The 57,671-nt window shown below is 40.7% G+C and carries 47 protein-coding genes and 1 pseudogene (1 of these 48 running past the window's edge); 28 read left to right on the top strand and 20 right to left on the bottom strand.

Translation table 11 applies throughout. From position 1 onward, the window contains the following. From D5018_RS09655 to D5018_RS09645, 3 genes are all read left to right on the top strand, one after another. Positions 1–1,764, top strand: partial view of a diguanylate cyclase domain-containing protein gene (locus D5018_RS09655; RefSeq protein WP_121838799.1) — the 3' portion only. Its footprint begins 75 nt before the window's first position; 1,764 of the gene's 1,839 nt are visible here — the last part of the coding sequence; the start codon falls outside the window, past its left edge; the stop codon is at positions 1,762–1,764. 97 nt (positions 1,765–1,861) lie between these two features. Then, the gene (locus tag D5018_RS09650) at positions 1,862–2,074 is read left to right on the top strand and encodes a DUF3820 family protein (RefSeq protein WP_416351539.1); all 213 of its coding nucleotides are present in this window, start codon (positions 1,862–1,864) and stop codon (positions 2,072–2,074) included. A 47-nt stretch (positions 2,075–2,121) separates the two neighbouring features. Continuing rightward, positions 2,122–2,499 (top strand): ribonuclease E inhibitor RraB, encoded by a 378-nt coding sequence (locus tag D5018_RS09645; RefSeq protein WP_121838797.1) that lies wholly within the window; start codon positions 2,122–2,124, stop codon positions 2,497–2,499. A 3-nt stretch (positions 2,500–2,502) separates the two neighbouring features. On the opposite strand, the gene D5018_RS09640 is transcribed toward D5018_RS09645, so the two are convergent. Further along, positions 2,503–4,221 (bottom strand): hypothetical protein, encoded by a 1,719-nt coding sequence (locus D5018_RS09640; protein WP_121838796.1) that lies wholly within the window; start codon positions 4,219–4,221, stop codon positions 2,503–2,505. 278 nt (positions 4,222–4,499) lie between these two features. On the opposite strand from D5018_RS09640, the gene rlmN reads away from it, so the two are divergent. The 9 genes from rlmN to D5018_RS09595 all read left to right on the top strand — a co-directional run bounded on the left by rlmN (position 4,500) and on the right by D5018_RS09595 (position 13,898). Next, on the top strand, positions 4,500–5,621 hold the full coding sequence (gene rlmN, locus D5018_RS09635) for a dual-specificity RNA methyltransferase RlmN (RefSeq protein WP_121838795.1): 1,122 nt from the start codon (positions 4,500–4,502) through the stop codon (positions 5,619–5,621). Positions 5,622–5,648: 27 nt separating this feature from the next. After that, complete coding sequence (gene pilW / locus D5018_RS09630) at positions 5,649–6,431, top strand: type IV pilus biogenesis/stability protein PilW (RefSeq protein ID WP_121838794.1); 783 nt, start codon at positions 5,649–5,651, stop codon at positions 6,429–6,431. Continuing rightward, a complete protein-coding gene (locus tag D5018_RS09625; RefSeq protein WP_121838793.1) occupies positions 6,431–7,414 on the top strand; it encodes a RodZ domain-containing protein in 984 nt (327 codons plus the stop codon). Before pilW ends, D5018_RS09625 begins: the two co-directional genes overlap by 1 nt. Positions 7,415–7,486: 72 nt before the next feature. Next, the gene (ispG, locus tag D5018_RS09620) at positions 7,487–8,599 is read left to right on the top strand and encodes a flavodoxin-dependent (E)-4-hydroxy-3-methylbut-2-enyl-diphosphate synthase (protein WP_121838792.1); all 1,113 of its coding nucleotides are present in this window, start codon (positions 7,487–7,489) and stop codon (positions 8,597–8,599) included. Between the two features lie 97 nt (positions 8,600–8,696). Further along, positions 8,697–9,971 carry a histidine--tRNA ligase gene (hisS, locus tag D5018_RS09615; protein ID WP_121838791.1) on the top strand — a complete coding sequence of 425 codons (1,275 nt, stop codon included), beginning with the start codon at positions 8,697–8,699 and terminating at the stop codon, positions 9,969–9,971. A gap of 11 nt (positions 9,972–9,982) precedes the next feature. Next, positions 9,983–10,603, top strand: a complete 621-nt coding sequence (locus tag D5018_RS09610) for a YfgM family protein (protein ID WP_121838790.1) — start codon at positions 9,983–9,985, stop codon at positions 10,601–10,603. A 14-nt stretch (positions 10,604–10,617) separates the two neighbouring features. Further along, positions 10,618–11,796, top strand: coding sequence for an outer membrane protein assembly factor BamB (bamB, locus tag D5018_RS09605; RefSeq protein WP_121838789.1), 1,179 nt, complete (start codon positions 10,618–10,620; stop codon positions 11,794–11,796). Between the two features lie 125 nt (positions 11,797–11,921). After that, positions 11,922–13,394, top strand: a complete 1,473-nt coding sequence (der, locus tag D5018_RS09600) for a ribosome biogenesis GTPase Der (RefSeq protein ID WP_121838788.1) — start codon at positions 11,922–11,924, stop codon at positions 13,392–13,394. Between the two features lie 117 nt (positions 13,395–13,511). Next, positions 13,512–13,898, top strand: a complete 387-nt coding sequence (locus D5018_RS09595; protein ID WP_121838787.1) for a hypothetical protein — start codon at positions 13,512–13,514, stop codon at positions 13,896–13,898. Between the two features lie 146 nt (positions 13,899–14,044). Here D5018_RS09595 and D5018_RS09590 read toward each other — a convergent pair whose 3' ends face one another. The 9 genes from D5018_RS09590 to nadK all read right to left on the bottom strand — a co-directional run bounded on the left by D5018_RS09590 (position 14,045) and on the right by nadK (position 24,148). Beyond that, the gene (locus D5018_RS09590) at positions 14,045–14,689 is read right to left on the bottom strand and encodes a thiopurine S-methyltransferase (RefSeq protein ID WP_121838786.1); all 645 of its coding nucleotides are present in this window, start codon (positions 14,687–14,689) and stop codon (positions 14,045–14,047) included. Positions 14,690–14,810: 121 nt separating this feature from the next. Then, positions 14,811–15,296 (bottom strand): nitrous oxide reductase accessory protein NosL, encoded by a 486-nt coding sequence (locus D5018_RS09585; RefSeq protein ID WP_121838785.1) that lies wholly within the window; start codon positions 15,294–15,296, stop codon positions 14,811–14,813. Next, on the bottom strand, positions 15,296–16,114 hold the full coding sequence (locus tag D5018_RS09580) for an ABC transporter permease (protein ID WP_121838784.1): 819 nt from the start codon (positions 16,112–16,114) through the stop codon (positions 15,296–15,298). Before D5018_RS09580 ends, D5018_RS09585 begins: the two co-directional genes overlap by 1 nt. Beyond that, positions 16,111–17,055: an ABC transporter ATP-binding protein gene (locus tag D5018_RS09575; protein WP_121838783.1), complete on the bottom strand. Its 945-nt coding sequence runs from the start codon at positions 17,053–17,055 to the stop codon at positions 16,111–16,113. Before D5018_RS09575 ends, D5018_RS09580 begins: the two co-directional genes overlap by 4 nt. A 2-nt stretch (positions 17,056–17,057) precedes the next feature. Further along, a complete protein-coding gene (locus D5018_RS09570; RefSeq protein ID WP_121838782.1) occupies positions 17,058–18,353 on the bottom strand; it encodes a nitrous oxide reductase family maturation protein NosD in 1,296 nt (431 codons plus the stop codon). 142 nt (positions 18,354–18,495) lie between these two features. Beyond that, positions 18,496–20,391, bottom strand: coding sequence for a TAT-dependent nitrous-oxide reductase (gene nosZ, locus D5018_RS09565; RefSeq protein WP_121838781.1), 1,896 nt, complete (start codon positions 20,389–20,391; stop codon positions 18,496–18,498). 48 nt (positions 20,392–20,439) lie between these two features. Continuing rightward, positions 20,440–22,539: a transcriptional regulator NosR gene (gene nosR / locus D5018_RS09560; protein ID WP_243637419.1), complete on the bottom strand. Its 2,100-nt coding sequence runs from the start codon at positions 22,537–22,539 to the stop codon at positions 20,440–20,442. A gap of 301 nt (positions 22,540–22,840) precedes the next feature. After that, positions 22,841–23,137, bottom strand: a complete 297-nt coding sequence (locus D5018_RS09555) for a c-type cytochrome (RefSeq protein WP_121838780.1) — start codon at positions 23,135–23,137, stop codon at positions 22,841–22,843. 132 nt (positions 23,138–23,269) lie between these two features. Then, on the bottom strand, positions 23,270–24,148 hold the full coding sequence (gene nadK, locus D5018_RS09550) for an NAD(+) kinase (protein WP_121838779.1): 879 nt from the start codon (positions 24,146–24,148) through the stop codon (positions 23,270–23,272). A 186-nt stretch (positions 24,149–24,334) separates the two neighbouring features. Here nadK and grpE point away from each other — a divergent pair, with 186 nt between their 5' ends. Continuing rightward, on the top strand, positions 24,335–24,931 hold the full coding sequence (gene grpE, locus D5018_RS09545) for a nucleotide exchange factor GrpE (RefSeq protein ID WP_121838778.1): 597 nt from the start codon (positions 24,335–24,337) through the stop codon (positions 24,929–24,931). A gap of 91 nt (positions 24,932–25,022) precedes the next feature. Here the strand turns inward: grpE and D5018_RS09540 are convergent, their stop codons facing one another. The 4 genes from D5018_RS09540 to xseB all read right to left on the bottom strand — a co-directional run bounded on the left by D5018_RS09540 (position 25,023) and on the right by xseB (position 29,196). After that, positions 25,023–26,048: an ankyrin repeat domain-containing protein gene (locus D5018_RS09540; RefSeq protein ID WP_121838777.1), complete on the bottom strand. Its 1,026-nt coding sequence runs from the start codon at positions 26,046–26,048 to the stop codon at positions 25,023–25,025. 141 nt (positions 26,049–26,189) lie between these two features. Then, a complete protein-coding gene (dxs, locus tag D5018_RS09535; RefSeq protein WP_121838776.1) occupies positions 26,190–28,055 on the bottom strand; it encodes a 1-deoxy-D-xylulose-5-phosphate synthase in 1,866 nt (621 codons plus the stop codon). An 8-nt stretch (positions 28,056–28,063) separates the two neighbouring features. Then, entirely contained in the window at positions 28,064–28,942 is an 879-nt protein-coding gene (ispA, locus tag D5018_RS09530) for a (2E,6E)-farnesyl diphosphate synthase (RefSeq protein WP_121838815.1), read from the bottom strand. Positions 28,943–28,953: 11 nt separating this feature from the next. Beyond that, entirely contained in the window at positions 28,954–29,196 is a 243-nt protein-coding gene (gene xseB, locus D5018_RS09525) for an exodeoxyribonuclease VII small subunit (RefSeq protein WP_121838775.1), read from the bottom strand. 534 nt (positions 29,197–29,730) lie between these two features. Here xseB and pomA point away from each other — a divergent pair. The 3 genes from pomA to D5018_RS09510 all read left to right on the top strand — a co-directional run bounded on the left by pomA (position 29,731) and on the right by D5018_RS09510 (position 32,049). Further along, positions 29,731–30,498: a flagellar motor protein PomA gene (pomA, locus tag D5018_RS09520; protein ID WP_121838774.1), complete on the top strand. Its 768-nt coding sequence runs from the start codon at positions 29,731–29,733 to the stop codon at positions 30,496–30,498. 3 nt (positions 30,499–30,501) lie between these two features. Beyond that, the gene (locus D5018_RS09515; protein WP_121838773.1) at positions 30,502–31,431 is read left to right on the top strand and encodes a flagellar motor protein MotB; all 930 of its coding nucleotides are present in this window, start codon (positions 30,502–30,504) and stop codon (positions 31,429–31,431) included. A 78-nt stretch (positions 31,432–31,509) separates the two neighbouring features. Beyond that, entirely contained in the window at positions 31,510–32,049 is a 540-nt protein-coding gene (locus tag D5018_RS09510) for an RNA methyltransferase (RefSeq protein ID WP_121838772.1), read from the top strand. A gap of 5 nt (positions 32,050–32,054) precedes the next feature. Here the strand turns inward: D5018_RS09510 and yegD are convergent, their stop codons facing one another. Next, positions 32,055–33,413, bottom strand: coding sequence for a molecular chaperone (gene yegD, locus D5018_RS09505; protein WP_121838771.1), 1,359 nt, complete (start codon positions 33,411–33,413; stop codon positions 32,055–32,057). A 165-nt stretch (positions 33,414–33,578) separates the two neighbouring features. On the opposite strand from yegD, the gene thiI reads away from it, so the two are divergent. From thiI to D5018_RS09490, 3 genes are all read left to right on the top strand, one after another. Then, the gene (gene thiI, locus D5018_RS09500; protein ID WP_121838770.1) at positions 33,579–35,030 is read left to right on the top strand and encodes a tRNA uracil 4-sulfurtransferase ThiI; all 1,452 of its coding nucleotides are present in this window, start codon (positions 33,579–33,581) and stop codon (positions 35,028–35,030) included. Between the two features lie 127 nt (positions 35,031–35,157). Further along, positions 35,158–36,795: a KAP family P-loop NTPase fold protein gene (locus D5018_RS09495; protein WP_121838769.1), complete on the top strand. Its 1,638-nt coding sequence runs from the start codon at positions 35,158–35,160 to the stop codon at positions 36,793–36,795. Between the two features lie 168 nt (positions 36,796–36,963). Beyond that, complete coding sequence (locus tag D5018_RS09490; protein ID WP_121838768.1) at positions 36,964–39,150, top strand: OsmC domain/YcaO domain-containing protein; 2,187 nt, start codon at positions 36,964–36,966, stop codon at positions 39,148–39,150. Positions 39,151–39,229: 79 nt separating this feature from the next. Here D5018_RS09490 and D5018_RS09485 read toward each other — a convergent pair whose 3' ends face one another. Beyond that, positions 39,230–39,469: a hypothetical protein gene (locus D5018_RS09485; protein WP_121838767.1), complete on the bottom strand. Its 240-nt coding sequence runs from the start codon at positions 39,467–39,469 to the stop codon at positions 39,230–39,232. Between the two features lie 186 nt (positions 39,470–39,655). On the opposite strand from D5018_RS09485, the gene D5018_RS09480 reads away from it, so the two are divergent. The 8 genes from D5018_RS09480 (at position 39,656) to D5018_RS09440 (ending at position 50,617) form a co-directional block, all read left to right on the top strand. Next, positions 39,656–40,564 carry a transcriptional regulator GcvA gene (locus D5018_RS09480; protein ID WP_121838766.1) on the top strand — a complete coding sequence of 303 codons (909 nt, stop codon included), beginning with the start codon at positions 39,656–39,658 and terminating at the stop codon, positions 40,562–40,564. Continuing rightward, a complete protein-coding gene (locus D5018_RS09475; RefSeq protein ID WP_121838765.1) occupies positions 40,561–41,187 on the top strand; it encodes an alpha/beta fold hydrolase in 627 nt (208 codons plus the stop codon). The genes D5018_RS09480 and D5018_RS09475 overlap by 4 nt, the downstream gene beginning before the upstream one ends. Next, positions 41,180–41,569, top strand: coding sequence for a DUF423 domain-containing protein (locus tag D5018_RS09470; protein WP_121838764.1), 390 nt, complete (start codon positions 41,180–41,182; stop codon positions 41,567–41,569). Before D5018_RS09475 ends, D5018_RS09470 begins: the two co-directional genes overlap by 8 nt. A gap of 71 nt (positions 41,570–41,640) precedes the next feature. Beyond that, entirely contained in the window at positions 41,641–42,723 is a 1,083-nt protein-coding gene (gene rlmM / locus D5018_RS09465; RefSeq protein ID WP_121838763.1) for a 23S rRNA (cytidine(2498)-2'-O)-methyltransferase RlmM, read from the top strand. Positions 42,724–42,950: 227 nt separating this feature from the next. After that, a complete protein-coding gene (locus D5018_RS09460; RefSeq protein WP_121838762.1) occupies positions 42,951–44,156 on the top strand; it encodes a hypothetical protein in 1,206 nt (401 codons plus the stop codon). Between the two features lie 738 nt (positions 44,157–44,894). Beyond that, on the top strand, positions 44,895–47,027 hold the full coding sequence (locus D5018_RS09450) for a TonB-dependent receptor plug domain-containing protein (protein WP_243637418.1): 2,133 nt from the start codon (positions 44,895–44,897) through the stop codon (positions 47,025–47,027). Continuing rightward, on the top strand, positions 47,027–47,518 hold the full coding sequence (locus D5018_RS09445; RefSeq protein ID WP_121838760.1) for a thioredoxin fold domain-containing protein: 492 nt from the start codon (positions 47,027–47,029) through the stop codon (positions 47,516–47,518). Before D5018_RS09450 ends, D5018_RS09445 begins: the two co-directional genes overlap by 1 nt. 126 nt (positions 47,519–47,644) lie before the next feature. Beyond that, a complete protein-coding gene (locus D5018_RS09440) occupies positions 47,645–50,617 on the top strand; it encodes a hypothetical protein (protein WP_121838759.1) in 2,973 nt (990 codons plus the stop codon). Between the two features lie 465 nt (positions 50,618–51,082). On the opposite strand, the gene D5018_RS09435 is transcribed toward D5018_RS09440, so the two are convergent. After that, positions 51,083–52,090 (bottom strand): isocitrate dehydrogenase, encoded by a 1,008-nt coding sequence (locus tag D5018_RS09435; RefSeq protein WP_121838758.1) that lies wholly within the window; start codon positions 52,088–52,090, stop codon positions 51,083–51,085. Between the two features lie 225 nt (positions 52,091–52,315). Here D5018_RS09435 and D5018_RS09430 point away from each other — a divergent pair, with 225 nt between their 5' ends. After that, positions 52,316–55,123: a S9 family peptidase gene (locus D5018_RS09430; protein ID WP_416351538.1), complete on the top strand. Its 2,808-nt coding sequence runs from the start codon at positions 52,316–52,318 to the stop codon at positions 55,121–55,123. Between the two features lie 702 nt (positions 55,124–55,825). Here the strand turns inward: D5018_RS09430 and D5018_RS09425 are convergent. The 3 genes and pseudogenes from D5018_RS09425 to D5018_RS21675 all read right to left on the bottom strand — a co-directional run. Continuing rightward, positions 55,826–56,302, bottom strand: a complete 477-nt coding sequence (locus tag D5018_RS09425) for an iron-sulfur cluster assembly accessory protein (protein WP_121838757.1) — start codon at positions 56,300–56,302, stop codon at positions 55,826–55,828. 207 nt (positions 56,303–56,509) lie between these two features. Continuing rightward, on the bottom strand, positions 56,510–57,247 hold the full coding sequence (gene istB, locus D5018_RS09420) for an IS21-like element helper ATPase IstB (protein WP_121838756.1): 738 nt from the start codon (positions 57,245–57,247) through the stop codon (positions 56,510–56,512). An 11-nt stretch (positions 57,248–57,258) separates the two neighbouring features. After that, positions 57,259–57,671: pseudogene (locus tag D5018_RS21675) on the bottom strand (IS21 family transposase); the annotation flags it as partial.

The raw sequence follows: 57,671 nt of genomic DNA, 5'->3' as shown, positions 1-57,671 counted from the left end.
GAAAGTTTGTCCCCACAAGATATTTCGAAATTACAATCATTAATAAATACAGATGTCTTATATGTAAAAAAAGAAGTTGATAGACTCTTAAAGTTAAATTCAATAACAAACGAACAAAAAGTTGATTTGTTGATCATTAAAGCTACCAGTGAAATCTATTCTGGAGAGTACAACTTAGCACAAAAGCTACTAGCAGAAGCAGAGAGTAATGCGGAAAATAGAGCTCAAAAAATTAGTATTTATCAAAACCTGAATTCCGTTTACTTGACGACGCATAATTATACAGAAGCTCTTGCAGTTGCAAAAAAACAGTTAGAAATCATCTATTCAGTTCCAGATATTTCAATACAAGTAAATGTCTATATACAGTTGATGAATTTATTTCATAACCTTTCGGCACTGGACTACGTAAAGTATTATGGTGAAAGATTAAAAGAAATTTCTAATGGGAAATATGTATTTCAGGAATGTTTGGTTGACTTTTTTCTAGCGGCTAGGCTTAAGGAGCTTAATGAAGTCCAAAAAGCAAAAAGCGCTTTAAATAGCATAATAAATAAATGTGAGGGCCAGCAGACACTGGTTTTACATGGTTTAAGCTATAGAATCATGGGGCAAATGAATATTGACACTGGTCAGTTTGCCTTAGGACTTGATGATTTAGCAAAAGCTAAATCAATTTATAAAAAGCTAAACTATTCACTTGAAATGCACACCGTTAAAGTCAATGAAGCTTTGGCTTATAAAGGGTTAAATCAACTTGATAAGTCTTATGAATATGCGATGAGTGTTGTAGAGCAACCTGATGGGGTTAGTCTTTATGGGGCTAAGCAAACGGCTCATCAAGTTTTAGGTGAAATTGCCTATCAAAAAAAAGCTTATCAAAAAGCTTATCATCATTCTCAAAAAGAGCAGTTTTACCGTAACTGGTTATTTGATGATGCAAAGGCTAAAAGGCTTGCCGTTGAATCTGCTAAGTTTAACTTTGAAGAACTTGAGCGTGATCTGATGTTTGCAGAAAGTCGTGGTTATATGATTTCTGGACTTGAATTGAAGCACCGTCGAAAAATCGAAACCTTAGAGGCAGATGAAAGATATAGGGACACAGTAATTGTTATTTTGCTTGGCTTACTTATTGGAAGCTGGGCTGTTGGAATTGCGCTAGTTCTTCATAATCTCAGGGATAAAGTGACGGGTTTAGCGAAGACGGCAGATGGTAGCATACGGGGTTGGAAAACCTATCAGCACTCAGATAAAACTAAGGAAGGTTTTGGTGTAGCGATAATTGAACTCGATAACATCATGCAGCTTAAAGATCATTATGGTGAATATGTTGGAAACCAAATTTTAAAAGATGTCGCTACCTTGCTTAAAAACTGTGTTGGTAAAGGTAGAGCCTATCGTGACGATTTTAATCGTTTTTATGTGTATTTTTTATGTGATAATCAGAAGCAAGTTGCTCAATCTTTGGAAGAAATATTTACAAATATTGGCAATATTCATGGTAGTTTCAAACAATTACCATTTCAGGTTAGAGCCAGCATTGGGTACGACATACTTGAGCGAGGGTTAGATAAAAATGCATTTTACGATGCTACTTCTCATGCAAGTGCAGCTCTTGATGAAGCAAAAAAATTAGGTGGCAATAAATTGATACCATATTCTGAAGATATTGATAATCAGAATATAGAATGCAATCGCCAGATGCGTTTTGTGCAGTTCATCGATCCTAAGCTAATGGGGCCTGCAGGTAAATTAATCCCTTAACTCTTAAGATGATCCAACCTTAAGGTTGGATCATCAGTTTATTGTCGTTACAGTATGGCAATTCATCATTAATTCTAACATTTCTATGAACGACTCTGTGGGACATCAATTAATCGATGCCATCAATCAAAAAATGCCATTCGGTAAGTACGCAGGTACACCTCTGTTATTGTTACCTGAACCTTACTTAGTATGGTTCAAGCAAAAAGGGTTTCCTAATGGGAAATTAGGTGAGCAGTTAGCATTAATGTATGAAATTAAGCTTAATGGATTAGAGTCAGAGCTGATGTGCTTTTTGCACTCCAAATAAGATGGTATTCTTCACCGGACTATAAAGGTTAATTAGGTATTTATTAGATGTCTGAAATTAGTAAAGAAACCCTTGAGGCATTTTTTGCCGAAACTCGAGAGTTTACCCAACAAGCAGAAGCGAACTTTAATATTGATGAAGTGTGTCGTTGGTCGTACTTTTTTGGTGATACCAGTGAACAGAAGCTGACAAACCTTGGTAGTCACCTTGAAAGTGAAGGATACGAACCAATTGGCTTTATTGAAGCCGCTGCAGATGATGAAAATCCGGATTTGATTTATTTACGCGTCGATATGGAAGAAAAGCATTCGGTAGAATCATTACATATGCGAAATCAAGAGTTTTTTGCCTTGGTTAAAGAATACGATATTGAAGCTTATGAAGGTATGGATGTAGGCCCTATTGATGAGGTTACAGCTGAATAGCTTTTAAAATTTCTGAGAAAAAGCTTGCGTCTGTTGCTCTTTGGTTTCCAAAGAAATCCCGGGCGTAAAGTTTTCTACGGTGTCATTATCTGTTGCTGTATCAGAAGATTCCTCTTGTTTAAAAAAATCATCAGGTGCATAAATACAATAATTTCCATTACTGCCACCAATAAATGCTAAGTCATTTGTTTCTGAAGGCGTGTCTGGTATCCCAGAAACCTTTAAAAACAATTTGGTAACTTCTTCAAGAATAGAGTATAAAACTTCTTGCTCAAAAGTGCTTATTGGGAACGGAAATGGCTTTTCATTTTCTGTATTTTGATTCTTGACTTTTCTAAATTGAAAATGCTCCCATTTTTCATTTTTTCCGTCATTACACTCTAGCGTGAGATCAACTTCATCCCAATCACATCTATTTCCTTCAGCAATGGTTTGAGCTTCCTTTTGAATTTGCTCTTCAAGGCTTAGGAAGTACTGTAATTTCAATGCATGTCTGGACTCAGTATTGGCTTCTAAGAATAGAGTGTTGAAAATTTTATCTAAAAGTATTTTGTCATTAAATTCAATAGAGTAAATATATGAAGGAAGAAAAAAGCTTGGGTTTTCTTTTTTACTTTGTAAACGTTTCGCTATTTCTGCTTGGAATGCAGCAAGAAATATCTTTTTGTATTCAAGTCGTTCAAACTCAGCAATAACTGCTTCTTTATTCCTTGAGTCCAATGATAACCAATTGCGGTCTTTATGTTTATAAGCTATTGCACATCTAAGTAAACTTTCTGAGCAGGTTTTGGTCATCAACACCTGTGAAGTTGTCACGTCTGGTAAAGGTTCGGCTTGGTAGTTTTCGTCGAAGTAATCTGGGCTTGCAAGAAACTCATAATGATTATTTTCAGCGACGATCAACGCAATTGGCGTCCCCATTTGAACTGTATGTTCGGGAGAATAAGAGTTGGTGTAGAAGTCAAGGCCTTGTTGGCAACTTAAAAAGATACCGTCAACGAAATGAATGAAAAACTGCTGAATAGCACGTTGATCCATTGCTGTTCGTGATTGTGGAAAGTCATGTAAATTAGCTCTAACCTGAAGAGATATAAAGAGTATAAAGCGGGCTCTTTCAATGGTTGCGTTAAAGATATTTTCAGCAAATTTGGGGTGGCTGGCAAAATAATTTTTTATGTAGTCAGGCAATTGATGGACATGATTGATTGCCACGGTAAATGAGGTATTAATGGCATTTAAAAAGTGCGGTTTCACATTACATGCTAATAGTTTTTGAGAGACTTGCTTTCGACTTCTTTCGGTTAACCAAGAAGGGCTCTTGCAGTGTTTAGCTAAAAAACATCGTGGGTAGCATGCTCCATCAAGAGCAACACCATAAACTTCTAATTGTTTAAAATGAACTAAATTTTCTGTAGGGCGAGTGAAATAATCGGGTGTGTGTTTAATGGTTTCATCATATTGGCTTTGGATAGCGTCCCTCATGGGGGAGCCAATATGAAATAATTGCAACACTCTTGAAAACCCGGTTTCATTTAGCTTGATTCTATTGCCTTCCTTAGTCGAAACAATTGTGACCTCATAAGTCACAAATTGATCAACAAGCACTTTATGTTGATCGCAAACCGCAAATGTTACCTTTTGACCATCTTTGGGGGCAGGGTAGCATGATAAGTCGACACAACTATAAAGCTTTTGGGTTTCAAAATTCCAAGTAAATAGCAAGTTAACCTCAATAAATAGATTTGATTAGGTGTATCCAGTGAATGGCTTTGATTAGATATATCCAATAAATAACTTTGGTTAGACACACATTAACCCGATATTCATAAGTCTCAAGGTTTCTTAAGGAAGCTTCATTTAGGGGAAATGCAGTAATTTTCGCTGAAACGATGCCCCTTAAGGAGGTAGCGATTGAAAACTAAACGCAGTATAATCCAGCGCCCCGACAATTGAGTCGTCAGTGTTGGGTATGTTTATAGTTTTTTTGAGGTTAGACAACAATGAGTGACAACAAGATCAATCTACTAGATTTGGATCGTAAAGCGATGCGTGAACTGTTTGCCGATATGGGTGAAAAGCCGTTTCGTGCCGATCAATTAATGAAGTGGATTTATCACTTTGGTGTGTCTGATTTCGAAGAAATGAGCAATATTAATAAAAAACTACGTGCTAAATTGGCCGCTCGTTGTGAAATCGTTGCACCTGAGATTTCAAGCTATCAAAAATCATCAGATGGCACCATTAAGTTTGCAATCAATGTAGGCGATGGACAAGAAGTTGAAACGGTTTACATTCCAGAAGATGACCGTGCCACGCTATGTGTATCATCACAAGTGGGCTGTGCGTTGGAATGTACTTTTTGCTCTACTGCTCAGCAGGGATTTAATCGCAACTTAAGTGTTGCTGAGATTGTAGGACAAATTTGGCGTGTATCTGACTTTTTAGGATTCCAAAAAGAAACTGGTGAACGTCCTATCACTAACGTAGTCATGATGGGAATGGGCGAGCCACTCTTAAACCTTGCTAATGTGATTCCGGCTATCAAAATCATGCTTGATGATTTTGGCTTTAGTTTGTCAAAACGCCGTGTGACGGTATCAACCTCTGGTGTCGTTCCTGCACTTGATAAGATGGGAGAAGAGCTTGATGTTGCTTTAGCGGTTAGTATTCATGCTCCTAATGATGAATTACGTGATGAGTTGGTTCCGATAAACAAAAAGTACAATCTGGAAACGTTTTTAGCGAGTATTCGTCGTTATTTGGCAAAATCTAATGCCAACCGTGGCAAGGTGACTTTGGAGTATGTGATGCTCGATCACATTAACGATAGTACAGATCAAGCACACGAATTAGCTAAGCTAATGAAAGATACACCATGTAAGATCAACTTGATCCCATTTAACCCATATCCAGGTTCTCCTTATGGGCGCAGTTCAAATTCTCGCATCGACCGTTTTTCAAAAGTATTAATGGAGTATGGGTTGACGGTTATTGTTCGTAAAACCCGTGGTGATGATATTGATGCCGCTTGTGGACAGCTGGCCGGAGACATTCGTGACCGTACCAAACGTCTTGCAAAAAAACGCATGCAACAAGATAAGATATCAGTCACAATAGCCTAATCATATTGCAAAAAAATTAGGTACGTTATGAAACAAGGATGGCTTATTGGCTGTGTGGTTACGGCGCTTGTGCTCACGTCAGGATGCGTGACACAAAGGACTTATAAAGGAACAGAACGTCCAGTAACTGATCCTGGTTTTAATAAAGACAATGCCGCATTAGAAAGAATGCAACTTGGTTTGACCTATTTAAAACGCGGCAATACCGAACAAGCAAAATATAATTTAGAAAAAGCCATGGAGTATGCACCTAATCTTGAAGAAGTGCATATTGCCATGGCTTATTATTATCAAAAAGTTGGTGATACAGCCCGCACTGAACGCGCTTATGAAAATGCGATAAATAGTCGTAATGTCACAGGTGATGCGTATAATAACTTCGGTGTATTTTTATGTGAGCAAAAGAAGTTTAACCGCTCTGAAACCATGTTTCTCAAAGCCATTAACATGCCTAAATACACTCGAACGGCAGACAGTTACGAAAATTTAGGGCTGTGCATGGAAGCCAGCGGTGATTTATCTAAGGCCGCGAAATACTTCGAATTAGCTTTAAAATATGATCCTCGACGAGCCAATTCTCTCTTGGAATTAGCTAGAATTCAGTTAACATTAGAGCAATTGCCCGCGGCAAAAGCGAAACTTGAACAATATCATAGGGTGGCGATAGCCACTCCACTAAGTCTACAATTGGGGATTGATATTGCTCGAGCGCAAAATGACAATGATGCAGTTAAGCACTATGGATTAACATTATTAGCTAAGTATCCAAAATCACAACAGGCTAAGCAATATCGAGCAAGTATGCACTAATGACAGATTCAAATAATCCAGCGTCTGAAACAGACCAAAATAACTCTGAGCCTGAACATACTGTTGGCTCATTATTGAAAATGGCAAGAAGAGATAAAGGCTTAAGTATTGAAGATATCGCTACAGCCCTTAATCTTCGAATTGCAATCATTGAAGATATCGAAAACGATGAATTTGGTAACATGGCCTCTTCGACGTATGTTCGAGGATATATTAAAAATTATGCGCGCTATGTATCCGCCGACCCTTTTTTAATCAATGAATGTGTTGAAAAGCAATTAGCGACTCCAGTATCGCCTAGTATGCAAAGCTTTTCGAATAAGACATCTATGCAAGCGGCTAATAGTCAATGGATGTGGATAACGTATCTTATCATTGCCATTTTGGTGGCAATGTTATGTTGGTGGGGAATACAAAAATCCACTATGTTCTCAGGGTTAGTCGACTTATCAAAGCCTAGCCCAGAAGAGAAGCAAGAATTAATCAAAAAGCAAAGCACACAAATTGAACCAGCATCGACAGAAATTCATGTGGGTTCTTCTGCTGAGCCTAAAACTGAGACAGTTAAAGACAAAGCTGAAAAAGTTGACCTGCAACCTCAAGCGGTTGACCCCAGCAGCAGTCATAATATTCAAGAAAAAACTGAAAAACCTAGCCTGCTAACAGAGGTAGAAAGCGCTGCAGACGTTCCTGTATCAGCTATTTCTGTGGAAGATCATAGTGATGAACCAGTGAAGTTAACAGAAATTAATCTAACTTTAACTGGAGATTGTTGGATAAATATTCAAGATGCTACAGGAAAGGTTATTGTTTCTGGACTAAAAAAATCTGGTCGAGTGATCATTGCTGAAGGTGAAGCTCCTTTAAAAGCCATTTTTGGCGCGCCAGAGTCAATCCAACTTAAAGTCGATGGTGTGACTGTGGATATGGATAGGTTCCCAGCTGGTAAGACAGCCAGAATGACATTAGCCGAGAACCCATAATCAGCGTGAACTAGACTTCACTGAGTGGCTTGAGTGCCCTTACACAAGTTGCAGGCAGTACGGAGAAATTTTATGTATAGCGAAAATCCCATCAAAAGACGTAAATCAACACGTATTTATGTGGGAAAAGTACCTGTAGGTGATGGTGCACCTATCAGCGTGCAGTCCATGACAAATACAAGCACTACCGATGTTGAGGCAACGGTTGCGCAAATTAAAGCTTTAGAAAATGTCGGAGCGGATATCGTAAGGGTATCAATTCCAACCATGGATGCTGCTGAAGCTTTTAAAGAAATCCGTAAGCAAACAGAAGTTCCTTTAGTTGCTGATATCCATTTTGATTATCGAATTGCGCTTAGAGTTGCTGAATATGGTGTAGATTGTCTGCGTATAAACCCAGGTAATATCGGTAATGAGCAGCGAGTTAAAAGCGTTGTTGATTGCGCTCGTGATAAAAATATCCCTATTCGAATAGGGGTAAACGGTGGATCATTAGAAAAAGACCTCATGGACAAATACAAAGAGCCAACACCTGAAGCTCTTGTTGAGTCAGCCATGCGCCATGTCGATTACTTTGATAGATTGAACTTCGACCAGTTTAAAATATCAGTAAAAGCCTCTGATGTATTCCTAGCTGTAGAGTCATACCGACTACTGGCGAAAAAAATTGATCAGCCATTGCACTTAGGTATTACCGAAGCAGGTGGAAAGAGAACTGGCGCGGTTAAATCAGCTATTGGTTTGGGCATGCTCCTTTCTGAAGGCATTGGTGATACTTTGCGTGTTTCACTAGCTGCGGATCCTGTAGAAGAAATTAAAGTAGGCTTTGATATATTAAAGTCACTTCGTATTCGCAGTCGTGGTATTAACTTTATTGCGTGTCCATCGTGTTCTCGTCAAGAGTTTGATGTGATCAATACCGTGAATGCGTTAGAAGAAAGGCTTGAAGATGTATTAACGCCAATGGATGTTTCTATCATCGGTTGTGTTGTAAATGGTCCTGGTGAAGCGTTGGTTTCCGATTTGGGTCTTGCTGGCAGTAATCGAAAAAGTGGTTTTTATGAGGACGGTGTTCGTCAAAAAGAGCGTTTGGATAATGATGATCTGGTTGACAAAATGGAAGCAAAAATCCGTGCGAAAGCAGCCATGTTATCTAGCCGTATTGATGTTCAAGATAACAGCTAAATCACGATTAAGTTAAGTTTTTGCACCTACGCTTAAAAAACGCCTATAATGAGGCGTTTTTTTATTTTTTGTTTTATTAAATCATTCGAGTCTAACTGTGGCAAAACAGATCCAAGCGATTCGCGGAATGAATGACATTCTGCCTACTCAAACTCCCCTTTGGCAAAAACTAGAGTCTATCCTGCGTGCATCAGTGGCTAGCTACGGATATGCAGAGCTAAGAACTCCGATAGTTGAGAGCACCGATTTATTTAAACGTTCTATTGGTGAAGTGACCGATATTGTTGAAAAGGAAATGTACACCTTTGCCGACAATAATGGTGACAGCTTAACCCTTAGACCAGAAGGTACGGCTTCGACAGTGCGTGCTGGCAACCAAAATGGCTTGCTCTATAACCAAGAGCAACGTTTGTGGTATATGGGCCCTATGTTCCGTCATGAGCGCCCTCAAAAAGGTCGCTACCGTCAGTTCCATCAATTCGGTGTCGAAGTTTATGGTATTGCAACAGCGGATGCTGATGCTGAAGTATTAATGCTTTCAGCTCGACTATGGGAAACTCTTGGTATCAAAGAACACGTTGCACTTGAAATTAACACTCTAGGTGACAGTGAAGAGCGAGCGGCATACCGTGATGCACTTATTGCATTTTTAGAAAAGCACATTGATGTATTGGATGAAGACGCTAAACGTCGTATGTACAGCAATCCATTACGTGTTCTAGACACTAAAAACCAAGACATTCAGGCTATTCTTGTTGATGCGCCAGAACTGATGGATTACTTAGGTGACGATAGTAAGCAACATTTTTCACAATTATGTGAACTACTTGATACTGTTGGAATCCAATACACGGTTAATCCTCGATTAGTTCGCGGATTAGACTATTACAATCGCACTGTATTTGAATGGGTAACATCGAGCTTAGGTGCGCAAGGCACGGTTTTAGCTGGTGGTCGATATGATGGACTGGTGAGTCAATTAGGCGGTAAAGATTCTCCTGCGGTTGGTTTTGCCATGGGTATTGAGCGCATTATTTTGTTGCTACAAGAATTAGGACTAGACCAAGATGTCGCTCCAATTGTTGATGTTTATGTGACGGCCATGAGAGCCGGTTGCTATCCTCATGCGGTGCAAATTGCTGAAAACTTGCGTGAATCATTGCCAAGCCTTAGAGTAATGAGCCACTGTGGTGGTGGTAATTTTAAAAAGCAAATGAAGCGTGCGGATAAGAGTGGCGCTCAGTTTGCCTTAATCATCGGAGAAAATGAGCTAGCGAATAACGAAGTTGGCGTAAAAGATCTTCGAGGTGGAAACGAACAACAAATGGTTGCCCGTGATGAATTGGCAGCTTTTCTTAGAGAACGGATTTAAGAGGTCAACGCGTGGAAATTTATAGCTCAGAAGAACAACAAGTTGAAGCTATCAAACGCTTTTGGAAAGAGTACGGTAACTCGATCATTATTGGTGCCGTTGTTGGTTTAGGTGGGCTTTATGGTTGGAATTATTACTCTGATCATCAAGTAGGTCAGGCTCAAAACGCTTCTAATGCCTATCAAGCAGCAGTTAATGATGCCACTGACGAATCTAAGTTAGCTGGTGACATCGCAAAATTTACAAAAGAGCATGATCAGAAAGGCTACCAAGCCATGTTGCAATTGCAATTGGCTAAAGCAGCAGTTATAGCTGGTGAGCTTGATAAAGCGGTTACTGCTCTTAAAAGTGTTATTGCAGCAAAACCAGGTTATGGCTTTGAAGAAATGGCCACACTTCGTTTAGCGAGAATTCAAGCTGAAAAAGGATTAGTAAGCGAAGCTCTTTCCACTCTTTCTCAAGTAACCAATGACGCTTTTGCACCTCAGCGTGATGAATTAAAGGGAGACTTGTTGGTACGCCAAGGTGACGTAAAGCTAGCGAAAGAAGCCTATGAATCGGCTCTAGCAGCAGAAAAAAATGCCAACAATCCAGTATTGAAAATGAAGCTGGATAACCTACCACAAGCTTAATAGTAAGGAACAGCATGAAGTCTTGGTGTAAAAATTTGCTTGCGGCGAGTTTAAGTGTAGCGCTCTTGTCGGCTTGCTCATCAAATGATGATGAAGTAAAAATTAATCCATTACCTGAAATTCAGGAAACGGTTTCTCCAAATATTAATTGGGAAACTTCGGTTGGTGATGGCGTTGGCGCTTATTACTCTCGCTTACGACCTGCTATCAATTACGGCAAAATCTATGCTGGTAGCCGAGATGGTGAAGTCATTGCTTATGATCAAAAGTCCCATGAGCAATTATGGGAGCAAGATTTAAATCAAGTGATTAATGATGCTGGTATTGAGAAAGATTTTTTATTGGCTTCTGGCTTAACGGTAAGTCGCCATAAAGTGTTTGCAGGTGGTGAGTCTGGTGTGTTGGTTGCACTTGATGAAGCAACAGGTAAGCCATTGTGGCATGTACAAACTGGTGGCGAGCTTATTTCTACACCAACGGTAGGTGATGATCTTGTTGTTGTAACCACCGGCAATGGTTCGATAGAAGCGTTTGACGTTGATACCGGTAAGCAAAAATGGGTGCTTGATAATCCATTGCCGCCGCTTACTTTACGTGGAACTGGCGCGGCTAATTACGAAGGTGGTGGTTTCTTTGTAGGTACCGCTGATGGCAAAGTACAGGTCATTGTGCAACAAAATGGTCAGATTGCTTGGGAAACACCAATTTATAAGCCTCAAGGTGGCAATGAATTTAGCCGCTTAGCCGATGTAGATATGAAGCCTTTGTTATCTGGCGGCAAAATCTATGCGGTTAGCTATAACGGTAACTTAGTATCTATGGATGCGCGTAGTGGCCGTATTTCGTGGTCACGTAAATACTCCAGCTTTCACGAATTAGCTGAGTCTGGATTAAGCTTATTTATGGTGGACAGTGATAGCCGTATTTACTCAATTGATAAGCGTAACGGCTTAGAATTATGGAGTAACTCGGAGCTACTCAACCGATCACTCACTTCTCCTGCGGTAATTGATAAATATATTGTCGTTGGTGATTACGAAGGCTACTTACACTTTATCGACCGCACATCAGGTGTGATTGAAGGTCGTGTCAGAGTTGATAGTGACGGTTTGTATGTTCAACCTGTAGTGGTTGATGGTAAAATATACGTTCAAGGTCGAAGTGGAACACTTGCAGAAGTAACGCTTCCTTAAGACTTAATTGAACAAAATTAGATTAAAGCCCTTGGTTCAAAAGTGCCGAGGGCTTATTTTGTTTCTAAGGTGGCACTTTTCAGTGATAGCCAGTTTAGAAACCCAGTAGTATATAGAGGCATAAAATGATCCCTGTAGTGGCGCTTGTTGGTCGTCCGAATGTTGGTAAATCGACCCTGTTTAACCGTCTTACTCGTACTCGAGATGCACTTGTTGCCGACTTCCCCGGGTTAACCCGTGATCGAAAATATGGTCGTGCCTTTTTGGCAGGTTATGAGTTTATCGTGGTTGATACTGGTGGTATCGATGGTACAGAAGAAGGCATTGAAACCAAAATGGCAGAACAGTCATTAGCGGCGATTGAAGAAGCCGATGTGGTTTTATTCATGGTTGATGCTAGAGCAGGGTTAACAGCAGCGGATCAGGCCTTAGCCGACCATCTTCGTGTGCGTGATAAAACCACCTTCTTAGTTGCCAACAAAGTTGATGGCATTGATGGTGACTCTGCCATTGCTGAGTTCTGGGGGCTAGGCATTGGTAATGTTTACCAAATGGCGGCTTCACAAGGTCGTGGTGTAACTTCAATGATTGATCAGGCTTTAGCACCTTATGCTGAAGCCATGGGAATCGACCGTGATAAAGAACTGGAAGATCCTGAAAAAATCCGTGAGTACACAGAAGAAGAAGCGGAAGAAGAACAAAAGCGTTTGCAAGAATTACCGATCAAGTTAGCAATCATCGGTAAGCCGAACGTTGGTAAGTCAACACTAACAAACCGTGTTCTCGGTGAAGACCGCGTTGTCGTTTATGATGAGCCTGGTACGACTCGTGACAGTATTTATATCCCAATGGAACGTGATGATCGCGAATACATTGTTATTGATACTGCTGGTGTTCGTCGTCGCTCTAAAGTACATCAAGCCGTTGAGAAGTTCTCGGTAATTAAAACCCTAAAGGCCATTGAAGACGCTAACGTAGTGTTGATTGTTATTGATGCTAGAGAAGGGATCAGTGAGCAAGACTTAGGGTTACTAGGCTTCGTATTGAACGCAGGTAAGGCACTGGTTCTTGCAGTAAACAAATGGGACAACATGAGCAATGATGACCGTGAGCGCGTTAAGAGCGAACTTGATCGTCGTCTAGGGTTTATCGACTTTGCTCGTATTCACTTTATCTCTGCACTACACGGTACTGGTGTTGGTCATATCTTTGAATCGATAGAAGAAGCCTATGACAGTGCAACTAAGCGTGTGAGTACTTCAATGCTGACTCGTATTATGCAGATGTCGCAAGATGATCACCAACCGCCGATGATCAATGGCCGTCGTGTGAAGCTTAAATATGCGCACGCAGGTGGTTACAACCCGCCAATCGTGGTTGTACATGGTAATCAGGTTTCAAAGCTGCCTGATTCGTACAAGCGCTATATGATGAACTACTTCCGTCGTTCATTGAACATTGTAGGTTCACCAATTCAGTTACGCTTCCACGAAAGCTCAAACCCATTTGAGGGCAAGAAAGAGAAGCTAACCTTAAGCCAAGAGCGCCGTCGTAAACGTGCAATGGCGCACTTGAATAGTCGTAAAAATAAAGAGTAATGAATGAAAGGGACTTTAAAGTCCCTTTTTTGTTAAAGAATTAAGAAAGGTTAATTACTTGCATATTCAATTCAATTCTATAATGGCTGCTAGATAAAGAATTGAGGGTTACAAAATATGTTTGGTTTACGCTTGTTTGATCCTAACCCATTAGGCTTAAGTATTTATAAATGTAACCATGATAAGTTAGTAAAGTTAAGCAATGGATCATATGTATCAGAGCAAAATGGACCTATTGCAGGTCATAATTCCTTGCCTATTAATGGGCAAATAGAAATTGAAGTGTTAAACGAACGCTCTGCAAAGCTCTATCTTGCCACCTTTAATAATAAGCAGCTTAAAGAACTTGAACGGGTTAGTAATGGTTTTGCTGATTTGTGCTTATCTCAGGGCCGAAGAGTGATAGGCAAAAGTGGTCAAACAACCTCAGCGCTAAAAGACTACATAGTGCAAAAGCTAGAAGACGAATCCGTCATGAGATTGGTGAGTTGGTATAGACAGTAAAACGTTTTAAACCCTTGATTCTAGGTTAAACTTCAAGTCCTTTGGACTTGTCCCTTAAGCCATAGCTTGACTTGATAAAATAAGGCTCCCCCTAATTTGTTTCAAAGAGCAAAACGGTATTTATTATTTTCAGAGGGAGAACAGAATTATTTCTTAAGGATGAGTTGATAAACGACTTCGTTAAATTCTGTGATACCTTTTTCAACTGCGGAAGGAAAAGCGGGTACAATCTCTTGAGTAAGCTTCTCAATGATAAATTGCTCACCAAATAATTCATGAACTTCAGTTTCTAAAACGGCAAATGGTGGGCCGTTTGCAATGTTTTGATCGTATTCTAAGGTTATCAATAAACCTTGCTTTAACCGTGGAGCAACTTGCAGCAGTTGTTTTGCATAGTCTTGACGGTATTCCTTTGGTAGGGCAATTAATGCGGCTCGATCATAAAAATATTCACTTTCGATTAATCCTTCTGGTAACCTGAAAAAATCACCTTGATGAATGCAGATATTCTCGTTTGAATAAGTCGTATGCGTTGAATAGTTGTTTAACTGATAGGGTAGGTCTTGTTCTTCATAAAAAGCTTCAACCGCTTTGGTGATTAATTCGGAACCAATGACTTTGTGTCCCTGTTTTGCCAACCAAATTAGATCTAACGATTTACCGCATAAAGGAACAAACACTGAGCCTGAGCTAGATTGAGGCCAGTATTCTAAAAGATAGTGGTTAAAATCTTGTCGGTGAAACCCAATGCGATTTTCTTTCCAACGGCTTATCCATTCTTCGTGTTGCATCTTTTTATCCAATGGGGAAATTTATTTCGATTGTAAAATAAATCAGAGCTAATTGATAAGGTTACGGGGAGCTAATAATTTCAATTAGCTCCTCGCTTGAATGGAGTGAATAACAATACTTTTATAGAATTTTTAAGGTAATTTGATCAAATGAATAAACCTTACCGCCGAACTCAGTTGCAAAATCTTGAGCTTGTTGCTGAGTGCCGAAGCTGGCTAAGGTTTTACCCATTGCGCCTTTTTTAGTTGAACCAATCACATACCACGCTTGACGAGCATCAATAAAATGATTGTCATCGGGTGTTTTCCAGTGGGCTTTGCTCATGTCATGCACATAGGCCTCTTTCACCTGTTTTTTGTATTCAGGATCAAGTAGGAAAGTAAACATATCGCGGGTTGAGCAAAACTTTTTTACAGAGTTTTCAGTTTTAGTGTAAAGCTCACCTTTAGGGCCGGGAAAATTCTTAATGAGCATTCCGCATAAATGGCACTCATCGCCAGAATGTATTGCTTGTGCTTGTCGTGCTGATAAGGTTTCAGGTTCTTTACTGCAAGAGGCTAACATTATGCCAACAGCCAGTAATAAGATTTTAGTTGCCAATTTCATTACAGTGTTTTCCTATTAAAAATAAATCCTGCTGCAACAAGTGGCGTAACAATCCATGCCAGCTGCAAGCCTAATAACCCTAATGGCGAAATACTGCCATTAATGGCAACGGCTAATACACCGTTGACGTCTGAAGTATCAAGACTGGCTAAATTTACCATACGAAAGATATCGGCTGGATTGAGCAGCATCAAATTAACAAGCTGTTGTTGTGACAATCCATCTTCCATTCCAACTAATACAGCTAATAAACCTAAATCGAACACTAAAATAAAGAAGAACCAGAGGATTAAAGCCAGTCCAGCTGCTTTGGATTTTTCGCTTACAACCAAGCTAATGACATAAGCGATAGAGATAAAGCAAAGACCCAGCAAAATGGCAGTGAGAATGAACAAACCAAAGCTGTGCATCACTGAGGCAAAATCCATTTGAAAGCCAAGTAATACTGCCGCACTGCCAAAGCCGAGAACGGTGGCTAACGCCATAATCGCACCTTGACCGACAAACTTACCCAGCAGCAATTGTGAGTGGCTGATAGGGTAGGTAAGTAGCAGTAATAAGGTGCCAGATTCTTGCTCGCCAACAAAGCTGTCATAGGCAAGCAGAAGTGCAATCAGTGGGATCAAAAATACCGCTAAGCTCGATAAACTGGCGATGGTTGAAGAAATCGAGGTTAAGCCAATTTCCCCTGACGCAACTGAGCCGTAGTAACTTAACCCTAGTGACAAAATCGCAAAAATTAATGTAATAGAGATCAACCAGCGGTTGCGTAAACCGTCTTGAAACTCTTTAATAGCTACAGATAACACTGGGCTCATGCTTTTGTCTCCTCTGTAGTGTTGACTGGTTTTTGAGACAAATGCTCATGTGACAAATAGTATTGATAGACTTGCTCTAAATCGGCCGGTAATACTTGCAGGTTAGAGATATTATTCATCTCTAATAGTTGTTTTACCACTTCAAGGTTTTTCTCTTCTGGCACTTTAAGTTCGTCTGCGGCAACAACAAAATCACCAAAGCGTTCATCAGTCACTAATGCGCCATTTAAGCCCTGAGTTTTGATGGTTACGGGCAACTGAGCTTGTTGACGTAACTCTTGCAAACTGCCTTGAGCCAGTGGTTTACCGCCCGAAATGATGATGGCTTTATCAATGTGCTGCTCAACACCAGGAAGAACATGAGAGCATAGAATAATACTCGCCCCAGTGCTTTTGAGTTTATCTACGCTTTGATAAAACTCTTGGGTAGCAATTGGATCAAGGCCTACTGTGGGTTCGTCGAGTAGTAATAATTTGGGTTGCCCTAAAAATGCTTGAGCCAAACCAAGGCGTTGTCGCATTCCTTTGGAGTAGGTTTTCACCGCACGGTTCATGGCATGGGTTAAGCCAACTTGCTCAAGGAGGTCAGTGATTTGCTGTTTCGGCACTTTTTTGAGGCGAGCAAAATAGGTGAGCACTTCTTTACCCGTTAAGTGATCATAAAAGCTGACATTCTCAGGCAGATAACCAATGTGTTTGCGGCTTTCGAATGCTTGCGAAGATATAGGATCGGCGTTCAAGACATTAACGGTACCGCTGGTGGCTTTGATGATGCCTAAAATCAGCTTCATCATTGTGGTTTTGCCGGCACCGTTGTGACCGAATAAACCTAATACTTCACCGGGCATAACTTTAAGGTTGATACCTTGTAATGCTTTTACTTTGTCGTAGTGCTTGTTGACGTTAGTCAGCTCTACAATGGGTTGAGAATGAGTTGTCATAATTATTTGTTCTCCGTCATTGCCATGGCGCCAGCGTCTTTTTCGTCGTCAACGGCAAGCGGCTTCATCAGTGGGTGACTGTCCTTCACCCCGACTGGTTTTAATACAGGGAATTGACTTTGGAACCAGCGTAAAATTAACACAGCTGGACTGTCTAATAGCATTTTGGCTTCAGGATATTGCCAAACCATTTTGTCGATACCATCGTTAGGCTCAAATGGGGTATCGCCTCGACCGTCATGATTGAGATCCCAGCCTAAATAGTTGCTCCAATAGTTACCACCCCCCTCTTTGCTCCATTCTTCTTCACGGTTTACCACGTACTTCACTTGCACAGGGTTGTTGATGAAGGAGTTGGCAAAGACTTTGGTTTTTTCTGAGCCAGCGGTGAGGTGAATACCGATTTCTGCAGTATCAACAATGTTGTGGCTGATGGTGTTGTAGCCAGAGTTATAAACAAACAGACCTTTACCTTCTCTACCTAATACTTTGTTTTCAGGTTTGGTCCAAACGTGGTCGACGATGTTGTAACTGATGTCTGATTGAGTAATGTAATTAAGTAGGAAACCATAATCCTCACTGTTTCGAGTGACGTTATGATTGACGATAAGGCGTCGTGAACTCATTAAGGCATAGCCTGCACGAGTGTTGTACGAAAGGTTGTACTGGACCTTATTGTCATAGGAGTACATGTAGTGAATACCATAGCGTAGGTCGTGCATGGTATTGTGTTCGAGCGTGTTATTTTTACTGGCGATAACATATAGGCCATCACGCACTAAACTGGTGGTATTGCCTCGGATAATGCCGTTACTTACAGACGCCAGCTGAATGCCATTGCCTCGGTCTGCTGAGCGTAATTTCGGGTTACCCACAACCGTATTATTTATCACCTTAACGTCGTCGCATTTGTCCACCCAAATACCAAAGGCGTCACCTTGAAGTTGGTTGTTGATTAAGGCCAAATGGTGGCTGTTTTTGTCGATGTAAATACCAGCATCTTGCTCGGTAAGATCATCACCCCAATTGATCACTTTTAAATTTTCTAGTGTGACATATTCACTTTTTACATATATGCCATTACCTTTACCGCCAGCATTAAATACGGCTTTATGAGGTTGAATGCTTTTGAGTGTTAAAGGGCGGGTGATGGTAAAGTTGCCTTGATATTCTCCCTGTTTCAACAGAAATTCATCGCCGCTTTGGCTGTTATCAAGCAGTTGTTGTAAGTCTTGGTTTGGAGAGACTGTGATGGTTGCGCTGTAAGCAAAAAAAGACGTAAAAAAGAGTGCTAGCATCGTGGAGATGCATGAAAAAAATCGATGGCCGTTAGGCCGATTGGAACCAAAAAAACATAAGCGCATTGTCATATCATTTGTATTTCCTTAATAAAGCCAGAGCGTAACCGCACTCTGGCATTTAGAGTATGAAGATTAAAGCTTACGCTTCAACCAACATACGACCGCGCATTTCCATGTGAAGTGCGTGACAGAACCAGTTACAGTAATACCACTGTACGCCTGGTTGATTTGCTGTAAAGGTCACAGATGCAGTAGCTTGTGGACCCACTTCCATTTGAACACCATGGTTGGTCATACAGAAACCGTGAGTTACGTCTTCAACTTGGTCAAGGTTCGTTACTACGACCGTTACTTCATCGCCTAATTTCACTTTAAATTCAGTTAGACCAAAGTTTGGTGCAACAGACGTCATGTAAACACGTACTTTGTTACCCTCACGAATGACTTTGTTATCCGTTTCTAGCGTAACGCCATCTTTTTTCGCCATCGCTACAGTGTCGGCGAAAATTGGGTCAGTACGAGTCCAAAGCTTGTTCGGCTTCATTTTGCTGCGGTGTACGATCATACAATCGTGTGGCTCGGCATAAGTTGGGCCATCGTGTACCAGCTTCATTTCGTCACCAGAAATATCGATTAACTGATCGTTTTCAGGACGAAGTGGACCTACAGGTAAGAAGCGGTCTTTCGAGAACTTACATAGTGAGATTAGCCACTTACCGTCAGCATCACGCGTTTCACCCGCAGAGGTATGGTTATGACCTGGTTGATAATGCACATCTAGCTTTTGACGTAGGTAGTTAACTTTTTTACCTTGGTAATGAGCGATGGCATCTTCTACGTTCCACTTAGCGATTTGGCTATCAAGGAACAAGGTTGTATAAGCGTTACCCTTGTTATCAAACGCGGTATGTAATGGGCCTAAGCCTAATTCTGGTTCTGCAACTACAGTATCACGAGGCTTGATTTTATCGTTGAATAGGTCGTCTAGTTTATCAATTTGGATAACTGATACGGTTGGAGAAAGCTTGCCGTTTGCTACGAAGTATTTACCACTTGGTGAAGTGTTCATACCGTGTGGTGACTTAGGCACTGGGATGTAACGAGTTAGGTCAGAACCTTTACGACCATCAAGTACAGGAACATTGTTACCATTGTAGGTTTTGAATTTTCCTGCTTTAAGTGCTGCTTCACAACGAGCTAAGCTGAATACCACAACATGGTCTCGTTCGTTGGTGATCATCTCACCTAGGTTTGTACCCATTTCTGAGTTATAACAGGTAGAGGCGAAGTATTTACCATCGTAGTCGGCATCGGTGTTATCTAAGTTACCGTCAACCATTACTTGGAAGGCTACTTCCATTTTTTCAGCGTCAATAACATTGAACAATGAACGGTAAGTACTTACGTCTTCCAACGTTTCTTTACCATTGTTGTCCATTGGGATTTCGAATTCACCGTTACAAATAACATACTTAGTGTATGGTACTTTTTGAACACGCAAACCGTGGATAGCTTGTACGTTCGGGATGGTGATCATTTTATCGGTTTTCATTACGTCACAACGAATACGAGCAACACGAGTGTTGGCTTTATCGTTGATGAATACGTACTTACCGTTGTAACGACCGTCAGTCATACTCATGTGAGGGTGGTGAGAGTCACCCGCATGAAGATGAGCACTGTCGCCCTTAATGCGCTTACTTTCGTTGGTGATACCCCAGCCTGTTGCAGAGTCTGTATTGAATACTGGAATACGCATCAGTTCACGCATTGATGGAATACCTAGAATACGTACTTCACCAGAGTGACCACCACTCCAGAAGCCGTAGTATTCATCTAATTCACCTGGGTGAACGAACGGGCTATTTTTGCCTGCTTCAGAAGCTTGTGCTTTTGCCATAGAAGCAAACATCGCGGCTGACATTGGCGCAGCAACTGCGCCTGCACCAAGTAAAGCAGTCTTCCCCATGAAACGACGTCTATCGGCATTTTGCACTTCATTGTGCAATTCCGTGTTGTTGTCTTTATCTTGCATATTGCAATCTCCATCATTTGGCTACCCTTTGCAGCCGCATTAGTTTTATTAAACAGATATCGTTGGTATTTCTTGTTCTTTTAAGCTCTCTTCGGAGCGTTTCTTACGTTTGTAAGCTTTCTTTTTCAGAGGAGGGCACTTCTCCTCGTCGTAGTAGGTCACCTGACAATCTAGACAGTAGTGACATTCGCGCATATTGATTTCACCGTTAGGGTAAATCGCTTGAATCTCACACTCTTTGGCGCAGGTTTGACATGGTTGACCACATTCTTTACGACGCTTCAGCCAGTCGAATAAACGGATACCATTGCCTACTGAAAGGGCGGCACCGAGTGGACATAGGTAGCGGCAGAAAGTTTTGCGGTTAACCAAGTTGATTAAAATCAGGGTTGAGGCATACAGAACAAATGGCCACTCACGATCAAACTTCAATAAGAAAGTAGTTTTAAATGGCTCTACTTCAGCAAATTTTTCAGCAAGGGCGAGAGAGTCTAATGACAGACCAAATAAGCCCAGTAGAATAAGATATTTGATTGCCCATAAGCGCTCATGTACGGCAAATGGCAGCTCGATTTGTGGCAACTTTATCCAACGACCAAATACATTGACTAACTCTTGCAATGCGCCAAATGGGCATAACCAGCCGCAATACACCGCACGTCCCCATAAGATGATGGTGACGGCTGCTGCACACCATAAAGTGAAAATAATTGGGTCAAGTAGGAATAAATCCCAAGAGAACTTGGTCATCAATGAATGTAGGAAAGTGAATACGTTAACCACAGACAATTGTCCGCCCCAAGCCCAACCGACAAACACTACGGTAACAACCAAGAAGCCATGTCGCAGACGATGCATAAATTTAGGGTGCTGAACTAATACATCTTGGAAGAACAAAATCAGTAATAGAACAATAATTAACAAAGACAGCACAATGACTTCAGGAGTGCGGTCTTTCCAAACTTGCTGAACAAGCGTTAGCTCTGGCTCAGGCACAATGGCTGGTGGTGTATCAACATACTTTTCAAGAGAGTCGTACTGACCTTTAAAGCTGGTAAAGATACTGTCGATTGGGCCAGTTTGGCGGCGAACTAACAGTTCAAACTGCCAAGGTGCGCCCGGATCAAATTCAAAGTGGTCTTGGACTTTGAACAAAGACATTTCGTGGAATTGAGGCGCGCCTGCAATGTAGATATCTGTAAGACGTTGATGGTCTAAATCACGGAAGGCAATGGCTTCATCATTTTGATGCACTTGGATACGGTCGAAAATCCCACCACGGACGTAACCAGAACCTTTAAATGAGTAGCCATTACCCAATAAGGCAACAAGATGCTCGCCTTTTTTAAGGTTCTTGATTTGGTACTCATACTCAGCATCACCTAAAAGGTTACGGCCAATAGTTGGGATATCGGCGATGGTGTAATACACCTCAGCGAACATGTCCTTCTTCTGTGAAGGCTCTGCTTTTTCGATATGTTCGGCTTCAGTACCAACAAAGGCGTCATCGACTTTAGCTCGGTTTAGGTAGAGCTTGCGGATTGAACCGTCACCAGTTAGTTTCAGCCAGTCGGCTTTTTCAAATACATCCTGTTTGATGGTTGAAATAGGTTGAATCACATCAGACTTAGGTTCAATAATGCCTAAAGAAATTGCGGCTTTATTGGCTGCTTTAGTAATGGCAACGTTCATCACCATTACCGTTACTGTCGCACCAGATAGACCATCAATATTGATAGTTCCTTCAGAGCTGTTGCCACCAACTTTTAAACGGTCTTTGACAGAGAGACCTTTATATTGGTCTGCAAAATCATCCAGTTTACTCTCTGGTATACCTGCAAGAATAATGGGTTCGTGGTGTTCTAGTACCTTTGCGGTTACATAGTTTCCTCTGGGGTCGATGATAACCAGCATATTAACTGGTTCACCAGAATACGCAGGGATTTTGGCTATATCATTGGTTTCAAAAGCATAGCCAAGTAAATCATCGCCTTTAAAGATTTTTCTAAGATGATACTCACCTTGCTTATCGGTGATTTGAGTCGCTTCAGGAAAGGTTGTCTCGATAATAGGTATCGGATCTTTGGGTGGGCTAACAAATAGTGCATGACTCGTAAAACTGATGATCAGCAAAGACATAAATAGCATGATTAACGCTAATGTTGATAGCTGAAACTTCCATCCATTAATGCCCACAATCGTGTCCCCTAACACTGGGTGCGACAAAATGTCGCACTTTGATAGAGGCATCATAAGTTGACTGAATTAGTCAGGTAATGATCGAAATCAATTTTTGGTTGAGTCTTGTTCTGAGGGTTTGATGAAGATCAAAATTTAGTTGAGTAATTTACTCAGGAAAAGGCAACTAGAGGAAATAAAAAGACAAAATTATGAAGACCAAAGAGGGGCGGTCTCCATAATTAGTGCGCGATTCAAACTTACTTCAAACTTACTTCAAGCTTGCATAATAAGCTGAAATATTTTTGATATCAGCATCAGATAAAGGCATCGCCATTGGCGCCATGGTTGGGTCTTTACGGGCACCAGATTTGAAGTCTCTCAATTGTTTTTCAAGGTACTGTGCTTTTTGACCTTTTAGGTTTGGGTACATAGGTATCATCGACATACCGTCAGTACCGTGGCAAGCTGCACACATCATTGATTTTGCTTTACCTGCGGCAATGTCAGCAGATAATGCTGGTGCCGATACAGCACAAGCTAATGCTAGGAGTATAATTTTTTTCATTTCATTTTCCTCAAACTGTTCAAAAGTAAATTGAGCAGTATTTTGTTCCTATTATCACATTTTTGATGATAACAAGTTGAAAATAAGAAAAATTGACTTTGGACAAGTTTGAGGATTAAAACTGTGATCAGCCTAGAATAATTTACTTCCCCAGCCTAGCTTGTTACGAAGGACATGGAAGTAGCTATAGCCTTTTGGATGGATTAGAGTTAATTTTTCTGGGCTTCTTCGAATGATGATCTCATCACCGGGGAGAACAGAAAGATGGACATGGCCATCGCAGCTGACTTCGAAGTTGTCATCATGCTCGGGCGATACCACCAGCTTTATTGTACTTTTTGCGTCCACAACGATAGGGCGACACGACATAGTATGCGGAAACATTGGTACTAAAATTAATGCATCTAAATTCGGGGTTAAAATAGCACCTCCCGCAGAAAGAGAATAAGCGGTTGAGCCCGTTGGTGTGGAAATAATCATTCCATCTGCTCGTTGGCTATACATGAATTTATCATCAATATAGACTTCAAATTCAATCATGTGGGCGACTTGATTGGGGTGTAAGACCGTTTCATTAACAGCACTATTACTGGCTTTTAATTTGCCATGACGGTGAACTTCTGCTTCCAGCAAAAAACGTTGCTCAACCTCAAAATCTCCCTCTAAAACCGCAGAGAGTGTGCTTTCAAAGTCATCAGGAGATATATCAGTTAAAAAGCCTAAATTTCCACGATTGACACCTATCACTCCAATATTAAACCGAGACAAGACTCGAGCAGCTCCCAGCATATTGCCATCACCGCCAACGACAATGGCTAAATCGCATTGTTTACCTATTTCTATCAGTTCAACAGCTTCGACGCCTTCACCAATATCTTTAGCAACTCTTGATTCAACCAATACCTTCAACCCACGAGATTTTAACCAGTGATTCAGCGCCGTCAGGGTTGCATTTGCACCTGAATGTTGGGGTTTGCCAATAAGTCCTATGGTGGTAAATTTTGCCTTCATATAGATATTAAAGTTCTGGTTACCTTGATTTAACTTAGTTTAGTACCGTTAAACTACTCGAGTACAGTGATTTGGGGTTGAAACGCTAAAAATGATCCCCATAATAAGCGCATAGTAGATAAAATACCATTACTAGGATATCCCATAGCTAATGGTAGTAATAAAGCTTGTATAGCTGGAGTTAAGATGAGTAAAGAAGCAGAAAAGGTACAAGAAGAACAAATGGATGAAGTGGCTACCCCTGAAACAGAAGCTGAAACCGTTGAATCTCCTGAATTAGTGGATGAATTGACTCAGGCTAATTTTCGTATCGAAGAGTTAGAACAAGCTCTAGCTGCTGCTACAGCTAAGGTCGATGAGCAAAAAGATTCTGTTGTACGTGCTGCTGCTGAAACAGAAAACATTCGTCGTCGTGCGGCTATGGATGTTGAAAAAGCACGCAAGTTTGCACTAGAAAAGTTTGTGAATGAGCTTTTGCCTGTAATGGATAACATGGATCACGCGGTTGCTGGTCTAAACATCGAAGATGAAGAAGGCCCAATGAAAGCCTTACATGAAGGTGTTAACCTAACTCGTAAGACTTTAGTGAGCGCTGTAGAAAAGTTTGGTGTGAAAGTAGTTGACCCTACTGGAGAAACTTTCAATCCAGATCAACACCAAGCCATTGGTATGCAACCTAGCGATGATTATCCTGCTAATACTGTTATGGCTGTGATGCAAAAAGGCTATATGTTGAATGACCGTTTATTGCGCCCAGCAATGGTGATGGTATCTCAAGGATAAATTACCGCACGAGTAATACTTGAAGAAGCACCTTTGGTGTTTCGAGGATTAACGGCGACTTTATGTCGCCGTTAATTTTTCCATTTTAGTTTTATAGAGACGAAGTCTTCTCCGGTATATCTGGATCGTCTTGATAAAGCGGATTATCAAGCGAGAACTGATTTTTCTCACATATAACCATAGCTTGACTACTAGGGAAAGTTGAGCTTTCTTGAGACTGAGAATCTTGTGGCTCAGTGTCAACAATTACAGGCTCTTCTTTTTCCTGTGATTCCAGATTTTCCTGCTGTTTTTCCATTTGTTTTGATTCATTTTTTACTGAACATTCCTCTTCGATAGATTCTGTACTGTTTTGTGACTCTTGAATATCTAATTTGCTGATATCTAACCATTCATCTTCTTTATCATCGTGATCACTTTCAGAAACACATGAAACAGGAAATGGAGATCTGTCGTTTAATGTTTTTTCTAACATTACAACAATCTCTGAATGACCTCTATTTCTTGCAATTATGAGCGGAGTATTGTTATCGTTATCCAATGCATATGGATCGGCATTGTATTCAAGTAGAAGCGTAACTATTTCAGTATTGCCTTTGTAGGCTGCAATATGAAGTGGTGTTTTTTGGCCTTTCATGCCCTCCGTATTTACTGACGCCCCATCTACTAGAAGCTTTTTCACTATTTCTGTATTTTCTTTATGTACAGCTGCGTATAAAGGTGTTTGGAAATGAGAATCTGGGGCAAATACATCTAGATTTACACCTTTTCTAAACATATCAAAAACTTCATTGATTTTATCTTTAGCAATTAGATTAATTAGAAAGATGCTGTTGTTTAGGCGATCTTCAATCGTACTGAGAACTTTGTAGTGTTCTTCATCCACACTAAAGGAAAAGACTCCCTTTGATGCCAACCACCAGTTATAGCAAACCATGCTTTGTTGCCTAGCTCTCACTGTATAGGTTTCAGTCAAGCCGTTAGCTTTGACTTGTATGAATTTACTCGAGTTATGAGTGTTGTGAGCTATTTTGGTTAAATCATCACTGTGTACGAATTGACAGCCGTTGATTAAAACATACTGTAAGTCAAAAGTCGGAATTGAAGCAGCAGACATAAAGGATAAAGTTAACAATAGCAAAATACTAAAGAAACTATCTTACAGTTGAGTCTTATTTAAAAGTCCATTGGGTTAATTATGATTAATCCTTATCGTGGGATGGAAAATAGATAAAGAAAAGGAGCTGAAAATCAGCTCCTATTTTAAAAATTCGTTGATTTGTTTGATGATACCTTCTGCATCAATATTAAGTTCTGCAGATACTTCTGTTTGAGTGCCTTGCTTAATAAATTCATCGGGTAAACCAATCTGTAGCGTTGGTTTGAGTATCTTGTTTTTAGCAAAGAACTCAATGACACCAGAACCAGCACCACCCATAATGGCGTTTTCTTCTACGGTTACAATCACATCATGAGAAGCGGCTAGCTCTTTTAACAATTCTTCATCTAGCGGTTTTACAAAGCGCATATCTGCAACAGTGGCATCTAAGGTTTCGGCAGCTGATAAAGCGCAAGATAAACGAGTACCAAAATTTAATATGGCAATGTTTTTACCTTGACGCATCATGCGGCCTTTGCCAATTTCCAGAGCCGTCATTTCCTCAATCTGCTCTGCCCCTGTTGCGCTGCCGCGAGGGTAACGAACCGCCGTTGGGCCATCGTTGTAACGATAACCAGTATACAGCATCTGACGACATTCATTTTCATCAGCAGGCGCCATAATCACCATATTAGGAATACAACGCAGGTAGCTTAAGTCAAAAGCACCTTGATGGGTTGGGCCATCAGCGCCAACAATGCCACCACGGTCAATTGCAAATAACACGGGCAATTTTTGCAGTGCAACATCATGGATCAATTGATCATAGCCACGCTGTAAGAAAGTAGAGTAGATAGCGACTACCGGTTTGAAACCTTCAACAGCAAAACCTGCACCTAGTGTTACGGCATGTTGCTCAGCAATGGCCGCATCAAAATATTGCTTAGGGAAGCGCTGAGAAAATTCAACCATACCAGAGCCTTCACGCATGGCTGGTGTAATCGCAAGTAACTTCTCATCATTGGTGGCAACATCGCAAAGCCACTTACCAAATACCTGAGAGAAGCTTGGATTGCTGGCCTTACTCGCAGGCTTTTTAAATTCACTTGGATCAAATTTAGGTACAGCATGCCAACCAATAGGGTCTTTCTCTGCAGGAGCATAACCACGACCTTTTTTGGTCATAATATGCAAAAATTGCGGCCCTTTAAGCTGACGCATATTGGCAAGTGTTTCCACCAAAGCATTCACATCGTGCCCGTCAATGGGGCCGATATAGTTAAAGCCCAGCTCTTCAAATAAGGTGCCTGGAACAACCATACCTTTGAGGTGTTCCTCAGTACGGCGAACCATCTCTTTCACCATTGGCATATCTTTGAGCACTTTTTTACCACCTTCACGGATGGTGCTATAAAAGCGTCCAGACATGATTTGAGCTAGGTGGTTATTCAAGGCGCCAACATTTTCAGAAATTGACATCTCGTTGTCATTTAAAATGACTAACATGTCATTATGTAGGGCTCCTGCGTGGTTTAAGGCTTCAAAAGCCATGCCTCCAGTAATGGCGCCATCACCAATAACGGACACCACTTTACGACCCGATTGCTCTTTATCGGCGGCGATAGCCATGCCCAGAGCAGCACTGATTGAAGTACTCGAGTGACCAACACTAAAAGTATCGTATTCACTTTCTTCACGGTATGGGAAAGGGTGAAGACCATCCTTTTGGCGGATAGTGTGCATACGGTCACGACGACCAGTGAGAATTTTATGGGGGTAGGCTTGATGACCAACGTCCCACACCAAACGATCATAGGGTGTGTTATAGACATAATGAAGTGCCACTGTTAGTTCTACAGTGCCAAGGCCTGATGCAAAGTGTCCGCTGGATTTACCAACAGATTTTAATAAGAACTCTCGTAATTCATTAGCCAGCTGAGACAGCTGACTTTTAGGGAGAAGCCTGAGTTCTTCAGGGGTATTAGCTTTTGCCAGTACCGGAAATTGCGAAATATCCATGCTTATACTGAATCTTATACTCGACGTGCCACGATATACTGGGCGAATTGTTCGATTAACTGCGTATTGTAGGGTAATTTACTTAAGGCGGATAGTGCATCCTCAATTAATTGTGTTGCGGTTTGTTGCGCGCCTTGCAAACCAAGTAATTGTGGGAATGTACTTTTATTCGATTCTTCATCTGACCCTTGCGGCTTTCCAAGCTCTTCTGTTGAAGACGTAATATCAAGAATATCGTCTTGAACTTGAAAGGCGAGCCCTAGAGATTGTGCATATTTCATTAAAGACGCGCGGTCAGCGTCATTTGCATCGGCCGCAATTATCGCGAGTTCAACGGAGCAAGAAATGAGTGCTCCTGTTTTTAGGGCGTGTAATTGAGTCAGTCGATCTAAATCAATTTGCTTATCTGTGGATGCTAAATCAATGGCTTGACCACCACACATCCCAAGGTAACCGGCTGCTTTTGATACTGAACAGATCATAGCGAGTTGTTGCTGTGGGGTAAATTCGGTGTCGCCAGACAAGATCTCAAAGGCTAAGGTTTGAAGTGCATCGCCAGCTAAAATAGCAGTGGCTTCATCAAAGGCGATGTGAACGGTAGGCTGACCACGACGCAGATCATCATCGTCCATCGCGGGTAAATCGTCATGGATTAATGAATACGCGTGAATACATTCAATCGCGGCAGCACAAATGTCTAACTTATCGAGAGACACACCCAGCATATCGCCAACACTGTAAACAAGAAAGGGACGAATACGTTTTCCACCCAATAGCGCCCCGTGCTGCATAGCACTTTTCAAGTCTGTGGCATGATCGGGCAAGCACGCTAATTGTTGCTCTAGAAAATGATTAATGCGGTTTTGGTATTGAGCAATAGCATCCGTTAAGATGGGTTGATTCACTACTGATCACCATTATTGTCAAAAGGAACTAATTGTTCTTGGCCGTTATCATCAAGCAGTATTGAAATTTTTTGTTGTGCTTGTTCCAATTTTTGCTGACTTTGGCGTACAAGCGCAATGCCTTGTTCAAATTGCTTTAGCGCATCATCTAGCGGTATATCACCTTTTTCAAGTTCAGTTACAATCTTTTCTAATGAAGTTAACGATTGTTCGAACGTTAAACTTTCAGATTTCTTGGCCAAAATTTTCGCTCCCTAAGCAGCCGTTGAAACTGTCACAAGGTATATCAGCAGGCGATGTGGGTCAAATTTCCTCGTGGAATAATTGCTCAATAAACAGCATATATCTAGGGCGTGTTGATCTTTCGTGATTATTTTTGCAGCGATAAATTGGTTATCTTATGCAAGGCAGAGTTTGTGCGGTGTGGTTATTCCACATAAACAAACGATAACGCAGCAGAAGTGACCAATTTACGCTGTCTTTGATGCTTTTGAGCACTTCCTGTTCTGTGTTGTGACCAGCTTACTTAGATGGCTAAGCTTCACTGCTCACGCCTTGACCGGAAAGTGCTCAAATAGCACAAAATTTAATCCTGAAAGATCAACACGCCCTAATTATTTCTAAACCTTTAGAAACCATGACCGATAAATATGTGAGCGAAATGTAATCTGACTGGTTAAAGATTGTGCGCCAAGGCCACGACTTCACACTTGGCTTTAGATACACTATGCCGCAGTTTATAGACGCGATTTAAAAGCAATATTTGAGGGACGGTTTTGGATTTAGCTACGCTGATTGGAATTCTTGGGGCTTTTGGCTTCGTAATTGCGTCGATGGTTACCAGTGGTGGTATCGGTGTTTTTATTAACGTGCCGTCGTTGCTTATCGTTATTGGTGGTTCATTATTCGTGGTAATGATGAAGTACAACCTTGGGCAGTTTTTTGGTGCCGTTAAAGTAGCGATTAAAGCCTTTATGTTCAAACTGGATAAGCCAGATGAGCTGATTGAGCAATGCACTAGCATGGCAGATGCAGCGCGCAAAGGTGGCTTTTTGGCGCTTGAAGAAGCTCAAATTTCAAATAGCTTTATGCAAAAAGGCATTGATATGCTGGTAGATGGTCATGATGGTGAAATGGTTAGAACCGCATTAGAAAAAGACATAGACCTTACGGCCGAGCGTCATAAAATCGGTGTTGGTATCTTTAAAGCTATGGGGGATGTTGCGCCAGCAATGGGAATGATCGGTACACTGATTGGATTGGTGGCCATGCTTCAAGCAATGGATGATCCTAAGACTATTGGGCCGTCGATGGCGGTAGCACTTCTTACGACACTTTATGGTGCCATGATTGCTAATATGATCGCGATTCCAATTGCCGATAAACTTTCTTTGCGAATGGAAGAAGAGATACTGAATCGTAATTTGATCATGGATGCCGTGCTAGCCATTCAAGATGGGCAAAATCCAAGAGTGATCGAAAGCTTCTTGAAAAGCTATTTGTCAGAGAAAAAGCGCGGCGAAGCCAGTGCTGAGGGTGAATAACCAATGGCAAAGAATAAGTGTGACTGTCCACCACCAGGCGCTCCAATGTGGCTAGCCACCTTTGCTGATTTGATGTCACTGCTCATGTGCTTTTTCGTTTTGCTATTAGCATTTTCTGAGATGGACGTGCTTAAGTTTAAGCAATTAGCTGGCTCAATGAAATTTGCTTTTGGTGTGCAAAACCAAGTGAATGTGAAGGACATTCCTAAAGGTACCTCTGTTATCGCGTTGGAGTTTCGCCCCGGTCGTCCAGAGCCAACACCTATTGATACGATCAATCAAAAAACCGACGACATGACTCAGCAAACCTTGAAGTTCCAACCCGGTGATGCTGATAGTGCTGGGGGGGTGCAAGAGCAGCAAGGTGAAAAGCGTGGTGGTGACTCGATTGCCACGGCTCAAGAAGTAGAAGTGGCAAAACATTCTCAAGAAGCACAAGCTCAGCAAGATCAAATTAATGAGCAGGTGAAGAAAATTGCTCAACAACTTGAACAGCAAATTCAAGATGGCGCTCTAGAAGTGGAATCACTAGGGCAGCAAATTATCATCCGTATTCGTGAGAAGGGGTCTTTTGCGTCAGGCTCGGGTTTTTTACAGCCAAGGTTTAGACCTATTGTGCGCAAAGTGGGTACAGTTCTGAAAGACATTCCAGGTATTATTACGGTCTCTGGACATACGGATGATACTAAAATCAGTAATGAGCTTTATCGTTCGAATTGGGAGTTATCCAGTAAGCGTGCCTTATCCGTAGCTCATGAAATGATCAAAGCGAAAGGGTTTGATGAATCTCGTTTAAAAGTTGTCGGTATGGCATCGACAAAACCCTTGTTCCCAAATACTTCAGCAGCCAACCGAGCTAAAAACCGTCGTGTTGAAATTGCGATTGAGCAAGGTAAGGCTTTGGAGTCCGAAGCGATCAAAGTTGGGCAATAATCCATTCTCATATAGAATGATTAAAGGGCGCTTACTGGTTATGTGAGCCCTTTTTTTGTATAGTTTGGAAATGATTTTATGAAAACAACACATGTTTCAATTGGCCTCCAAAACCCTAAAACTCCCATTAATGTCGATGCTGTGATGAGAGCCGGTGGTTGTTATAAAGTGGATAAAGTTTTTTATTCTGGCACGCGTTACGATAGAGCGGCTGCTTTTCAAACTCAAAAGCCCAAGGTTGATACTAAAAGCGCAGCCGAATCGATTCCGCTAAATCGTATCGATGATTTACTTGAGGTTGTGCCTAAAGGACACAAAATCATTTGTGTGGATTTAGTGGTTGGTGCAACACCATTACCCGAGTTTGAACACCCTGAAATTGCGTTTTACATCTTTGGTCCCGAAGATGGCACGATTGATCAAGCGCTGATTGATAGAGCCGACAGCGTGGTTTATGTCCCTACTGTCGGCTGTATGAACTTAGCTGCCTCTGTAAATGTATTGCTTTATGATCGTTTGGCAAAAGCAATGCAGAAAGGCTGTAACTTGATTCAAGCAGGTGATGAGTTAATCAAGCAAAGCCGAGATAACCGAAATCGAGTTAAGGTTAAGGCTTAAATGAATCAAAACACCCTATGTGCCCAACGAGCCAAGCCCGCGGTTACAGAGCCAAAGTGATCACCAACAATGATTTCGATATTCGGATACACTTGCTTGATCCGATCATGAATAGCAGGGCTTCTTGCTGTGCCGCCAGTAACGTAAATGATTTCAGGTTTGCACCCAGCCTTTTCAACGGCAAGTTTCATCAGGCTTTCTATTTTGCTCACTGGCGATTCAATGGCTTGAACGAAAGTAGCAAGACTTAAATCTACAGTTAAATCTTGCTCGATAAAGTTCAGCTCAACAGCGTGATTGTTACTATCTGATAGACCAATTTTTGCGGATTCAGCACACTTTACAATTTGATAGCTCAATTTGTGTTCTTGAGCGTATTGAAGGCGAGACAGTTTCTCTGGTGAATCGGTATCCTTCATTAAATCCGCAAGCAGAGTTTTACAGCTTAAGGCGGCAAACTCTCGTTGTGCACTGATATCGTTAATCGCCACAGCATTCCAAAACGGCTGTTGTGGGATTTTTCGGCTGTTGTTCAACAAGGACTCTGAGCCAAACTCAGGCATCAGCCCTTGCATAGCCAACGAAATATCAATGTCGTTACCGCCAATACGTTGACCACTATGTCCTAAACAATCATTGTTACGATTCGTTTCTAGTAATCGCTCAGGGCTCATTTTTATTAATGAGCAGTCAGTTGTGCCACCGCCAACGTCAACAACTAATACGGATTTTTCCCTGTCTAAACTGGCTTCAAAATCCATACCTGCGGCAATCGGCTCAAATAAGAACTCCACTGCTTGAAAACCTGCACGTTTAGCGGCAACACTCAAAATGGCTTCGGCTTGTTGGTTACTTTCTTCACCTCCAATGGCTTGAAAGTTTACAGGTCGACCAATAACGGCATGAGTAATAGTTGCTTCAAGTTTCTTTTCGGCTTGCTGCTTTACTCGTTGCATCATCAAGGTAACAATGTCTTCAAATAATGCAATTTGATCAGCGCGAAGCCCTTTGGCACCTAAAAATGATTTAGGTGAGCGAACATAAAAGCCTTCTTCTGGCATATCTAGATAATGGTTAAAGGCTTCTTCGCCAATGAATACAGCTTGTTCGTTAGGATCTAAATCTAGCTCGTTTCGAACCGCTTTGGCTCGTCTTAATTGTGAAGAGCGCAGTTTGGCATAATTTGCTTTTTGGTCATCAGGCAGATCTCTGTATACGGCTTCGGCAATCAGTTCTCTATCCATGGCATAAAGCGTCGACATTATGTAGTTGCCATTGTCAGTTAAAGGCACCATTTTTACTGAGTCGTTTTCCATATAACCAATGGAACAATTTGCGCTGCCGTAATCAAAACCTACAAACATATTTACGCCTTTATGCTGTTAAAAAAAGTGCAGTACCATACAGTAGTTTCTTGAAAGAGAAAAGCTGACCTTCTCTAATCTTCATTTCTTGTATTATGCTTTCTTTCGCATCTTGGGTATAATCCCGCCACTCATTTTTGACCTATTGAAGTTTGCGGAACCCTGATGAAGTTTATAGTTAAGTTGTACCCAGAAATTATGATGAAAAGCCGCTCGGTGAGACTACGTTTCACTAAGATGCTTGAGTCGAACATGCGTAACGTCCTAAAACGAGTGGATGATGGCGTGCGGGTGCAGCGTCAGTGGGATCGTATTGTCATGACTTGCCCAAATGAGCCTGAAACGGTTGAAGCTGTTAAAGAGCGCTTGGGCTGTATTCCGGGAATTGCCCATAGCTTGCAAGTTGAAGAGTTTACCTTTGAATCAATCGATCACATTTATCAGCAAGTATTGCCTGTTTACAAAGAACAGTTAGCAGGGAAAACCTTTTGTGTTCGTGTAAAGCGCACGGGTAAGCATGACTTTAACTCTAATGAAGTTGAACGTTATGTGGGTGGTGGCTTAAATCAGTTTACTGAGGCTAAAGGCGTAAAACTAAAAAATCCAGATATCACGGTAAATCTTGAAATCGAACAAGATAAACTGTTCATGGTGGTCAATCGCATTCCTGGTCTAGGTGGTTTCCCAATGGCGACCCAAGAGGATGTATTATCGCTGATCTCTGGGGGGTTCGATTCTGGTGTTTCTAGCTTCCAATTCATTAAAAAGGGTGCTCGTACTCACTATTGCTTCTTTAATCTTGGTGGTGCTCAACATGAGATTGGCGTGAAGCAAGTGGCGTATCACCTGTGGAAAACCTACGGTGAGTCACATAGAGTTAAATTTATTACCATCCCATTTGAAGAGGTGGTGACTGAGATTTTAGAGAAAATCGATAATGGTCAAATGGGGGTAGTGCTTAAGCGCATGATGATGCGTTGTGCAGCTAAAGTTGCTGAGCGTATGAAAATCCAAGCTTTGGTGACTGGTGAAAGTTTAGGTCAGGTATCAAGCCAAACGCTAACAAACTTGAACGTGATTGACCGTTCAACGGATTTATTGATTTTACGTCCACTTATCACTATGGATAAGCAAGACATCATTGATGAAAGCCGTGAGATTGGCACCGAAGACTTTGCTAAATCTATTCCTGAATACTGTGGTGTGATTTCGCAAAAGCCAACGGTTAAAGCAGTTCTGTCAAAAATTGAATCGGAAGAAGAAAAGTTCACCGAAAACTTGATTGAAGAAACAGTTGCGAAAGCTATTGTGATGGACGTTCGTGATATTGCTGAAGAAATGGATCAGCAAGTGACTGAAACTGAAGTGGTAGCGGATCTTCAAGGGCAAGAAATCGTCATTGATATTCGTTCACCTGAAGAAGAAGAGCGCAAGCCTTTGGAAATCGAAGGTGTAGAAGTGAAACACATCCCATTCTACAAGTTGGGAACACAATTTGCGGATTTAGACCAAAGCCATAGCTATTTACTGTTCTGTGACCGTGGTGTAATGAGTAAGCTGCAAGCGCTTTATTTACTAGAACAAGGCTACCAAAACGTTAAGGTGTACCGTCCTTAATTAAGGCTGAATTCATTATCTAAAAAATGAAGATAAGGATAAGCTTTCAGTCTGCTTATTCTTATCTTTGTTCCAATTTATTTCTGATATTTTCCAAAATTTAAACCACATATAATAGGATATTTTAATGGCAAATCAAGGATGCTTTGTATGGGATCAATCTATTGAATTTGAGCTTGAAGAACCTCGAGAAGTTTTGCCGCAAGATGCCCTAGACAGAAGTAAATACGCTGAATTTATTGCTAACTTTTTAGCTGCAGAAGGTTATAACTCAGAAACAGATAAGAAAAGGAATTACGTTCTTAACCTGAATGCAGAATGGGGTGCAGGTAAGACGTATTTTATCAAGCGATTTTATCAGTCTCTTAAGGGAGTTCACCCTGTTGTATATATTGATGCTTGGAAACAGGATTACTCTGATGATCCACTGTTAACAGTTGTTTCATCGATGATTTGCCAGTTAAAGGAGCAAGCTGGGGTTAGTGATGGTTCGGTGAGTAAAGCATCGAAAAACATATTCGAGATAGGTAAGTCAGCCGCGCCCGCTTTAGTTGGGGCTCTGACTAAACGATATGTAGGAATTGATATAAGGGAACTTTTTGATAACGAACAGGACGTAGAATCAGAAGATGAATCCCAAACATCAAAATCAGCGGATTATGGAAATGTTGCGAAAGACTTAACTAATGCATTGTTAAAGGAACATCAAACCAAAGCTCAAGCTATTAGAAACTTAAAGACTGATGTAAAAGAGTGGATAGGAGCTGTGGTTGGGATAAAACAGATACAGTACCCAGCTTTTATATTAATTGATGAACTAGATCGTTGCCGCCCAAGTTACGCTGTAGAAATGCTGGAGGTCATTAAGCATATTTTCGATATTGAAGGTATTGTCTTTGTTATTGCGACGGATACCGACCAGCTTCAACACACTGTAAAAAGTGTTTATGGTTCTGGCTTTGATGCAAGTCGATATCTAGGGCGATTTTTTCATAGCCGATTTATGTTAAAGCAAGCTGAGCTAGAAAAGCTATTACCACTCCATTGTAATATTGATTTGCTCGATTCTGGCTCGTTAAAAGAGAGTCGCAATATTACACTTTGGCCTTTAAACTCACCTGAAAATCATACAAAAAATTTAACGGGTATTTTTTACGCCTTTAATATTCCAGCGAGAACTGCAATCCAAATCATCAATCGAATTACTGCAATTGTAAGCAATTTGAGGGACGGGGCTAAGCTCGATTTGTTGATGCTTACGACTTTGTTTTGTATTCGAGAATTGGATGAGTCTTTGTATCCAGAGCTAGTTAGAAAATATGTTGCTAGTCGATTAGAAGGTCAACATATTACGAATTACTTATATAAAAATTATCATATTGCGTTCAGTGACTTTTATGTGAACTATGAGTTTGAAGGGAGTTTTCATCCATCTGGGTTAGGAGCATCTTACAGTGTCGATCAATGTATAGAACAAGGTTTGTATCATACTGGATTGGAATCTTGTATTAGCTCTATTTTCTTAAATATTTTTAATTGTGGTACAAGAGGTGGTGCGATTGCGATGTCAGTACATAATAAGAAAAGCGAGTTAGTGCATGCTGCTGAAGCGGTTATGAATTCTAGAGAAGGAATGCCAAGTGTAAACCCAAGCACATTTAACTCTGAATTATTAAAATATACTTATTTTGATTCTGAGTTAGAGCAAGTTTCAAGCTCCACATATACTGATCTTGTTGAGCTGGCAGTCAACTTGAGTGAGTAAATCAATTTGAACTTCCCAAAAAGCTCATTTCCACAAGCCATGTCATCTTGTTGACTTGGCTTTTTTTCATCTCCGCTAATTTCTTCAAGACACCAATCATAAAAACAAGGATAATCCCTCACATTCTTGTTTTTCGCTTGAAAGAGCGTACTTCCTTGGACAAACTCAATGGAAATCAAAGTAAATTTTCTTGATAACCTTCGTCTTGAAGCTAAGTTTGACGATTTTACCGTAACCGCTGATCAGCCTATTCGTTATAAAGGTGATGGTTCGGCGCCTAGCCCGTTTGACTACTTTCTTGCATCTTCTGCCTTATGTGCCGCCTACTTTGTAAAGGTGTACTGTAAAGCGCGTGATATCCCGACGGATAATATTCGTCTATCACAAAATAACATTGTTGATCCTGAAAATCGTTATAACCAGATCTTCCAAATTCAGGTTGAATTGCCAGAAGATTTATCTGAGAAAGATCGTCAAGGGATTTTGCGTTCGATTGACCGTTGTACTGTGAAAAAAGTAGTGCAAACCGAGCCAGAATTTAAAATCGAAACTGTAGAAAACCTTGATGCTGATTCTCATGCCATGCTGATGGGCGCACCTGAAGGTGACAGCAGCACGTATATTCTGGGTAAAGATTTACCGCTTGAACAAACCATTGCTAATATGACCGAGCTCCTTGAAGGGCTTGGAATGAAGATTGAGGTCTCTTCATGGCGTAATATTGTACCTAACGTTTGGTCACTGCACATTCGTGATGCCGCATCACCAATGTGTTTTGCCAATGGTAAAGGGGCAACCAAAGAAAGTGCGCTGTGTTCAGCATTAGGTGAATTTATTGAACGCTTGAACTGTAACTTCTTCTATAACGATCAGTTTTTCGGTGAAGAAATTGCAGATAGTGAATTCGTGCATTATCCAAATGAAAAATGGTTTCCGCTTGAAGAGGATGATTCACTGCCTGCAGGCTTGATGGATGACTACTGTTTAGAAATCTACAACCCTGGTGGAGAACTTGCGGGTTCAAACTTGATTGATACCAACTCAGGTCGCATCGACCGCGGTATTTGTGCGATTCCGTATACGCGCAAATCAGATGGTGAAACGGTTTATGTGCCTTCTAACCTGATTGAGAACTTATTCCTAAGTAATGGCATGAGTGCGGGCAATAATCTGCAAGAAGCTGAAGTTCAGTGTTTATCAGAAATTTTCGAGCGAGCGGTTAAGCGTCAAATCATTGAGCAAGAAATTGTTCTGCCAGATGTGCCACAAGAAGTATTGGAAAAATATCCAAGTATTTTGGCTGGTATTAAAGGGTTAGAAGAGCAAGGTTTCCCTGTTGTCGTTAAAGATGCCTCGCTGGGCGGTCAGTTCCCTGTAATGTGTGTGACCTTGATGAACCCAAGAACAGGTGGTGTGTTCGCCTCTTTTGGTGCACATCCAAGTTTTGAAGTAGCACTAGAGCGAAGCTTAACTGAACTACTACAAGGTCGCAGTTTTGAAGGCTTAAACGATGTGCCTAAGCCAACCTTTAGTAGCTTAGCGGTATCAGAGCCAGAAAACTTTGTAGAACACTTTATTGATTCAACGGGTGTCATTTCATGGCGTTTCTTCAGTAACCAAGCGGAATATGACTTCTGCGAGTGGGACTTCTCTGGAACGAATGAAGAGGAGGCTGAAACCTTATTTGGTATTTTAGCGGAGATGGGCAAAGAAGTTTATGTGGCTGAGTTTACCGAACTTGGTGCATCTGCATGTCGTATTCTCGTACCTGATTATTCAGAAGTCTACCCAGTTGAAGATTTGATTTGGGATAATACCAATAAAGCCCTTGATTTCCGCAGTGATATTCTCAATATTCACTCTTTAGATGAAGATGCGCTAGCTGCTTTAGTTGAACGACTAGAAGAAAGCGAGTTAGATAACAACACTGATATTCCTACTCTGATCGGTATTGTGTTTGACGAAAATACTGTTTGGGGGCAGCTCACTATCCTTGAGCTAAAACTTCTTATTTATCTAGCATTAGGTGAATTTGATGCTGCACTTGAGCTGGTGGAAGAGTTCTTACAATATAACGATAACACTATGGCTCGTTGCTTGTTCTACCAAGCGATGCAAGCAGCATTAGAAGTGGTATTAGATGATGAACTGGAGTTAGAACACTTTATTCATAACTTCACTCGTATGTTTGGTGAAGAAGTGATGGAGCAAGTAGTGGGCTCAATTACGGGTGAAGTGACCTTTAGTGGCTTAACACCAACAAGCATGAAACTGGAAGGTATTGAACCGCATTTACGTTTGATAGAGAGTTATAAGAAGTTGCATCAGGCGAGAGCAAAGAAAGCTAAAGAGTAGGCGTAGGCTCATTTTGAATAACAAAAAAACCGCATCACTGTGCGGTTTTTTGTTTGCCTGAAAGAAGATACCGATAGTATTATTCTTCAGAAGTTGATTCGTCAGTTTGCTGCTTTTTTTCAACTTTGGCAATTAAGATTGCTGATGATGACTCATCCATCAAATCTGTAAATAGGTTGTCCATTGAATGATTAAGATCAACTTTGATGTCCTGATGTAGTTGATTAGTGTCAATGGCTGTTTCTGGGATGTCATTTGCAAAAGAAGTTGCAGAAAAACCAAGAGCTATGATGCCGAATAGTGTAGTAAGTTGTTTCATAATTGCTGCCTCAAAATAATAGTCGCTGTTTCCTGATTGACCTCGCTACTACTTGAGGTGCTTCAGAATCCCTTTCTCGATGGCGCAAAATTTATTCGAAAACACTGGTGTTCACAAACGATTAAATGTAATAATTTGGATTAGAAAAACTAATTTGAAATCATCGGTCATTTAGAGTGAATAATTATGCCAAGACGTCTTCCTCCACTTAATGCTGTAAAGGCTTTTGAAGCCGCAGCACGCCACTTGAGCTTTACAAAGGCCGCTGATGAATTATTCGTTACGCAGGCTGCAGTCAGCCATCAAATAAAAGCATTAGAAGAGTATTTAGGATTAAAATTATTTAGGCGAAAGAACCGTTCGTTATTATTAACCGAAGAAGGGCAGGGTTACTTTCTCGATATTAAAGATGTTTTTATTCAATTAGCGGAATCGACAGAGCGTTTATTGGCTCGAAGTGCGACAGGTGCTTTAACCGTTGCTATGTCTCCGAGTTTTGCGATTCAATGGTTAGTGCCTCGTTTAGCAAAGTTTAGTGAGCAAAACCCTGAAATTGATGTGCGTATTAAAGCAGTAGACAGTGATGATGAATCTTTAACGGATGATGTCGATGTTGCTATTTATTATGGTAAAGGAAATTGGCCTGATGTTCGCTTAGATAAACTGCGTAATGAAGTGTTGATGCCAGTTTGTTCTCCTGCATTACTTACTGGAAAAAAACCGTTAGACTCTATATCCGATATTAAGCATCATACTTTACTCCATGATATGAGTCGTGAAGATTGGCAACAATGGGTTAAGCAGAGCGGCCTTAAAAATATTAATGTGAACCAAGGGCCTATCTTTAGTCATTCATCTTTAGTATTGCAAGCAGCTGTTCATGGTCAAGGTATTGCGCTAGGTTACAGTGTTCTTGCTGCGCCCGATATCCAAGCAGGACGTTTAGTGGTACCGTTTCAAGAGGCTTTATTGAGTCCGAATGCCTATTACTTAGTTTGTCAAAACAGCCAAGCTGAGTTGGGGAAAGTAGTGGCATTTCGAGAATGGATGCTGGAGATGTTCGCAAGTGAATCTCAAAGTGAGTTGTTACAATGAATCTGATCGTGAACGGAGAAGGGGATACACTAGTACTGTTTGCTCATGGTGCTGGTGCGGGAATGGATTCAGAGTTTATGCAAGAGTTTGCGGAAAATCTTGCTAAAAGAAATTGTAGAGTTATACGTTTCAATTTTGCTTATATGCAAGCCAATAAAGATGATGGCAAGAAACGTCCACCCGAGAGAATGCCAAGGCTACTCAGCCACTTTGAAACTGTCTTAAAACAAGTGATTGAAGAGCACCAGCCTAAACGTGTGTTTTTGATGGGTAAATCTATGGGAGGTCGAGTTGCAGCGATTTTATCAGAAGCACTTGAAATTCCAGTACTAGGTATCATTTGTGTGGGCTATCCCTTTATACCTATTAAGGGAGGAAATCCAAGACTAGAGCCACTTCAAGGAGCGTCTCATCCTGTTTGTATCATTCAAGGTGAACGCGACCGGTTTGGTAACCGTCAACAGGTGGCTGAATGGGATTTACCCGAAAATGTTGAGGTGCAATGGGTGAACGATGGCGACCATAGTCTGCAGCCTCGTAAAATGTCGGGCTATACTTGGGAGCAGAACTTAAAACAAGCGATAGACTATTGTGAGCAATTCATCGGAGAAATTCATGCGTAAAGGAATATTTTTGATAGCCTGTTTAAGCGGTTTTTTAGCCACAGCGCTTGGAGCATTTGGCTCACATGGCTTAAAGACTGTGGCATCGGGTGAAATGCTACAAATTTTCGGCTTGGCGGTTGAGTATCATTTTTATCATACCCTTGCGTTACTTGCTGCAGCATTAGCTGGACATTGGGTTAAATCCAAATTGTTAGATTATGCCTGTTATGCTTTTATCGCTGGGATTTTGCTTTTTTCAGGCACCTTGTATAGCTATGTCCTCACAGGAACGAAGTTCTTTGCCATGCTAACGCCAATGGGGGGAATGGGCTTTTTGATTGGCTGGTTGATGCTCGCTGCGGCTGTTTATCAGAGTAATTCTGAGGTTCATCCAGAGTAATAACTTTTCTGCTCGTCTAGTTATTTTCGGTTATACTGCCGCATCTTTGAAATTTACCGTTTCTAACATTCATGCAGAACTTAGTATTGTATTGTCGCGCAGGCTATGAAAAAGACTGCGCTGCTGAAATCCAATGGCGTGCCGAAGAGTTATACATAGGTGGCTTTGTAAAAGCTAAGCCTAATGATGCTTATGTGGTATTCCAAACCTTTGAAGCCGATGGTGCCGACAAGTTGATGGAACAAATTAAACTCAATGACTTGGTGTTCGCCAGACAAATGTTTGCCGCTGGCGAATTACTCAAAGACTTACCTGAAAGTGACAGAGTCACCCCAATTGTTGAGTCACTGGCAGACGTTGAAAAAGCCGGTGAGCTAAGAGTTGAAACCCCTGACACCAACGAAGCCAAAGAGCTATCTACTTTTTGTCGCAAGCTAACCGTTCCTTTACGTCAAGGCTTAAAAAAGTCTGGTTCACTTCTTAATAAGGAGCATCCAAAGCGCCCGATCATTCATGTGTGTTTTGTTGCGCCGGGGCAAGCGTATTGTGGTTATTCACTGAGCTACAATACTTCACCTCACTTTATGGGTATTCCAAGACTTAAGTTCCCATCCGATGCACCAAGTCGCTCAACCTTAAAATTGGATGAAGCCTTTTCTCACTTCTTAACCAAAGAAGAGCAAGAAATACGTGCCAAAAGTGGCATGAATGCGGTAGATTTGGGGGCGTGCCCAGGTGGTTGGACGTATCAATTAGTTCGCCGTGGTATGTTCGTATCGGCTGTCGATAATGGTCCTATGAATGAGAAGCTTATGGAAACAGGGCAAATAAAACATTACCGAGAAGATGGTTTTAAGTTTGAACCGCCAAGAAAGAATGTGTATTGGCTGGTATGCGACATGGTGGAAAAACCGTCTCGCGTGGCTGAGTTAATCGAGGACTGGGCGGTAAGAGGTTGGTTTAAAGAAGCCATTTTTAACTTAAAATTGCCGATGAAAAGTCGCTTTAAAGAAGTGCGTCAAATTTTAGCCAAAATGGACGAAATGTTAAGAGAATACGGAGTCGAAGACTTTAAAGTCCAATGTAAGCATTTGTACCACGACAGAGATGAAGTCACAGTTCATCTTTGGTTAAATCCTTCTAAAGAGTTTTAATGTCAATGCAATAATTAAGTGCTCAGCCCGGTGTTGATCTCTTGATTTGTTTTGATGTTGGGACAGCCCCTAAATATGATGTTAAGGATGTAGTTCTGGTTATGAATTATATCCTTTTCAACAACATAAACTTCGCATGAAATATCTTTAATCTGAGTGTATTTAATTGGTTTTATTTAAAGCCAATAGGGTAAGGTTTTAGCAAATTTCATATGAGGCAAAATGTAATGGCATCTACTGGCGCAACAACACAACACTCTTCTTCTCCGATCTTTCACCATATTGATACAGTTGCACTAGTCAATGAACTTAGTGATGTCTATTACCAATGGTCATTAATTCAAACTAGCTTGGGTTGCGATGGCTATATACCAGGGTTAGAAAGTCAAAGTAGCTATCCTGGTAAATTAACAGTGATCCTTAATTATTTTTTTAATAACAGCACTGGTAGTGATAGAGATAAATTACAAAAAATAATCGAGGTTATGGAATCTCCAATAATTGGGAACAGGGCGTTAAAAAAGAGATTAGAGACAAAACTAAATGACCCTGATTACTTTTCAATATACCGACAAAAACCACAAGCTGCGGCCAGTTCTGCTCGTAATTTTCATCAGGCTGCAAAGGGGGGGACTTCAGCTCAACTAACAGATGAAATTGAGCAGTTGAGAACGTCGCTAAGTAATCACGAATACACCCTTGCTCAGCGCGACCGGAAAATAGAACAACTTGAATTGACGACTAAAGAGAAAGTCGATTCGTTACAGCAAAGGCTTGATAGAGCTTTGACTATGAATGCGGAGCTTAGGACTATGCTGGAAAGTAAGGAGAACAGTCTTGTTTCAGCAAATCGACAGGCAGAATTGTTTAGACGGCAAGTTAAAGAACTTCAGCAAAAAGTGGAGTCAATAAAGCAAGTCAATGAAGATTTAGTTGCACAGCACGTTCAAGGCTTACGCCCCCATACTGCTCAAGCTGTTTCCACCAGGTACACCCCACAACCCACACCAACACAAGATGATGGAACAAGAGCCATAAATCGGCAGCCCGTTGTAACTAATCGAGTTAATGAGAGCACAGAAGCAAAACTTGAACGATTCGTCGCTCCTATTCAGCCCTGCTCTGCGAGTATGGTGCAGTTAAGTACCTTATTGAATAAAACGGTATCAATCGCTGATATTTGGGAGCAAATAGGAATTAATCTTTTTTTAAGCCAGAGCGCATTAAACGCATTAAAACAAAAGCCAGGTGCAGACGCAATCGATCATCTGACTGATGTATATTCTAATGCAAGTCGTAGTTTAAGCTGGGAAAAGCACGCCCCTTACATAGGGCTTAAAGGATTTGCTTATTGTGTTTTCTATGCAATGATCAGTAATAATAGGGAAGAGGGTATACCTGATTTAGTGACATTTTTCTCTAAATATAGTTAACCTGAACTTATATGGTTTCCAATGGCCTAGGGGCTAAAATAGTCCTATTGGGTAAGATAAAAGTTTTTTAATTCAGTATGAGTTAAGCCATACTTTGAAAGAATGCATTACGAGAACTTTGTTTTCTATGTGTTCATATGGCAACTGTAAATGTGGTACCACCATCTTCGCAAGTGGAAAAAGATGACGAGGCTATAACTGCAGTTCTAGAGAAAATCAATCAAATAGAGCAAAAAATCTTATTTAATTCGTTCGCCTATGCGCTGGTGATACCTTGTGTGACAAGCCCCGAGACGGGGAGCATGTCAATTAAACTCGCACGGAGTGGGCTTTTCAGCGTTGATTCTTCTTTGTTGTGAAAGCTTAAATTAGCCCGCTAGTTCTTCACTTTCACGCCTCGAATAATGCAACGCTGAAAAAGCCCTGAAAGTTGCATCTTCAAGTATCACGAGTATAGAAGATAAAAAAGGTATCCCTGATGCTAAAAATTTTAGTGAGAAAACATTACTGTTCTTATGGAATCCAACCCGTGAAGTCAAAAAAGCATTAACCAATTTTTTTACCTTTTCTTGAGAAAATCAAGGTTGTATTTTGTGACACATGTAAAGCTATGGTGAAAATCATAGCTTTTTTGTTTCAAGATGACTTCCTACCTTGATATTGGTCAATTCAACGTTAATGAGAATGAATTAGATTAACGCTCGTTTTTGACGCCACAATATTAAGTATGAGTCCATTATGAAGTTATCACCTCTATATTCTGCCATGTTGGCAGTGTCATTTTTTTCAACTCCAACCTTAATTGAAGCCGCAGAAAAGGAAGCTGCTGATAAAGACATTGAAGTGATTCAAGTGCAAGGTGTACGTCGTAAACTTGAGCAAGCTGGTCGCTTAAAAGATGTTATTCAGAAGACCGAAGTGCTTGATTCGTTAATGATCGAAAATAAAAATGCGTTAAACCTGACCGCTGCGATTAATAACGAACCCGGTGTTAACGTGTCTAATGAGTGCTCTATGTGTGGTGTTAAGCGCATTATGCTTAACGGCATGAAAGGGGAGCATACGACGATTTTGGTTGATGGTTTACCAACCCATACACTTATTTCTGGTTTTTATGGTGTTGATGCCATTGCTACAACAGGTATTGATCGAATTGAGGTTGCTCGTGGTGCTGGTGCATCCTTAATTGCGCCAGAGGCTATTGGTGGCACGGTAAATATTATCACCAAGCAAGCGTATGATAATCAGGTTGCTGTTGATATCACTAAAGGCTCACATGACTTTACCGCAATTAAAACAATGGCAACAGGCGTATCAGAAGACGGTACAACGGCTCTCACTTTGGTTGGTCAGTATGATAAACAAGATCAGGAAGACCATGATGACAATGGTGTGAGTGAAGCGCCGTTTATTGAGAACAAATCGCTAACCGCACTTATCAGCCAAGATGTTTCAGACTCCAGTAATATCCAAGTTCGACTCTCTAAGGTTCAATCTGAAATTTTTGGTGGCCCAGTTATTGGCAAGAATGTGAAATCTATTGGTGCAGCGATTGCCAGTTACGATAAAAAAGAATCTGAGCACTTGTTTGAAGATGATGACGTTCGTAAAAAATACATAGGCAAACCATGGGAAACAACCGAGTGGATTAAAACCTCTCGTGATGAAGCTTACATTAAGTACCTTTCTGAATTAACGGATGCAACTGTTGCTGAGTTTGCTGTGAGTTATGCAAAGCATTTGCAAGACTCATTTTATGAAGGCATTGATTATCAAGCTAACGATAAGATGACTTATGCTCGAGCCAAGTTTGATACTGAGTATAACGATGAGTTATCGCTGACTTATGGTTTGGATATTCGTCATGAAAAAATGCGTTCTTCTACAAAAGCGTTAGAAGATAATCCGAAATATCAAAGTGATTCATTTGACTATGAAACTAAAGGTTTATTTTTCCAAAGTACATGGACTCCACTAGATGAATTAGAAATCGCAACAGCTGTTCGTGTCGATAGAGTCATGGCTGACTTTGTTGATCCTAAAAAGACGGGAGTAGAGATTGAAGAAACCTTTATCGCTCCTCGTTTAGATATGCGGTATTTTCATAGTGATGAATTAACTTCTCGTTTCTCAGCTGGACGTGGTTACCGCGCACCATTGTCATTTTTTGAAACGGATCACGGTATTTTGGATGCCAATAAAGGCTATAAAATCGATATCCATGCTTTAGAAGAATCACTGTCAGCCAGTTACTCTTTAGCTTACGATGCCGATGACTTAGCCATCACTACTTCGGTTGCTCACTCTAAAGTTGATAACCTTGCTAGTCTTGAAGAAACGGATTCAGGAGTTCCTTTACTGACTCAGCTAAAAGACAGCGCTTCGGTAACCACCTTCGATATTACCGCAGGTTATACCATCAATGATAATTGGACAGTAAATGCCAGTATTGAGAAATTCGTATACGACAAGAACTTCCGTTCTTCCTATTCAATCGCACCTGTTGAAGAACGCGCAAGCTTTGAAATTCAATATGAAAAAGAGAATCTAAAAGTATTTTGGTCAACAGTGTGGTTTGGTAGTAAAGATTTGGCTAAGTATGGTTACGAGGGTTACAACAAAAGAGGCGATAAGAACACCAAGAAAACTCTGCATGGTCCAGCATTTTCCATTTCAGATATCAAAGCGCAATATCAGCTAACTGAAAGCACAAAAATCTATGCCGGAGTTTCGAATATTTTTGAAGAAACTCAAATTAAACGCGGTGATTCACCGTTGTTCTTCGATGCCAATGGTGACTATGACGTAGCCTATATTTATGGCTCACTTCATGGGCGTGAAATCTATGCTGGCGTTGAAGTCAAACTTTAATGTTATCTCGCTTAGCTTACTCAATAACACAAGTACTTATTTTGAGTGCTTGTGTTTTCTCCCTCAATACTCATGCAATGAATATGACCTTACCGTCTCTTAGAGGTGGACAAGAGCAGGTTGACGTTGCTCAACCGGGTAAACTATCTGTGGTGATGCTGTTTCAACCCGAATGCAGCTGGTGTAAAAAGCAAGCACAACAACTGACTCAGCTTAAGCAACAGTGCCAACAACAATTTCACATCAGTTTAATTGGTACCAATGGTTCTAAGCGGCAACTAAAAAGAAGTCTAAAGTATTACGATAAAGGTCTACAGGCTGCCATAGCCAGTAAGGTCTTTTTAAGAAAAATTGGTGGATTTAAAGCATCGCCTACGACGATTTTTTATGACGAAACTGGCAATAAAGTTGCTAAACGAAGAGGTTATATTCAGCCAGATAAATTCAAAAATGCCATAAAGCTACTGTCAAAGGGAAGGTGCAAGCTGTAATTTTTGAAAGTAAAGTGACAACAAATGACATACATAACTGACGAAAAGCTGACCCTAGATATAGATTGAATTTATGCATAAATATCTATGTGCTACAAGGTGTTATTTACTTGTAGCGACCTTGATATGTCCACTCCTACGGTTCCACTCAGTCCGCCCCCCCAACACAAGCATCTCAGTGCACAGCAATCATTTAATGAAGAAGATAGATGCTGTTTGATTGATGGTGAACAACAACAAATCATAGATTTTCTAAAAATGAACCCTGAAACTCGTTTGGACTTTGTAGTGAAAGGGGAGCCTTTGTTAATTCATTTAGCTAAGTGTTCTGAATACAATAAATTAAACCTTTTTGTCGCCCACTTAAAGCAAAAGGGTGAGCATAAAGCACTTCAATGTGTGTCATCGCAGCGTCAAACATTACTTCACATATTATTTTCCAAGGACATAGATTACTTTGAAGTAGACTTTGATTTGCGTCTTGACGTTATTAGAGAACTAATTCCCCTGATCGAATTGACAAAACTCGATGGGAATGGCGATACCGTTATTGAGCTAGCACTGAAAAAGCCATGGGACGATTTTAGTCCCATTCGGCAAGATGTGCTTCTCAAATTAAAGGAGCAAACTGATAGGCAGCATATTGAAATAAAAGGTGAGCCTCTTTTGGTTTTTATTGCTCGTGAAACGGAATCTTATTCAGAACCTACGTTGGGTCAATTACTCGATAATAAGATTGGTCATGTTGTTGAAGTAGCTGATTTGTCGGAAGTTGAGCCTCTTGAAGATGATCTATTTGTAGGTGCGGGCTCTCCACAGCAAACGACAATGTTTGATGTAGAAATACTTGCAAAAATGAAAATTAGGAGGGGCTCTAAGCCTAGAGTTAGGTCTCAATCAGAAATTAATTTGCCTAAAACCATTGCAGAAGAGCGTTGGGAAGTAACAGAAAAAGCAGGCATTGAAGCGCTTAAACATAATGTCGCTGAACTAGATGAGCAACTTCAGGGTGAAATGGAGGAATATTTTCCTGCTACGTTTGAAGTACCGCATAAGCCTTTTTCAGAGAGGGTAGAGGGTTGGGTTGCTCATACGATGCAGGTCGCAGCTCGAACAATTGATGAAGGTCCTCAGTTGCTAAAAGAAAGATTAGAACAAAAACTGCTTGGACGATTTGAAAGGCAAGATCTTGCACCCTTGCTAATTAATGAAGAGGTTCCCGTCTCCGATGCTCGTAGGCGATCCTCAGTATTTTCTTCGGAGTCATCTGCCGCAGCGATTTCCCCCATTAGAGAGTTAGAAGGGCAGGAACTGGACAATGTTAAAAAGAAGCTTTTACTTTTCAGAAACTATCAAGAAAAAAAGCAGCAAATCAAAAAGCGTGCAGAGGTTGTAGCAGAGACTAATCAAAGTTACCGAGATGCCATTCAAACTCGAAAACACTCTCTATTGCCGGATCCTCACCTTAAATTGACAGTCTCAGGTGATTCTGTGCCTGTTGTTGTGGCATCAACTGAAGAAGTATTACCACCACGGCCTAGTGATACTTATAGTAGTGTCGGAGAACTCAACCATGCTTTAAGGTTATGGCATAAAGCGATTGAGCAAGTCAAAACGGTAAGTGCCAGAGAAAAAATAGGCTGGGATCCCACCTTATTCCTCGCCGAAAAAAAATTACGTGAAATACACCAGCAAGAAAAAGAAGAGACGCAAAAACAATGGCAACACGTTAAAAATGAAGTTCATGCTCATGTAGAAAAATTTAGAGAAAAAAATAAGCAGTTAGCCGATACGAGTTCGTTAGGTGGTTATCAATCTGCACTAGATAAAATGAACTCAGATCTAGAAAGCTTCCACATGGAAGGAGATCTTGAGCAAGCCTCTGGAGTATTGCAGCAAGTCGGTCAATTAGTTCAACTACTGATGGAAGGACGCGACGTAATAAAAGGGTGGAAGTTTGAGAGTATAGATGCGGCGACAAATAGCTTGTCAGCTGCTGCTGGTGCTATTCTCGGAGCAGGAGAGTTGGGGGCAGGGTTTGCTGCTTTTGTATCCCATGGAACTATAAAAGAGGTTGCCGAAGGTATTGCGAGCGGCTGTGGAATAGTCAATGAGATCCAAACTTGTATCAATGAGGTGATACATATGGTGGTTGACATCTGTCATTTAGTTGAAGAGTTCACGGAAGGAGATCCAGTCTTTGGTCCGTTAGAAAATAAAGGCGCTGTTGGTATTCTAAAAAAAGGAGCTGGGTTCGCAAAACAATTGCTTAGGATCATACGGACTTTACTAAAAGCCACAAAAGGGATATTGAATCTTCTTGAGGAGTCAACGTTAGGTGTGGCTCAAGCAATACCTGGATTAGGTATTCTTTTAAACATTATTACCATTACAGAGCGGGCCATTTTTTTAGCCGATAGCGCATTCTCTTACAGTGAACTTTCAGAGTCTAAGCATCGGCTTAAGCAAATTTTAAGTGTCGATCGGAAATTAAACGTGATGTTTTATACTTCAGGAAAGACTAATATTAAAGAGTTAGAGTACATTACTCAAGATGCTGAAAAAATAACACATAGCGCTGATAGACTTTATCAAGTTTCGCTCTCTGATATTTTAGAAGCAAAACGCTATGAGCTCGTCAGAGAATTAAAGTCCATTTGTGGTAAACGCATTTTACGAAATGCCTATGAAATCGCGTTTAACCTAGGTGAAATTTTAGGGGAAGGACTAAAAATAGGCGGTGTTACTGCGGAAGCTGGAATCGTTGTCGGTGCCTCGATATCTATCACAAGGGCTGGAATTACTGGGTTAAATCAATTAAAAAAGCTATATCACTCTCGTCATGAGGATGAAAAATCACCCAAAGCTAAACATCAAAGACGCTGTCGTATTATGGAGACTTTCTTTTTGTTGACATATTATTTCGCTTGTCAAGACTTTTCAGACTCGACTCAATCAGCAAAATATGCGGCACAATATCAAGAGCTAAGACAGTATTTTTATGCAATGGGATTAAGAGCAACGGATATTATCGGTAGAGAAATGAATGATGAACTTCTTAAGTTTGTTTATGAAAAATTAAAACAAAGAGAGCCATAAAAAACCTCAAACAAGTCAAGTAATATTGGTCGGTTAAGAATTTTTGTCGTCGCTCCTGCGTAGGCAGGAGCCTAGGGGGCGTTCCCAATTAGATTTTTGATTTGCTGCTGTTAATTTTGTGTTTAAACAAGGCGGAAAATGTGCGGTGTAGTTACTCTACATAAACATTTGACAACGCAGTTTAAACACAAAATAAACGCAGCCCTACGGGTTACGACTAAAATTCGCAAACTCTTCGTTTCTCATCTTTCGTTTAGTTCACTAAACTTCATTTTTCGTGCCTTGATTTTGCGAATTTTAGGCTGTAACAAATCAAAAAGTCTTTAATTGAGAACGCCCCTAGTGCCTTTGACTTTTTCAAACAAAGAACTGGATACCTGCCTTCGCAGGTATGACGGATTTTAGCTTAACTAACTGACATTATTCTTAAGTCAAAGCTGTTATTAAACCAAAAGCAAAAAATACTTATAGCCTTTCTAGTACTGCATCTGTGAAGTCAGTCGTACCGTGAGTACCACCTAAGTCACGAGTCGTACGATCGCCTGATTCAATCACATCAGCTACTGCTTTACGGATTTTTTCTGCTTTGTCTGCCATGCCTAAGTGCTCAAGCATTTGGATAGAAGCTAGGATCACTGAAGTAGGGTTTGCTAGGTTTTGACCTGCGATATCTGGCGCTGAACCGTGTACTGCTTCAAAGATAGCGGCATCTTTACCTATGTTCGCACCAGGCGCCATACCTAGACCGCCAACAAGACCAGCACATAGATCAGACAGAATGTCACCGAATAAGTTAGTGGTTACGATTACATCGAAGTTCTCTGGATTCATGACCAGTTTCATGCATGTTGCATCAACGATCATTTCTTCGGTTTTGATGTCTGGATACTTCTCACCTACTTCTTTTGCTACTTTTAGGAATAGGCCAGAAGTTGACTTCATGATGTTCGCTTTGTGAACGATAGTTACTTTTTTACGGTTTTCGTTACGCGCTAGCTCATAAGCAAAAGTGGCTATCTTTTCAGCGCCTTCACGAGTGATAACAGACATAGCTTCAGCTGTGCAACCATCTTCAGAAACGGTTTGACCAAGACCTGAGTACATGCCCTGCGTGTTTTCACGAATGGTGATGATATCAATGTCTTCGTAACGGGCTTGAGTACCTTTAAAAGAGTGCACTGGACGAACGTTTGCGTATAGAGAGAACTTTTTACGCAAAGTTACGTTAATTGAAGTAAAGCCACCGCCAACAGGAGTCGTTAATGGACCTTTTAGGGTGATCTTATTTTTTTCAATTAAATCTAGAGTTTGTTGTGGAAGTAGCTCACCGTGCTTTTCTAGGGCAACTAAACCAGCATCAGCAAATTCATATTCAAAATCACAACCGACTTTATCTAGGATTTTTAGAGCAGAATCAATAATGCTTGGGCCAATCCCGTCGCCAGGGATCACGGTAATTGTACGTTTAGACATGAAATATCCTTCAACAGCGTATTTTTTAATTTATTGTGCAAATGAATGTCACTATTTTTGATTTTCTATGCAAACCAAAATAATTTATGACCTTATGGTATGACCACATATTTTAAACAGATTTCACTTTTTTTGACAGAAAATAGTGAGCTATATCGTTCTTTTTTCAATATTGTGAGATTATCTAGTTAAAACCACTCCTAATTAATAAAAAGAGAGGATGACGTGAAGTTTTCTAAACTCGCCGCTGCACTAATGGTGACTGCTTCGGTAGTCATGGTTCCAGTGAGTGAGGCTGCAAAGCCGCTGACACTCCAAGATATAATGAAATTTGAATCATTAACTAAGCCAGTAATTTCTGATAATGGTTCAACTTTGGCCGTAGAAGCTAAGCCTGATAGAGGCGATAGCCGCGTTATTATTAAGGTACTTAATTCTAGTAAATCCTTTGATATCAAGGATGCAGCCAAACCGAAAATCAGTGCCGATGGTCGTTTTGTGGCGATGGTTAAGAGCGTTCCTTTGCTGAAACAAGTAATGGCAGATGCTAAAGAAAAGAAAAAGCTTAAATCTGGGCTTATCTTACTTGATACGCAATCAGGTGAGCAGCAAGTATTCGAAAAAGTAAACTCGTTCGAATTTAATAAAACGGGGTCACACCTGTTAGTTCGCTTTGATGTTGCTAATGAAGACAAAAATAAAGACGATAGAGCTGTCGAATCTAAAAAAACTGAAAAAGGTAAGTCGGTATCTAATGATAAAGTAAAGGTTGATAAGTTTGACCAAGGCTACACGATAAAATTAATTGCCTTGGCAAAAGGTAATGCCAGAGAATACAAAGACGTCACGGCTTATCATTTTGATAAATACGGTAAAAACCTAGTTCTAGCTATTAATGACATTAAAAGTAAAGTCCATAAGTTAGACCGAATTAGTTTATCGAGTAACCAAACACAAACATTATTTAAGTCAGATAGCCTTCAAATCGGTAGCGTAGCAACATCAAATAATGGTGAGTGGGCGGCTTTTACCTCTGGTAAAGCCGAAGACTTACCTTATGGACGAGAATATCAATTAAACCTTGTGTCGTTAGCCGATAACAAAGTTACTCCGATTCGCAATAATTCAGATTGGAAAATAAACCGTTATAGTACGTTATCGTTTTCGAAAAATAGTAAGCGTTTATTTTTCGGACGTGTCCCAGAAGTCAGTCAGCAATTAAGTTTAGCGAAAATTAACAATGTTGATGACTTATACAATGTCAATATTATTGATGATGAACGCAAACTTAGAGTGTGGAATGGCGATGATCCACTGATTAAGCCAAATGAAATCAAACAATATAAAAAAGAATTAAAGCGTACTTATTTAGCTGTGTTTGATCTTGAGAAACAAGACATTGTTCAGCTGGGTGACACTCAGGTTAAAAACGTGCAACTGAGTGAGCAGCCAACTCGATTATTAGCCAAAACCGATAAACCCTATCAAAAAATGATCACTTGGGCAGGTTTCTATAGTGACTATTACCTCGTTGATATCGACTCTGGTAAACAAACTAAGGTGCTAACCCAATATCCAACTTATTGGCAGCCGTCTTTATCACCTAAAGGCAATTACTTAGCATACTACTACCTTGGTAATATTTATCTTTATGATGTTGCCAGCAAAACCAAAACCAATGTATCTAAGGGGTTAAAAGTTGGATTTGCAAACGAAGACCATGATTATCCATCTAACCCGCCAGGATATGGATTTGGCCCGTGGATTGACGGTGAAAAGGCGCTATTAGTCTATGACAAATACGATATTTGGCGTCTAGATATTACTAGCGGTAAGATGACTAAACTTACCAATGGGCGTAAACAAAAGGTTCAATATAGAGTTACTGGCTTAGCGAAAACTGATGAACCAACGTGGTTGAAGTCTGATGAAAAAGTGTTGTTAAAAGGATACAACGACCGCACTAAGTCTGATGATTTTTATCGCCTTAACTTAGCAGGTGGAACTGAGCAGTTAACCGCTGAACCAGTGAAATTAAAAGTGCTTGCTCGCAGTAAAAATGCTAAGACATTAATTTATTCAAAAGAGCGTTATGATATTTTCCCTGATCTATTTGCTGCGAAAGATTATTTAAATCCGCAGCAAGCCGAACAACTGACCAATCTTAACAAACAAATTGAGTCATTTAACTGGGGGAGCGCAGAGTTAGTTCAATGGACGAATTCTGATGGAAAATCACTAGATGGTGTTCTTATCAAACCCGCTAATTATCAAGATGGAAAACGTGTACCAGTATTAGTTTATTATTATCGCTTTATGAGTGACAGGTTGCATTCATTCCCAGATATGAAATTAAACCATAGGCCTAATTTTGCTTGGTTTGTAGATAATGGTTATGCGGTATTCTTACCTGATATTCGTTTTGAAGTAGGCTATCCGGGGTCTTCATCGGTTAAAGCTCTGACTTCAGGTGTGCAACACTTGATTGATATTGGAGTAGCAGATCCCAAAGCCATCGGTATTCAAGGCCATTCATGGGCAGGTTACCAAACCGCTTATGCGGTTACTCAAACCAATATTTTTGCTGCGGCTGTGAGTGGGGCACCTGTGTCTAATATGACAAGTGCTTATAGCGGTATCAGACATGCTTCCGGTCTAGCTCGTCAATTCCAATATGAATCAGGGCAAAGTCGTATAGGTAAGCCGCTTTATGCTGATCCATTAAAGTACATTGAAAACTCGCCAGTATTTTATGCCGACCGTATTCAGACGCCTATGATGATCATGTTTGGTGATAAAGATGGAGCTGTACCATGGGAGCAAGGTATTGAAATGTATTTGGCTATGCGCCGTGCTGGTAAAGATGTGGTGATGCTGCAATATCAAGGTGAGCCACATCACCTGAAACAGTACCCAAATAAACTGGACTATAGCATTAAGATGATGCAGTACTTTGATCATTACTTGAAAGGTAAACCTGCCCCTAAATGGTTAAGCAAAGGAGAAGCTTACTATGAATATAAAAAGAATTAGAACAGCTTTAATCCAGCCACACTCTTAGTGGCTGGATTAGGGCCTGTTGAACTTTCAGGCTTAAATTTTGTGCTGTTTGAGCACTTTTCTGTTCAAGGCGTGAGCAGTGAAGCTTAGCCATCTAAGTAAGCTGATCACAACATAGAACAGGGAGTGCTCAAAAGCATCGAAGACAGCGTAAATTGGTCACTTCTGCTGCGTTATCGTTTGTTTATGTGGGGCAACCACACCACACAAACTCCGCCTTGCATAAGACAACCAATTTATCGCTGCAAAAATAAGCACGAAAGATCAACAGGCCCTAATATGATGTTATATACTCGTGATACTTGAAGATGCAACTTTCAGGGCTTATTCAGCGTTGCATTATTCGAGGCGTGAAAGTGTAGAGCTAGCGGGCTAATAATTTAAGCTTACAAAACAAAGAATGAGCAACGCTGAAAAGCCCACGCAGTGCGAGTTTAATTACCATTTATATTGCCTTATTTAACCTTGAAATAACAATGAAATAACGACAGTTTTTTATGTCGGTAATAACTATTCCTACGGATAAGTATCTTGCCTAAATGGCAATTAATTCTCGCAAAGATCCTGCATCTTCAGGTATCACGAGTATAGGTAATCGGATGGAGAAGTTTGGTTTTTATGCTGCAATATTGGAGGAGACCATATACGGCCTCTAGAAACTCAGTATTTCTAGGGCTAATCGTTCTTCCTTATAAGGCATTTATAAATTTTATCTTTTATATTGATTATACGCTCTGTTCGCTCAACAATTTCACCACAATTCAGAACAGTGATGATTTTCATTGCTGCTGCTGAATATTGAAATGATGGAGATACATTTTTTACAAAATGGAAGAGGAAAGCTCCTCCTGCCATTTTACATCCAATTGAAGTTGGAAGACTTTCAGTTGCATCTACTACCACATGAAGAGGTTCTTTTTCTTGAGATAAAAATAATTCTATTGCGGTCTGGGCTGAACCACTCATAAACCCAATACCTATCGCTTCAGGGCAAGGCAGGATAGTTGATGCTGCTATTGAGTGTGTTACAAAATTAATAGACCAGCGTTTACCCATAAACCAATAGGGATCTTCACTTCTTTTCTCTTGTTCAGCGATGAGTTGTATTATGTTAGGAGCTTCAGAATCTTGTGATACCGCAGAAGTAGCCATTACTAATTACCTTTCTGTAGCTATTACCTTGAGGGTTGATTCTTCAACAGTTTGTTTTCAATAACTAATCATAAATATGTATAAGATATGATTTAACGTCATAGAAAGGCATTTTGGCGGCTTATTGCGAATTTCGGTCATTCCGGACAGCGGTTTCGGGATCATCCGGACAGTCGTGATCCCAGATTTCTCTTAACCTAATTTTTACTACAAGTGTCCGGATTGATCCAGTTTTCGCATAGATTCACCTTCTAATTCTATTCGGTGGCTGTTATGTACCAGCCTATCTAAAATGGCATCTGCTACAGTGGCATTGGTGATCATCTTGAACCACTCTTTCACTGGTAGTTGGCTGATAACGATGGTGCTGCTTTGCTGGTATCTGTCTTCAAGCACTTCAAGTAAATACCCTGATTGAGCCTGGTTAAGCTTCTCAAGTCCCCAGTCATCGATGATCAAGAGAGACTTTTTAGCTAGATTCAGTAACAGCTTTTGGTAACTCCCATCCAGTTTGCTCGCCGCTAGATCGTCAAGTAAGCGACTCAGCCTAAAGTATTTGGCTGTTTGATACTGCTCGCAAGCTTGATCGGCCAAGGCGCAGCCGACAAAGGTTTTACCTGCTCCAGTTGCTCCTGTTATGAGTATATTCTGGTGTTTATGCAGGTAAGTTCCAGTGCCAAGCTCCGCCATCATTTTTCGATTTAAGCCTCTACCTTGCTTATAGGTTATCTGGCTCATTTGAGCATTAAGCCTCAGCTTGGCTTGCCTCTTGAGTGACTTTACCTTGTTTTGATTTCGATGAAGGATCTCATGCTCTAGCAAAAGGCTTAGCCGTTCTTCAAAGCTAAGCTCATTGTACGTAGAAGCTTGTTCACGCTGTTGCTCTAGAGCATGTACCATATTACTCAAGCGTAAAGTTCTAAATTGCTCATTGATCTGTTCCATTGTCATACCTCCTAATGGTAACTATCTGGGCCACGAACATTGCGGTGCTGGATATTGGGCGTGGTTGTCGGATCAGAAACAAGTTTGCCTTCTCGATGGTGTTCAAGCAGGTTTTTGATAAAGCCGTAGTAAGGTTTTTCAGCCATTAAGGCGTCTTGGCAAGCTTGCTCTAACCGAGCATCTCCATAGCGTCTACTCAAATTAAGTATCCCTAAGCAGGAGTTAAATGCTTGAGCTGGGTGCTTCTGTTTAAGCATGAGTTGTTGCACTACATTTTCGGTACTTGCACCGATAGCGTTGCCCCAACTCATTATTCTTTCTGGTGTCCATTTGTAATTTTGGTATTGATGAGCTTCAGGCATGTGCTCGTCAATAGTGCTTTTTTTACCAACAACTGAACTGGTGGGATGTTGTGCGACAAGCA

The sequence above is a fragment of the Parashewanella curva genome (assembly GCF_003675895.1).
Taxonomy (GTDB): Bacteria; Pseudomonadota; Gammaproteobacteria; order Enterobacterales; family Shewanellaceae; genus Parashewanella; species Parashewanella curva.
The sequence above is the reverse complement of the archived record's forward strand: the minus strand, read 5'-3'. Positions and strand labels throughout refer to the sequence as shown.

Excerpts from the sequence above, each read along its gene's own strand:
- D5018_RS09645 (WP_121838797.1), top strand. The coding sequence starts at position 2,122 with ATGTCTGAAATTAGTAAAGAAACCCTTGAGGCATTTTTTGCCGAAACT.
- rlmN (WP_121838795.1), top strand. The coding sequence starts at position 4,500 with ATGAGTGACAACAAGATCAATCTACTAGATTTGGATCGTAAAGCGATG.
- pilW (WP_121838794.1), top strand. The coding sequence starts at position 5,649 with ATGAAACAAGGATGGCTTATTGGCTGTGTGGTTACGGCGCTTGTGCTC.
- D5018_RS09625 (WP_121838793.1), top strand. The coding sequence starts at position 6,431 with ATGACAGATTCAAATAATCCAGCGTCTGAAACAGACCAAAATAACTCT.
- ispG (WP_121838792.1), top strand. The coding sequence starts at position 7,487 with ATGTATAGCGAAAATCCCATCAAAAGACGTAAATCAACACGTATTTAT.
- bamB (WP_121838789.1), top strand. The coding sequence starts at position 10,618 with ATGAAGTCTTGGTGTAAAAATTTGCTTGCGGCGAGTTTAAGTGTAGCG.
- der (WP_121838788.1), top strand. The coding sequence starts at position 11,922 with ATGATCCCTGTAGTGGCGCTTGTTGGTCGTCCGAATGTTGGTAAATCG.
- D5018_RS09595 (WP_121838787.1), top strand. The coding sequence starts at position 13,512 with ATGTTTGGTTTACGCTTGTTTGATCCTAACCCATTAGGCTTAAGTATT.
- D5018_RS09590 (WP_121838786.1), bottom strand. The coding sequence starts at position 14,689 with ATGCAACACGAAGAATGGATAAGCCGTTGGAAAGAAAATCGCATTGGG.
- D5018_RS09585 (WP_121838785.1), bottom strand. The coding sequence starts at position 15,296 with ATGAAATTGGCAACTAAAATCTTATTACTGGCTGTTGGCATAATGTTA.
- D5018_RS09580 (WP_121838784.1), bottom strand. The coding sequence starts at position 16,114 with ATGAGCCCAGTGTTATCTGTAGCTATTAAAGAGTTTCAAGACGGTTTA.
- D5018_RS09575 (WP_121838783.1), bottom strand. The coding sequence starts at position 17,055 with ATGACAACTCATTCTCAACCCATTGTAGAGCTGACTAACGTCAACAAG.
- D5018_RS09570 (WP_121838782.1), bottom strand. The coding sequence starts at position 18,353 with ATGCTAGCACTCTTTTTTACGTCTTTTTTTGCTTACAGCGCAACCATC.
- nosZ (WP_121838781.1), bottom strand. The coding sequence starts at position 20,391 with ATGCAAGATAAAGACAACAACACGGAATTGCACAATGAAGTGCAAAAT.
- nosR (WP_243637419.1), bottom strand. The coding sequence starts at position 22,539 with ATGCTATTTATGTCTTTGCTGATCATCAGTTTTACGAGTCATGCACTA.
- D5018_RS09555 (WP_121838780.1), bottom strand. The coding sequence starts at position 23,137 with ATGAAAAAAATTATACTCCTAGCATTAGCTTGTGCTGTATCGGCACCA.
- nadK (WP_121838779.1), bottom strand. The coding sequence starts at position 24,148 with ATGAAGGCAAAATTTACCACCATAGGACTTATTGGCAAACCCCAACAT.
- grpE (WP_121838778.1), top strand. The coding sequence starts at position 24,335 with ATGAGTAAAGAAGCAGAAAAGGTACAAGAAGAACAAATGGATGAAGTG.
- D5018_RS09540 (WP_121838777.1), bottom strand. The coding sequence starts at position 26,048 with ATGTCTGCTGCTTCAATTCCGACTTTTGACTTACAGTATGTTTTAATC.
- D5018_RS09515 (WP_121838773.1), top strand. The coding sequence starts at position 30,502 with ATGGCAAAGAATAAGTGTGACTGTCCACCACCAGGCGCTCCAATGTGG.
- D5018_RS09510 (WP_121838772.1), top strand. The coding sequence starts at position 31,510 with ATGAAAACAACACATGTTTCAATTGGCCTCCAAAACCCTAAAACTCCC.
- yegD (WP_121838771.1), bottom strand. The coding sequence starts at position 33,413 with ATGTTTGTAGGTTTTGATTACGGCAGCGCAAATTGTTCCATTGGTTAT.
- thiI (WP_121838770.1), top strand. The coding sequence starts at position 33,579 with ATGAAGTTTATAGTTAAGTTGTACCCAGAAATTATGATGAAAAGCCGC.
- D5018_RS09495 (WP_121838769.1), top strand. The coding sequence starts at position 35,158 with ATGGCAAATCAAGGATGCTTTGTATGGGATCAATCTATTGAATTTGAG.
- D5018_RS09490 (WP_121838768.1), top strand. The coding sequence starts at position 36,964 with ATGGAAATCAAAGTAAATTTTCTTGATAACCTTCGTCTTGAAGCTAAG.
- D5018_RS09485 (WP_121838767.1), bottom strand. The coding sequence starts at position 39,469 with ATGAAACAACTTACTACACTATTCGGCATCATAGCTCTTGGTTTTTCT.
- D5018_RS09480 (WP_121838766.1), top strand. The coding sequence starts at position 39,656 with ATGCCAAGACGTCTTCCTCCACTTAATGCTGTAAAGGCTTTTGAAGCC.
- D5018_RS09475 (WP_121838765.1), top strand. The coding sequence starts at position 40,561 with ATGAATCTGATCGTGAACGGAGAAGGGGATACACTAGTACTGTTTGCT.
- D5018_RS09470 (WP_121838764.1), top strand. The coding sequence starts at position 41,180 with ATGCGTAAAGGAATATTTTTGATAGCCTGTTTAAGCGGTTTTTTAGCC.
- rlmM (WP_121838763.1), top strand. The coding sequence starts at position 41,641 with ATGCAGAACTTAGTATTGTATTGTCGCGCAGGCTATGAAAAAGACTGC.
- D5018_RS09460 (WP_121838762.1), top strand. The coding sequence starts at position 42,951 with ATGGCATCTACTGGCGCAACAACACAACACTCTTCTTCTCCGATCTTT.
- D5018_RS09450 (WP_243637418.1), top strand. The coding sequence starts at position 44,895 with ATGAAGTTATCACCTCTATATTCTGCCATGTTGGCAGTGTCATTTTTT.
- D5018_RS09445 (WP_121838760.1), top strand. The coding sequence starts at position 47,027 with ATGTTATCTCGCTTAGCTTACTCAATAACACAAGTACTTATTTTGAGT.
- D5018_RS09440 (WP_121838759.1), top strand. The coding sequence starts at position 47,645 with ATGTCCACTCCTACGGTTCCACTCAGTCCGCCCCCCCAACACAAGCAT.
- D5018_RS09435 (WP_121838758.1), bottom strand. The coding sequence starts at position 52,090 with ATGTCTAAACGTACAATTACCGTGATCCCTGGCGACGGGATTGGCCCA.
- D5018_RS09425 (WP_121838757.1), bottom strand. The coding sequence starts at position 56,302 with ATGGCTACTTCTGCGGTATCACAAGATTCTGAAGCTCCTAACATAATA.
- istB (WP_121838756.1), bottom strand. The coding sequence starts at position 57,247 with ATGGAACAGATCAATGAGCAATTTAGAACTTTACGCTTGAGTAATATG.